This is a genomic window from Halanaerobium sp. DL-01 (assembly GCF_003338615.1).
Classification (GTDB): Bacteria; Bacillota; Halanaerobiia; order Halanaerobiales; family Halanaerobiaceae; genus QPJE01.
In genome coordinates, this window is record NZ_QPJN01000004.1 from 57,672 (window position 1) to 107,805 (window position 50,134).

General features: G+C 34.4%; 57 protein-coding genes, 1 tRNA gene, 1 pseudogene, 1 riboswitch and 1 other annotated feature (1 of these 61 running past the window's edge). Of the genes and pseudogenes, 54 read left to right on the forward strand and 5 right to left on the reverse strand.

Features of this window, described 5'->3' with window-relative positions; all coding sequences use genetic code 11:
• From DER71_RS02460 to DER71_RS02580, 27 genes are all read left to right on the forward strand, one after another.
• Positions 1-523: the 3' portion of a TrkA family potassium uptake protein gene (locus tag DER71_RS02460; RefSeq protein WP_108142510.1), read on the forward strand. 131 nt of this gene lie to the left of the window's left edge; the window shows 523 of its 654 coding nt (coding positions 132-654); its start codon lies beyond the left edge, outside the window; it ends in the stop codon at positions 521-523.
• 27 nt (positions 524-550) lie between these two features.
• Positions 551-2,377 carry an ATP-binding protein gene (locus DER71_RS02465; RefSeq protein WP_108142512.1) on the forward strand — a complete coding sequence of 609 codons (1,827 nt, stop codon included), beginning with the start codon at positions 551-553 and terminating at the stop codon, positions 2,375-2,377.
• Positions 2,370-2,783, forward strand: a complete 414-nt coding sequence (locus tag DER71_RS02470; protein WP_108142514.1) for a response regulator transcription factor — start codon at positions 2,370-2,372, stop codon at positions 2,781-2,783. The genes DER71_RS02465 and DER71_RS02470 overlap by 8 nt, the downstream gene beginning before the upstream one ends.
• The gene (locus tag DER71_RS02475) at positions 2,773-3,468 is read left to right on the forward strand and encodes a response regulator (protein ID WP_076544500.1); all 696 of its coding nucleotides are present in this window, start codon (positions 2,773-2,775) and stop codon (positions 3,466-3,468) included. The genes DER71_RS02470 and DER71_RS02475 overlap by 11 nt, the downstream gene beginning before the upstream one ends.
• Complete coding sequence (locus tag DER71_RS02480) at positions 3,469-3,882, forward strand: TrkA family potassium uptake protein (RefSeq protein ID WP_114474254.1); 414 nt, start codon at positions 3,469-3,471, stop codon at positions 3,880-3,882.
• Between the two features lie 2 nt (positions 3,883-3,884).
• Positions 3,885-4,547, forward strand: a complete 663-nt coding sequence (locus DER71_RS02485; RefSeq protein ID WP_114474255.1) for a TrkA family potassium uptake protein — start codon at positions 3,885-3,887, stop codon at positions 4,545-4,547.
• Position 4,548: 1 nt separating this feature from the next.
• On the forward strand, positions 4,549-6,030 hold the full coding sequence (locus tag DER71_RS02490) for a TrkH family potassium uptake protein (RefSeq protein WP_114474256.1): 1,482 nt from the start codon (positions 4,549-4,551) through the stop codon (positions 6,028-6,030).
• Positions 6,031-6,783: 753 nt separating this feature from the next.
• On the forward strand, positions 6,784-8,172 hold the full coding sequence (locus tag DER71_RS02495) for an AAA family ATPase (RefSeq protein ID WP_114474257.1): 1,389 nt from the start codon (positions 6,784-6,786) through the stop codon (positions 8,170-8,172).
• Positions 8,165-8,746 carry a hypothetical protein gene (locus DER71_RS02500; RefSeq protein ID WP_133505644.1) on the forward strand — a complete coding sequence of 194 codons (582 nt, stop codon included), beginning with the start codon at positions 8,165-8,167 and terminating at the stop codon, positions 8,744-8,746. The genes DER71_RS02495 and DER71_RS02500 overlap by 8 nt, the downstream gene beginning before the upstream one ends.
• 263 nt (positions 8,747-9,009) lie before the next feature.
• Entirely contained in the window at positions 9,010-9,132 is a 123-nt protein-coding gene (locus DER71_RS12330; RefSeq protein WP_255416554.1) for a hypothetical protein, read from the forward strand.
• Between the two features lie 52 nt (positions 9,133-9,184).
• Positions 9,185-9,607: a hypothetical protein gene (locus tag DER71_RS02505; protein WP_114474259.1), complete on the forward strand. Its 423-nt coding sequence runs from the start codon at positions 9,185-9,187 to the stop codon at positions 9,605-9,607.
• A 64-nt stretch (positions 9,608-9,671) separates the two neighbouring features.
• Positions 9,672-9,845 carry a hypothetical protein gene (locus DER71_RS11900; protein ID WP_158531782.1) on the forward strand — a complete coding sequence of 58 codons (174 nt, stop codon included), beginning with the start codon at positions 9,672-9,674 and terminating at the stop codon, positions 9,843-9,845.
• 33 nt (positions 9,846-9,878) lie between these two features.
• Positions 9,879-10,334: a RadC family protein gene (locus DER71_RS02515; protein ID WP_114474261.1), complete on the forward strand. Its 456-nt coding sequence runs from the start codon at positions 9,879-9,881 to the stop codon at positions 10,332-10,334.
• Positions 10,335-10,420: 86 nt separating this feature from the next.
• The gene (locus DER71_RS12335) at positions 10,421-10,549 is read left to right on the forward strand and encodes a hypothetical protein (protein WP_255416555.1); all 129 of its coding nucleotides are present in this window, start codon (positions 10,421-10,423) and stop codon (positions 10,547-10,549) included.
• A 60-nt stretch (positions 10,550-10,609) separates the two neighbouring features.
• Complete coding sequence (bet, locus tag DER71_RS02520) at positions 10,610-11,503, forward strand: phage recombination protein Bet (protein ID WP_114474262.1); 894 nt, start codon at positions 10,610-10,612, stop codon at positions 11,501-11,503.
• Positions 11,500-11,766 (forward strand): LysM peptidoglycan-binding domain-containing protein, encoded by a 267-nt coding sequence (locus DER71_RS02525; protein WP_114474263.1) that lies wholly within the window; start codon positions 11,500-11,502, stop codon positions 11,764-11,766. The genes bet and DER71_RS02525 overlap by 4 nt, the downstream gene beginning before the upstream one ends.
• Positions 11,767-12,244: 478 nt before the next feature.
• A complete protein-coding gene (locus tag DER71_RS02530; protein WP_114474264.1) occupies positions 12,245-12,685 on the forward strand; it encodes a hypothetical protein in 441 nt (146 codons plus the stop codon).
• Positions 12,686-12,738: 53 nt separating this feature from the next.
• A complete protein-coding gene (locus DER71_RS02535) occupies positions 12,739-14,232 on the forward strand; it encodes a type I restriction-modification system subunit M (RefSeq protein WP_089655547.1) in 1,494 nt (497 codons plus the stop codon).
• Positions 14,225-15,496 carry a restriction endonuclease subunit S gene (locus DER71_RS02540; protein ID WP_089655545.1) on the forward strand — a complete coding sequence of 424 codons (1,272 nt, stop codon included), beginning with the start codon at positions 14,225-14,227 and terminating at the stop codon, positions 15,494-15,496. The genes DER71_RS02535 and DER71_RS02540 overlap by 8 nt, the downstream gene beginning before the upstream one ends.
• Positions 15,497-15,499: 3 nt before the next feature.
• Positions 15,500-18,535, forward strand: a complete 3,036-nt coding sequence (locus tag DER71_RS02545) for a type I restriction endonuclease subunit R (protein ID WP_089655543.1) — start codon at positions 15,500-15,502, stop codon at positions 18,533-18,535.
• 12 nt (positions 18,536-18,547) lie between these two features.
• The gene (locus tag DER71_RS02550) at positions 18,548-19,276 is read left to right on the forward strand and encodes a M48 family metallopeptidase (protein WP_089655541.1); all 729 of its coding nucleotides are present in this window, start codon (positions 18,548-18,550) and stop codon (positions 19,274-19,276) included.
• 24 nt (positions 19,277-19,300) lie between these two features.
• Complete coding sequence (locus DER71_RS02555) at positions 19,301-19,714, forward strand: hypothetical protein (RefSeq protein ID WP_089655539.1); 414 nt, start codon at positions 19,301-19,303, stop codon at positions 19,712-19,714.
• A gap of 15 nt (positions 19,715-19,729) precedes the next feature.
• On the forward strand, positions 19,730-20,497 hold the full coding sequence (locus tag DER71_RS02560; RefSeq protein WP_089655536.1) for a hypothetical protein: 768 nt from the start codon (positions 19,730-19,732) through the stop codon (positions 20,495-20,497).
• A 221-nt stretch (positions 20,498-20,718) separates the two neighbouring features.
• Entirely contained in the window at positions 20,719-21,264 is a 546-nt protein-coding gene (locus DER71_RS02565; RefSeq protein WP_076544529.1) for a site-specific integrase, read from the forward strand.
• A 249-nt stretch (positions 21,265-21,513) separates the two neighbouring features.
• The gene (locus tag DER71_RS02570) at positions 21,514-21,768 is read left to right on the forward strand and encodes a UPF0175 family protein (protein ID WP_076544530.1); all 255 of its coding nucleotides are present in this window, start codon (positions 21,514-21,516) and stop codon (positions 21,766-21,768) included.
• Positions 21,769-21,819: 51 nt separating this feature from the next.
• Positions 21,820-22,026: a hypothetical protein gene (locus DER71_RS02575; RefSeq protein ID WP_076544531.1), complete on the forward strand. Its 207-nt coding sequence runs from the start codon at positions 21,820-21,822 to the stop codon at positions 22,024-22,026.
• 154 nt (positions 22,027-22,180) lie between these two features.
• Entirely contained in the window at positions 22,181-22,483 is a 303-nt protein-coding gene (locus tag DER71_RS02580; protein ID WP_076544532.1) for a hypothetical protein, read from the forward strand.
• Between the two features lie 189 nt (positions 22,484-22,672).
• Here DER71_RS02580 and DER71_RS02585 read toward each other — a convergent pair whose 3' ends face one another.
• The 3 genes from DER71_RS02585 to DER71_RS02590 form a co-directional block, all read right to left on the reverse strand.
• On the reverse strand, positions 22,673-24,097 hold the full coding sequence (locus DER71_RS02585) for a hypothetical protein (protein WP_076544533.1): 1,425 nt from the start codon (positions 24,095-24,097) through the stop codon (positions 22,673-22,675).
• Complete coding sequence (locus DER71_RS11905; protein ID WP_158531783.1) at positions 24,051-24,224, reverse strand: hypothetical protein; 174 nt, start codon at positions 24,222-24,224, stop codon at positions 24,051-24,053. The genes DER71_RS02585 and DER71_RS11905 overlap by 47 nt, the downstream gene beginning before the upstream one ends.
• Before the next feature lie 403 nt (positions 24,225-24,627).
• Complete coding sequence (locus DER71_RS02590; protein WP_076544534.1) at positions 24,628-24,903, reverse strand: helix-turn-helix domain-containing protein; 276 nt, start codon at positions 24,901-24,903, stop codon at positions 24,628-24,630.
• A 186-nt stretch (positions 24,904-25,089) separates the two neighbouring features.
• Here DER71_RS02590 and DER71_RS02595 point away from each other — a divergent pair, with 186 nt between their 5' ends.
• Together DER71_RS02595 and DER71_RS02600 are read left to right on the forward strand one after the other, a co-directional pair.
• On the forward strand, positions 25,090-25,830 hold the full coding sequence (locus DER71_RS02595) for a LexA family transcriptional regulator (RefSeq protein ID WP_076544535.1): 741 nt from the start codon (positions 25,090-25,092) through the stop codon (positions 25,828-25,830).
• 14 nt (positions 25,831-25,844) lie between these two features.
• Positions 25,845-27,008 (forward strand): site-specific integrase, encoded by a 1,164-nt coding sequence (locus DER71_RS02600; protein WP_089716845.1) that lies wholly within the window; start codon positions 25,845-25,847, stop codon positions 27,006-27,008.
• Positions 27,009-27,116: 108 nt separating this feature from the next.
• Here DER71_RS02600 and DER71_RS02605 read toward each other — a convergent pair.
• Both DER71_RS02605 and DER71_RS02610 read right to left on the reverse strand, forming a co-directional pair.
• A tRNA-Arg gene (locus tag DER71_RS02605) sits at positions 27,117-27,191 on the reverse strand.
• Between the two features lie 42 nt (positions 27,192-27,233).
• Positions 27,234-27,761, reverse strand: a complete 528-nt coding sequence (locus DER71_RS02610; RefSeq protein ID WP_114457556.1) for a gamma carbonic anhydrase family protein — start codon at positions 27,759-27,761, stop codon at positions 27,234-27,236.
• Between the two features lie 625 nt (positions 27,762-28,386).
• Here DER71_RS02610 and DER71_RS02615 point away from each other — a divergent pair.
• The 25 genes and pseudogenes from DER71_RS02615 to DER71_RS02730 all read left to right on the forward strand — a co-directional run.
• A complete protein-coding gene (locus DER71_RS02615; RefSeq protein WP_114457557.1) occupies positions 28,387-29,967 on the forward strand; it encodes an ABC transporter substrate-binding protein in 1,581 nt (526 codons plus the stop codon).
• Positions 29,968-30,071: 104 nt separating this feature from the next.
• Positions 30,072-31,082 (forward strand): ABC transporter permease, encoded by a 1,011-nt coding sequence (locus DER71_RS02620; RefSeq protein ID WP_114457558.1) that lies wholly within the window; start codon positions 30,072-30,074, stop codon positions 31,080-31,082.
• Between the two features lie 4 nt (positions 31,083-31,086).
• Positions 31,087-31,992, forward strand: a complete 906-nt coding sequence (nikC, locus tag DER71_RS02625; protein WP_114457559.1) for a nickel transporter permease — start codon at positions 31,087-31,089, stop codon at positions 31,990-31,992.
• Positions 31,993-31,996: 4 nt separating this feature from the next.
• Positions 31,997-32,983 carry an ABC transporter ATP-binding protein gene (locus DER71_RS02630; RefSeq protein ID WP_114457560.1) on the forward strand — a complete coding sequence of 329 codons (987 nt, stop codon included), beginning with the start codon at positions 31,997-31,999 and terminating at the stop codon, positions 32,981-32,983.
• Complete coding sequence (locus DER71_RS02635; protein ID WP_114457561.1) at positions 32,983-33,954, forward strand: ABC transporter ATP-binding protein; 972 nt, start codon at positions 32,983-32,985, stop codon at positions 33,952-33,954. Before DER71_RS02630 ends, DER71_RS02635 begins: the two co-directional genes overlap by 1 nt.
• 127 nt (positions 33,955-34,081) lie before the next feature.
• Positions 34,082-34,690 carry a nicotinate-nucleotide adenylyltransferase gene (gene nadD / locus DER71_RS02640; protein WP_114457562.1) on the forward strand — a complete coding sequence of 203 codons (609 nt, stop codon included), beginning with the start codon at positions 34,082-34,084 and terminating at the stop codon, positions 34,688-34,690.
• Positions 34,691-34,701: 11 nt separating this feature from the next.
• Complete coding sequence (gene yqeK, locus DER71_RS02645; protein WP_233486970.1) at positions 34,702-35,268, forward strand: bis(5'-nucleosyl)-tetraphosphatase (symmetrical) YqeK; 567 nt, start codon at positions 34,702-34,704, stop codon at positions 35,266-35,268.
• Between the two features lie 14 nt (positions 35,269-35,282).
• A complete protein-coding gene (locus DER71_RS02650) occupies positions 35,283-36,452 on the forward strand; it encodes an LCP family protein (RefSeq protein WP_114474265.1) in 1,170 nt (389 codons plus the stop codon).
• Positions 36,445-36,813 (forward strand): ribosome silencing factor, encoded by a 369-nt coding sequence (rsfS, locus tag DER71_RS02655; protein WP_199505635.1) that lies wholly within the window; start codon positions 36,445-36,447, stop codon positions 36,811-36,813. Before DER71_RS02650 ends, rsfS begins: the two co-directional genes overlap by 8 nt.
• Positions 36,814-36,872: 59 nt before the next feature.
• Positions 36,873-37,074, forward strand: a binding site (T-box leader).
• Between the two features lie 61 nt (positions 37,075-37,135).
• On the forward strand, positions 37,136-39,631 hold the full coding sequence (leuS, locus tag DER71_RS02660; protein WP_114457566.1) for a leucine--tRNA ligase: 2,496 nt from the start codon (positions 37,136-37,138) through the stop codon (positions 39,629-39,631).
• A 203-nt stretch (positions 39,632-39,834) separates the two neighbouring features.
• Positions 39,835-40,011 carry a ferritin family protein gene (locus DER71_RS02665; protein WP_114457567.1) on the forward strand — a complete coding sequence of 59 codons (177 nt, stop codon included), beginning with the start codon at positions 39,835-39,837 and terminating at the stop codon, positions 40,009-40,011.
• A gap of 133 nt (positions 40,012-40,144) precedes the next feature.
• A complete protein-coding gene (locus DER71_RS02670) occupies positions 40,145-40,549 on the forward strand; it encodes a hypothetical protein (protein WP_114457568.1) in 405 nt (134 codons plus the stop codon).
• 79 nt (positions 40,550-40,628) lie between these two features.
• Positions 40,629-40,907, forward strand: coding sequence for a hypothetical protein (locus tag DER71_RS02675; protein ID WP_114457569.1), 279 nt, complete (start codon positions 40,629-40,631; stop codon positions 40,905-40,907).
• Positions 40,882-41,406: a methyl-accepting chemotaxis protein gene (locus DER71_RS02680; RefSeq protein WP_199505547.1), complete on the forward strand. Its 525-nt coding sequence runs from the start codon at positions 40,882-40,884 to the stop codon at positions 41,404-41,406. The genes DER71_RS02675 and DER71_RS02680 overlap by 26 nt, the downstream gene beginning before the upstream one ends.
• Positions 41,407-41,583: 177 nt before the next feature.
• The gene (locus DER71_RS02685) at positions 41,584-41,817 is read left to right on the forward strand and encodes a ferrous iron transport protein A (RefSeq protein WP_114457571.1); all 234 of its coding nucleotides are present in this window, start codon (positions 41,584-41,586) and stop codon (positions 41,815-41,817) included.
• On the forward strand, positions 41,817-43,673 hold the full coding sequence (gene feoB / locus DER71_RS02690) for a ferrous iron transport protein B (protein ID WP_114457572.1): 1,857 nt from the start codon (positions 41,817-41,819) through the stop codon (positions 43,671-43,673). The genes DER71_RS02685 and feoB overlap by 1 nt, the downstream gene beginning before the upstream one ends.
• A 236-nt stretch (positions 43,674-43,909) precedes the next feature.
• Positions 43,910-44,377 (forward strand): SoxR reducing system RseC family protein, encoded by a 468-nt coding sequence (locus tag DER71_RS02695; protein WP_114457573.1) that lies wholly within the window; start codon positions 43,910-43,912, stop codon positions 44,375-44,377.
• A gap of 140 nt (positions 44,378-44,517) precedes the next feature.
• Positions 44,518-45,891: an MATE family efflux transporter gene (locus tag DER71_RS02700; RefSeq protein ID WP_114457574.1), complete on the forward strand. Its 1,374-nt coding sequence runs from the start codon at positions 44,518-44,520 to the stop codon at positions 45,889-45,891.
• Between the two features lie 71 nt (positions 45,892-45,962).
• Positions 45,963-46,457, forward strand: a complete 495-nt coding sequence (locus tag DER71_RS02705) for a BsuPI-related putative proteinase inhibitor (RefSeq protein ID WP_114457575.1) — start codon at positions 45,963-45,965, stop codon at positions 46,455-46,457.
• 704 nt (positions 46,458-47,161) lie between these two features.
• Positions 47,162-47,425 carry an ATP-binding cassette domain-containing protein gene (locus tag DER71_RS12420; protein ID WP_147267748.1) on the forward strand — a complete coding sequence of 88 codons (264 nt, stop codon included), beginning with the start codon at positions 47,162-47,164 and terminating at the stop codon, positions 47,423-47,425.
• The gene (locus DER71_RS12025) at positions 47,320-47,544 is read left to right on the forward strand and encodes a hypothetical protein (RefSeq protein ID WP_199505549.1); all 225 of its coding nucleotides are present in this window, start codon (positions 47,320-47,322) and stop codon (positions 47,542-47,544) included. Before DER71_RS12420 ends, DER71_RS12025 begins: the two co-directional genes overlap by 106 nt.
• A gap of 173 nt (positions 47,545-47,717) precedes the next feature.
• Positions 47,718-47,823, forward strand: a riboswitch (glycine riboswitch).
• A 140-nt stretch (positions 47,824-47,963) separates the two neighbouring features.
• Positions 47,964-48,329, forward strand: coding sequence for a GrdX family protein (locus tag DER71_RS02715; protein ID WP_114457576.1), 366 nt, complete (start codon positions 47,964-47,966; stop codon positions 48,327-48,329).
• Positions 48,330-48,355: 26 nt separating this feature from the next.
• Entirely contained in the window at positions 48,356-48,673 is a 318-nt protein-coding gene (locus tag DER71_RS02720; RefSeq protein WP_114457577.1) for a co-chaperone YbbN, read from the forward strand.
• A 22-nt stretch (positions 48,674-48,695) separates the two neighbouring features.
• Positions 48,696-49,982, forward strand: coding sequence for a glycine/sarcosine/betaine reductase component B subunit (locus DER71_RS02725; RefSeq protein WP_114457578.1), 1,287 nt, complete (start codon positions 48,696-48,698; stop codon positions 49,980-49,982).
• Positions 49,983-50,041: 59 nt separating this feature from the next.
• A pseudogene (locus DER71_RS02730) lies at positions 50,042-50,134 on the forward strand (glycine/sarcosine/betaine reductase complex selenoprotein A); the annotation flags it as partial.

Sequence of the window (50,134 nt, forward strand, 5' to 3'; positions counted from 1 at the left end):
AACTCATGCTGTAGAGGCTGATGCTACTGATGAAGAGGCCTTAAAAACATTAGGTGTTAGAAACTTTGATGTAGCGGTTGTAAGTATTGGAGATAATGTTTCAGCAAATATATTGTGTACTTTAATCTTAAAAGAGCTTAACTTGCCTTATGTAATAGTTAAAGCACCTGATAAATTACATGGCAAAGTTTTAACAAAAGTTGGTGCAGATAGAATAGTTTATCCTGAGCGTGATATGGGAGCAAGAATTGCTCAGAATCTTATCTCTTCCAATGTTTTAGATTATATAGAGTTTGCTCCAGAATATGGAGTAATAGAGATTCTTGCCAGTGATAATATGGTCGGTAGAACTTTAAAGGAACTTGAATTGAGAGCCAGCTTTGATGTTAATGTAATGGCAATTAAAAGAGGGGAAGAACTATACATTTCGCCGGGAGCAGATGATAAAATTGAAGCTGGAGATAAATTAGTTTTAATGGGGAAAAATGAAAATCTGGATAAAATGAGAGATTTCGGCAATTAAATCTGTTTTTTTAAGGGAGTGTAAATTATGAATATAAAGACTTTAAAAGGGAAAATACTCCTTGGTTTTGCAGTCATGATCTTAATTTTGGCAGGGGTTGTTGGCTGGAGTATATATAACTTTGAAACACTTTCAAATGCAATTAATGATATTTTAGTTGAAAATTACCGCAGTATAAAAGCAAGTGACAGTATGGTTGAATCAATAGAACGCCAGGACAGTGCCTTATTGCTGCTTTTAAGATCTACTGAAGAACAGGGACAGGAAATCTTCAGACGCAATGAAAAAGAATTCTATACCTGGCTGGCTAGAGCAGAAGATAATATCACCATTGAAGGTGAGGGTGCAATTTTAGAAAAAATCAATGAAAAATATTTTGAATTTGTATCTAATTTTGATCAATTCTATAATGCAGAAGAAGATCAGCGCTGGCAGATATATAATCAGCAGTTGCTTCCAAGTTTTAATGAGATAAAAAATGATATTCGAGAACTAAGAGAAATAAACAGACAGGCGATGGTTGATGCGCAGGGCAGTGCCAACAGTAGAGCCAATCAGGCAATCATCTATACAATCGGACTGGCTTTACTAGTTACTGCATTTTCATTAATTTTTGCCTTTTATCTCACCAAACAGATATTGAGGCCAATTAAAGAATTAGAAAAAGGGATTAAAGAAGTGGCTGCCAGAAATTTTCAGCGTAAAGTTGAAGTGGCCTCTGAGGATGAAATCGGTGTGCTGGCAGATGAATTTAATGAGATGATTTCCAAACTAAAAGAATATGAAAAATTAAATGTTAAAAAGCTGCTGATGGAGAAAGAAAAGTCAGAAGCTGTAGTAAATAATTTGAGCAGTCCCTTAATAGTGACAGATAAGGATCATAAGATTGTTTTAATCAACGAAACAGCTAAAGAACTATTTTCACTGAGGGAGGATGTACTTGGCACGCACTTTTTAGAGGTTATTAAGGCAGAAGAGATTTTTGAATACATTAAAAATCCTGAAGCTAAAGAAGAGAAAACCTTTCTACTAAAAAAGAACGATAAAAAAAGACATTACAGGATTTCAACCAAACAGGTAATTGATGAAGATGAAGAATATCAATTTACAGTTACTCTATTAGAGGATATTACCCGCTTAAAAGAAATTGACAATATGAAATCTGAGTTTGTTTCAACTGTATCACATGAGTTTAGGACCCCGCTGACTTCAATGAATATGGGGCTCAGCATGGTAATTAACGAGGATACAGGAGAATTAAATGAGGAACAGAAGGAACTGCTGGAAGCAGCCTATGAGGATGTTGAACGATTAACTGAGTTAGTAAATGATCTGCTTGATCTCTCTAAGATTGAATCAGGTAAAATTGAAATGGAATTTGATAAGGTAGATGTCAATGATATTATTGAAAAAACTCTTAACCCCTTCCATAAACAGGCGGAGGAAAAAGAAATTGAGCTCAAATTCAAACAGTCAGAAGATAATGTTTTTGCTTATGCCGATCCTTCAAAAATAAGCTGGGTGATTTCTAACCTGGTTGGAAATGCACTTCGCTATGCTGATGAAGGAAAAATAGAAGTAGATGCAGAAATAAAGGGTAGAAGGGTTCTAGTATCAGTAGCAGATAATGGACCAGGTATTCCAAAAGAATATCAGTCTAAAATATTCGAGAAATTTGTCAGAGCCGGCAGTGATAAAGAGGAAAAGAGTGGAACCGGTCTCGGCCTTGCTATTGCAAAAGAAATTATTACAGCCCACAATGGTCGGATCTGGGTTGAAAGTGAAGAAGGAGAGGGCTCTACTTTTTCATTCTACATCCCAAGATATGGCTATCAGGAGGAAAATAATGAGTAAAATTTTAGTAGTAGATGATGAAAAAAATATTAGATTAGTTGTTGGTAAAAGTCTGGAAAAGGCAGGTTATGCTGTGGATTATGCTGTAGATGGAGTAGAAGCGGTTGATAAAGCTAATAATATTAGTCCAGATCTTATTTTACTTGATTTAAGGCTGCCGAAGATGAATGGTTTTTTAGTACTTGAAGCTTTAAAAAGTGATGCAGCTACAGAGGAAATACCGGTTATTATATTGTCTGCTTTATCTGAAGAAGATGACGTGCAAAAGGCAATTTCTTCAGGTGCTGAAGACTTTTTAGTCAAACCAATCAGTCAGAGTGATTTACTGGCTGCTGTAGAAGAAAGTATTATGGAAGAAGGAACAGGACAGGAAGAAATAGAGGGGGAAGATAATAATGAAAAATAAAGTACTGGTTGTTGATGATGAAAAGAATATTCGTTTGACTTTAAAGAAAGCTCTTTCGAATGCAGACTACGAAGTTGAAACAGCTGTTAATGGAGAAGATGGGCTGGCAAAATTAAAAGAAGAAGAAATCCCGGTTGTACTGCTTGATATGAAAATGCCGGGAATGGATGGCATCCAGTTTTTAAAAGAAGTAACAAATAAAGAAATTGAGACAAAGGTAATAATGATTACAGGTTATGGGAGTGTAGAAACAGCGGTTGAAACTCTAAAATTAGGTGCTGTTGACTATCTGCGTAAACCATTTAAACCAGAAGAAATTATTAATATTGTTCAGGATGTTTTTGAACGCTATAAGGTTGAAAATAGTGAAAAAGAAGTAGAAAGTTTTGAAGAATATATTATGCTTGCTAAAAACGCAATTAATAAACGAGACTTCTCAAAGGCAAAAGAAATGCTGCAGCAGGCCACTTCTCTTGACTCTGAAAAGCCTGAGCCATTTAATCTGCTGGGAATAATTTATGAGATGCAGCATAAGCAGGGAGAAGCAATGAAGATGTACAGAGCTGCTCTGGCACTTGATCCTGGCTATAAACCGGCAAATGAAAACATTGAAAGGGCAGGAGAAAGTATGGGCTCCATTGACTTAGATGATGTTAACTTTGGAGATGACGAGGAGGAAGAATAGATGTTTATTGTTATTGTAGGCTGCGGCCGCACTGGTTCTCTGCTTGCTGGAAAACTTTCTCGTTCTGGTAACGAAGTTGTTGTTATAGAGCAGAATCCAGATTCATTTGCTCTGCTGCCGGTTGACTTTTCAGGGTTTGAGATAGAGGGGGATGCAGCTGAAAGTGATGTTTTACTTGAAGGTAAAATAGAATCTGCTGACCTTTTAATAGTTAGCACTGGCAATGATCAGATTAACTATCTTGTATCACAGATGGCCAGGGTTAATTTTGATGTACCCAGAATTATGGTTAGGACTATAGACCCAGCAGTGGAGAAGATGTATGAAAAAGAAGAACGTTTTGAGATATTTTCTCAGATATCTCTTTTGGCTGAAAACATGATAAATAAAATTGAGCGAGAAGGGATGAGGTAACTATGGAGATTATACTGGTTGGAGGAGGTAAGCTAATTTACCATCTTGCCAAAAAGCTAATTTCTAAAGGACATTTTGTAACAATTATCAATAAAGATCGTAAACTTGCTGATGATCTGGCAAGAGAAATAAAGGCTACAGTTGTCTTTGGTGATGCAGCAAATAAAAAAGTTCTGGAAGATGCTGGCGCCTACAAGGCTGATAACCTGGTATCTTTGACGCAAAAGGACCACAGTAATCTCTTTATCTGCAAAATGGCAATGGACTACTTTGGAGTTGAGAGAACTACAGCTCTAGTAAATAATCCAGAAAATGAAGAACTGTTCAATATTTTAGGGATTACAGGGATCTTTAATGTTACTGATTTGATCAGTTCAATTATTGAGCAGAGTGTGATTTCAGAAGATGTAAGTAATTTAACCATGATTGAAGAGGGAAAACTAAGTATCTTTCAGGTTGAGGTAGCACCTCACTCTGCAGCTGCTGGCAAGGAAATTAAAGAAATTGACCTTCCTATTTCTATTGTTTTAGGTGGTATAGTTAGAAATGGAGATATTTCAATTCCTAGAGGTGGGTCTAAGATTCAGGCGGGAGATAAAATTGTCATAATTTCACTGCCCGAAGAACAGGCAGAAGCTATTAAAGTCTTTGGTGGTGAAGAATAAGATGAAATATAAAAATCTGCTTATTTCTCGTTACTTTCTGATTTCAAAATATACCGGGATTATTATTATCTTTGCCGGGGCTGCTATTCTATCACCACTTTTATTTTTACTAGCTTTTCCTGAAGAAAGCAGCCTGGCACCTCATTTTCTGCTGGCAGGAGGACTTTCTATTCTGGCAGGATTAGTATTATTTATTTATGGGAGCAGACATCAGGAAGAAGATGTGGAGTTATCCTTAAATGAAGGGAGTATAATTGTTATCTTCTCCTGGATCGGAGCAATTATATTTTCGGCAATACCTTTTATAACTATTTTAGATATGAGCTGGAGCCATTCTATTTTTGAAGTGGTAAGTGGCTGGACCACAACTGGTTTATCGCTTGTGGATGTGACTACTGCTCCTAAATTAATTCTGATCTGGCGTTCGATTATGCAGTTTTTCGGTGGAGCTGGCCTGGCAGTTATTGCTTTATCTTCACTGCTGCCGGTTCATGGAATGGGCTTATATATGGCTGAGGCAAGAAGTGATAAATTATTACCTCATGTAAAACGCTCTACCATGTTGATCATGAAAATCTATACTTTCTATACTGCAGCAGGGATTATTCTCTATTATTTTGCAGGGATGCCTCTCTTTGATTCTATAAATCACTCGATGGCTGCAATTTCTACTGGAGGTTTTTCTACTCAGCCTGACAGCATCGGCCATTACAACAGTTTATCTATTGAAGTGGTGACGATTGTCTTAATGCTGCTTGGTACAATAAACTTTGCAACCCATTACACACTGCTTAAAGGTAAGGTTAAAACATTCTTTAAAAATGCTGAGATACGTTTAATGATCACTCTATTTATATTTTTAACTCCTATATTAATGTTTTTTTCATTAAACTCTTTATACCCTATGCTGAGCGAGAATTTTAGAATTACCTTTTTCCAGATCATTACAGCTTTATCAACAACCGGTTTTTCGACTATTTCTTTTGCCAGCTGGCCGATATTTGCTAACTTTATCATTATTTTAATTATGCTTGTTGGTGGTGGAACAGGTTCAACTGCTGGTGGTATTAAGCAGTATAGAATCTATTTGATCTTTAAATCAATCTACTGGGAAATTAAAGAACAGTTTTTACCTCGTAGAAGTGTCAGCAGCAATTATCTCTGGCGGGGAGAGAATAAGTTTTATGTAAAAGATCAGCATGTAAAAGATGTAGCTAACTATATATTACTATACTTGTTTACTTTTTTTGCAGGAGTAGCAGTCCATACAGCCTATGGATATTCTCTTTTAGATAGTATGTTTGAATTTGGATCAGCTCTTGGTACAGTTGGAATTTCAATTGGCTTACTTTCATCCAAAGCTCCTCTGGGTATAATCTGGACCCAGACGATCGGAATGTTTTTAGGTAGGCTGGAATTCTTTATAATTCTTTATGCCGGGATAAAACTATTTAAAGATGGAGTTTATATTTCTAGGCATTAATGTAGTCTTATATAGGAATTTAGGGATTACAATATTTAGATTAAGTACGATTAAACGTAAGCAGTTGATAATAGAAAATCAAGTAAAATTAGCATCTTAATTACCCCAGAGAGATTTCATTTGTTCAGTAACAATGGAGCTTTTCTGGGGCTTTTATTTTGTATAATATTTTCTTCAGGGGGACTTAATAATTAGATATTATTTCGAGTTTTATGTAATATAATAAATTTAGGCTCAAGTAGTAAGTTGAAATATCAGGGAGGTGTTGAAAATGAAAGCTAAGAAAAAAGTAGCTAAGAAAAAACCTGAGAAAAAAGAAATTGAAAAAAAAGAAGAAAAGAAATAATTTCTTTAATCAGTCAAAGTTAAATTATTTATATTTTCCCCTGTAGACTATTGGTGACAGGGTGTTTTTTTGTTGAACTATTTGATTGGTGCAGTTGATAAGTGTAAAAAACCTCCGCACATATCTATAAGTGCGGATAACTTTAACGGATTGAACAGTTTACATGTTTAGCTTAACTATAAATTATTATAATGTAAGGTGTAATCGAAATGAGTACACCTTGTTTAACATCGTAAAATTTAATATAGGTTTAGTCTGAACAACTATTATGAGAATCAGCTGATAGACTATTTTTTTGACTATAATCTAAACTTTTTAACGAATATGATATTTTTTATATCGATTTTTCTGAAAATGTTGCTTTTTACTACTAATAGTTGTATAATTTAATCAGTGGAGGTGATCAAATGAAGGAGAGAATGCTGCGTCTGCAGCAGGTACAACTGAATAACTTTAAGAATGTTAGGCAGGGTCAAATTGATTTTAATAGTTATAAAAGCGAAGACTTTTTTTCTGAAGCATCAGATGTGCTGGGAATATACGGTCAGAACGGTTCTGGTAAAACTGCTTTCATTGAAGCTTTGTGGATACTTAAACTGGTCCTGCTTGGAGAATCTCTGCCTGGAGATATTAAAGATTATATATACCAGGGTGAGAAAGAAGCTGCTATTAATGCTGTTTTTTCTATGTCTTTGGGAGAGAATAAATATCAACTCTTTTATGAAATGGTAATTGAAAGAAGAGAAAATGCTGCTCCAGTTATTATTAAGGAAGATCTATCATATAAGAAACTTGAAGAAGATGGCTGGACATATAAGAGGGGGATAATAACTCATAATCATGATGATAAGGATCAGTTATTAAGTCCCCAGAAGAATTACAATTTACTCACTAAAAACAATAAAGATGCTAAAGTGGACCTTAAAGTAGCCAAAGAGCTTGCGAAGAAGGATGAAACATCCTTTATTTTTTCTAGTGAGATGGATCATATTTATAAGGGTAATAAAGCCTTTAACGAATTTGCTGAGATTATAATGGAGATTAAACAGTATGCTCGTATGAACCTGTTTGTGATCAGAAATTCTCGTTCAGGTATGATCAATGCCAATCTAATTATACCTTTCTGTTTTCAGCATAGTGATTCAGAGAGAATAGAAGGTGGAGATTTGGCAATAGCTCTTTCTGAGTCGACAACAGTTCCTGAGCGGATCCTCTCTACTGTCAAAAATGTTATCGAGAACTTAAACATTGTCTTAAAAGAGATAATTCCAGAGCTAACAATTAAAATTAAAGAGTATGGGGAAGAATTGGATGAGAATGGTGATCCAGTTATTAAAATAGAGCTGCTGGCAGAAAGAGGAGAGATTAAGATTCCTCTGAGATATGAATCAGATGGTATTAAAAAGATTATATCTATCTTGAGTGCAATGATTGCGATGTATAATAAGCCCGGTATTTGTCTGGCAGTGGATGAACTTGATGCTGGTATATTTGAATATCTTTTAGGTGAAATTCTGGAGATCATTCAGGATAGAGCTAAGGGACAGCTGGTCTTTACTTCTCATAATCTAAGACCACTGGAGAAACTTAATAAAGAGTCACTGATTTTTACAACTACTAATCCCCAAAATCGATATATTAGATTTACCAATGTTAAGGAAACCAATAATCTAAGAAGCTTCTATTATCGTGGAATTAAGTTAGGTGGACAGGACGAGGAAGTTTATGAGAGAACAAATGAATACAAAATAGCCAGAGCTTTTAGGGCTGCTGGTAGAGTTGATGCTGATGACTAGAAAATTAATTCTATTCTTAGTAGAAGGTATAACGGAGGAAATATCTTTTGGTCTTATTTTTTCTGAGATATTTGAGGATAAAGAGATTGAATTTCAAATTGCTCGTGGAGATATAACTACCAGAAATGGAGTTAATTCTCGTAATGTGATAGAAGTAATCAATGAAGATTTGATCGAAAAGCATGATAAGGATAAGAATTACTATTATGTTGATAAGTTATGTACCAGACATCCTGAAAACACAAAGAAAAGAAATGATAAAAAAAGCAGCATCATGGATAGACTGAGTAGGCATTCTAAAATTAATGGGATTCCATATAATGCTTACTACCTATCCTGTAATTTAGAGCATGTACTTCACAATGATGCAAATGTTGATGATAATCAAAAAGTAGATAAAGCTGAAGAATTTAGTGATAGCTATTTTGAAAGGGAATTAGAGTTTTTAGATTTTATTAGAAAGGATAGTTTTGCTGTCGAAGGTGAATATGAAGAAACTTGGGAGTTTATTAAGCAGGGAAGTAACTCCTTAAATAGATATAGTAATTTACACCTTGTTTTTGAAGATCTTTAGCATTTTAAAAGGGTTTTTCCCTATTAGTAATCTCAAAAATTACACATAATTTCTAGAGGGACCACGTCTTAATTATGAATTTCAGATCGACGTTCGACGCCCCACCCCCTAGAGCATAACTGAATACTTAAAGACACTGAGCTGTCTGGAGAGTCTCTTAACTGAGGCTGTTCAGGCAGCTCTTTTTTTATGCCTAAATTTAAGGAGGTGAAAGCAGATAAGGGAGTTGGTTAGTCCAAAATGCTGAAAGGGAGGTGAATCAGATGGCTTCTAAGACACTTGTTATCCTACTGCTTGGTGCTTTAGCCTGGCAGAGTTTGTTCAGTGGTAATATTCTGCTGGCTTTGTTCTTTATACTTTTTGATCTTTATCTGATCTCTGAGTAACTGCTGTTTAAGTTGAAAGTTAAAATAAAACTAAAATACGGAGGTAATAATTATGTTTAAAAATGAAAACAATGTTGAGACTGTTCTAAGACTAAGAGAAATGCTGGTTAGAGCAATGATGGCGGAGAATGATGTAATGCAGGAGTTGGTCTTAAGTAAGCTGGAAGAGCTTGGACTTAAGAGAAAAGATGAGATCAAATATGCTGAGAAGATTATTGATTCTAAGAGTGGTGACAATGCCATGAAGAAGCTTGCTCAGACAGCTGAAAATGGCGTTAAAAAGGCAGCTGGACTGGCTTCTACTGGAACTAGGAATGTTGCTAAAGTCACCGGTGCGGCAGCTTCAAAGGTTGATAGAGCAGCCCTGAAAGCGATAGAGAAGTCGGTTATCGCTGCCAATTCTACCAGACTTAAATCAGAGAGTGTTTTCTCAGGGCTGAAGGATGCGTTCATGGAAGGCTGGAATAATGCTTAGGGTTAAACTCAGGGGACTGTCAGTGAGAGCTGATGGTCTCTTTTTTTATTTGGAGGTGAAAATTATGCCGGTTAATGGTGTCCCGAGTGATGAATGGAGAATAAAGAGAGCTTTAGGACCTTATGCTGAGCCAATGGATGAGGATGAGCTGGAGAAAGCAGCCAGACTGCTGCAGAAAAAGAAGAAAAGAACTGCAGCTTTAAGCAGCGATGATCAGGAATTTAAGATGCCCTTTTAAATGAATACTAAAAACATAAAGGAGATGAGAGTAATGGTAAATATTCAGAAGTTTAGTTTAAGAATTGTTAAGGAGTCAGGTGGAAGGTATGACATTGATAAGTATGTAAGGAACCCATTTCAAGCAAGAGATCTCTTTGTAGAAGTGGTTGAACTTGATAGGAGAGCAGAGGAAGTCTTTGCTATCGCTACCCTTGATGTTAAGAACAAGGTAACAGGGGTATTTGAGGTTTCTACAGGTACATTGACCTCAAGTCTTGTTACTCCCAGAGAGGTCTTTAAGAGGGCAATACTGCAGAATGCAGCGGGTATAGTTTTGGCTCATAATCATCCCTCTGGTGTGGCGGATGCAAGCAGTGATGATATCTCAATTACTAAAAAGCTGCAGAAGGCCGGTAAGATAATGGGGATTAATGTAGTGGACCATATAATCATCGGCAGCAGAGATAACTTTATCAGTATGCAGGAAGAGAATCTGATGACAGACTGAATCAGCAAAAGTTAATAACAGTTAATTAACCTGGCCGGCGCCGGGATTTTTTTATGTCTAAAAAGTAGAGAAAGGAGGTGATCAAGATGTATGTAAAGCACTGTCCTGAGTGTAATAAAAAATCCTACAGCTCCTGTAAAAAGGGTGAATGGAACTGTCCACACTGTGATCATGATCTAAGTGATGAAGAAGCTCAAAGACCTAAAGGAGACTAAATTATAATTGGAGGCCTGGATTAAATCTGGGTCTCCTTAAATTAAGAGGAGGAATAAAAAATGAGTGCAAAGAGTAAAGTTGTTGATATTAACAAAAAGAAAAAAGAACTGATTACTTTTACTGAAGAGGAGTTAGAAACCCTCAGACGAACTGTGGCCGGAGATGCAAGCAGTGATGAGTTTAAGATGTTTATCTATCTGGCTAAAAACTATGGACTTGATCCTTTCAATAAAGAGATATTCTTTTGGAAGAAAGATGGTAAGCCAACAATTATGACTTCCAGGGATGGTTATCTAAAGATAGCTGATAGGCATCCCCAGTATGATGGGCTGGTTTCAGATGTAGTTAGAGAAAATGATAAGTTTAGACGAAAAGAAACTGGAATTAATCATCAATATGGGACCAACCGCGGACAGATCGTCGGTAGTTACGCTTTAGTTTATAGAAAGGACAGAAGCTATCCTGTTTATATCTTTGCTCCCTTTGAAGAATACAGGTCAGATTCTAAGATCTGGGAGCAGTATCCTTCTGCTATGATTCTTAAAGTAGCTGAATCAATGGCTTTAAAGAGGGCTTTCAGTGTCTCTGGTCTTGTTTCCAGGGAAGAAATGGCTGTACAGCAGCAGAGTGATTATAATTTTGATGAAATTCCATTCAGTCAGGTACAGGGCAAGAAGAATAAAGGTAAGACTCAGAACGATAAATCTCTGAAAAACGATCAAGTTAACTTTCTAACTGAAAGAGAGCTTGCTATCAAAGAAATAGTTGGTAGTGATCCTAAGCTGAAAGAGGATCTTTATAATTATCTAAGACATGTAAAAAGAGAAAAAGGTATAGACAGCAGCAAAAAGATATCGATTAACAGTTTAAGTAAGGATCAGTTTGAGCAGTTGAAGTCTATCTTAAATACATTTAGCAGGTTAAGTGCTCAGGAAAGGAAGGAAATATCATGAAGAAACTAACCATATCCGCTGTATTGATGGCAGTACTGCTTCTGACAGCTGCAATTTTAGCCCAGAGAGGTCCAGATGATATTATTGATAGTTACAGATGGAAGGAGGTTTATGTGGTAAAGCGAGGTGATACCCTCTGGGAGATAGCAGAAGAAATTAACTCTGATCTTGACCCGCGGCTGATGGTAGCAGCCATTAAAAAGGTCAATGAAATTGAGACAATGATCAGAGTTAATCAAAAGATTGTGATTCCAGAAAAGTAGACTGAGAAAGGGTTAAAGCTTTCAGAAATCTTTTCTGGTTTAAAATTGCAATTTAATAATATCACTGGATAGACTAATTTTCAAAAATAATCCTGCAGTCTTCATTATGAATAAAGGTAAATCATGGTGGAGGCTGCAGATATTTTAATGCAGTCTATATCCCTTTAAATGCTTGTTTTGAAGGCGTTTATCTGTTAATATACAAATAGTCAGATAAGGCAAAGATAAGCTTATATGGCTCTCTGAGATCATTTGGGAGGGATTATTCTAGTGTGCTGATGTATGTGTAAGATAATATGAATATAGTTGGTTATACCGCCCTTTTTCTACAATTTACGACAATAATAACTGTCGCAGCAATAAAGGAAAATCAAAGAATTTCTTGAAGTATAAATAGTAATAGGTAAAATATTTTCTTGCTGGTGACAATACGGTGTCAGAGTAGTGAGCTACAATAAATTAAAGGGGATGAAAAATAATGAGAAGAAAACTGGGATTGAGTCTTGCTTTAATATTTGTGTTGGTCTTTACTTTTTCAATTCAGGCTGCTGGACCAGAAGATCTATTTCGTGATTCTGAAGCTGCTCAAGAGGTTATAAAGGAGCAGGCAACAGAAGACTGGGAAGATGATTTTGAAATGGTTAAATACCAGATTGATAACCAGGTTGCAGCCTATAACTGGCTTATAAAAGTAGAGGATTATCTTGATTTATTGAAACTGGCTAAAGAAAAATGGGACACCGATTATGAAATGATTAAGTACGAATATGAAAACCAGGTAGCTGCTTATAACTGGGTTCAATCTCAAGAGGAATATCCTGAAATTATGACTGCTGCCAAAGGAAAATGGGGTCTTGATTATGAAATGGTCAAATATGAATATGAAAATCAGGTAGAAGCTTATGAAAGTATAAATTAAACTTTATAATATATTAACAAATGAGAACTTAACTATTCTAGGAGGAATTGTAAATGTCGAAGTTAACATTAGAAGAATTAGAATCACATCTCTGGGAATCAGCCAATATCTTAAGAGGTAGTATTGATTCTGCAGATTATAAGAACTACATATTTGGACTATTATTTCTAAAAAGAATGAATGATGTATTTATGGAAAACAGAGAGCACATTATTGAAGAATACGGTGAAGAAGTAGTTGATGATCCAGACTTTTACACTGAGTCAAAGGTATTTATACCTGAAAGAGCTCGCTGGTCTGCTATTAAAGAACAGACTGAAGATATTGGAGCAGCTATCAATAAAGCCTTTGTAGTTTTAGAACAGGAAAACTCTGTTTTAGAAGGTGTGCTGACAACTGTTGATTTTAATGATAAGGATAGATTACCTGACAGTGTATTAGAAAAATTAATCCAACACTATACTGATTTAAAATTAGGTAATGAAAACCTAGAAGATGCTGATCTTTTAGGTAGAGCCTATGAGTATTTAATTAGACAGTTTGCTGATGATGCCGGTAAAAAAGGTGGAGAGTTTTATACTCCCCGTGAGGTGGTTCAGCTTTTAGTAAGAATTCTAGATCCACAGTCTGGAGATCGAGTCTATGATCCGGCCTGCGGCTCTGGCGGGATGCTTATTTATTCAGCTGAACATATTAGAAAAGAAGATCAGGATAGAATGGAGAACATTTCTCTTTTTGGTCAGGAAAGAAACTTAAATACCTGGTCTATTGCTAAGATGAATATGTTCTTACATGATCTTTATGATGCTCAGATTAAAAGAGGAGATACTTTTACAGAGCCACTATTTTTAGAAGATGGTGGCAAGCTGCAGCAATTTGATAGAGTGATTGCCAATCCTATGTGGAATCAGAGCTATGCTAAAAGTGATATAAAAGAATCTCAGGCATATAATAGATTCAACTATGGTTTCCCACCTAAAAACTCTGCTGACTGGGCCTGGGTTCAGCATATGTTAGCAAGTGCCAATCGTGATGGCAAGGTCGGGGTAGTTTTAGATAATGGAGTGCTTTTCCGCAGCCGTTCTGAAGGTAAGATCAGAAAGAAAATCTTAAAAGAAGATTTAATTGAAGCTGTGATTGCGCTGCCATCTAATTTATTCTATAACACTTCTTCACCTGGTTGTATTTTAATGCTGAATAAGAATAAGCCTGCTGAGAGAAAAGACAAGGTTATTTTTATCTATGGTGAGGAAGATTATGAGGAAGGAAGCAACCAGAACTTCTTAAGAGAAAAAGACTTAGAGAAGATATTAGATGCCTATCATAACTTTGAAGATATAGAGAAATACTGCAGAGTTGCTGATATGGAGGAAATAGAGAGAAATGATTTCAATTTAAATGTACCTCGCTATGTTGATACCACAGAAGAGGAAGAACCGGTCGATGTAGAAGAGGTATTAACTGAGCTTGATCAGCTAGAAAAAGAAAGAGATGAGATAGAATCAGAGATGATGAGCTATCTTAAGGAGCTTGGTTATAATGGTTAAAGAGGGATACAGAAATACTTCCATTGGAGTTATTCCAGATAATTGGAAAGTTGAGCGTTTAAGTGATGTTGGTCAAGTAACTGGAGGTAATACTCCAAGAAGGAGTACAGATGAGTATTGGGGAGGGGATATTCCCTGGCTTACTCCTTCTCAACTGACTGGGAAATTGATTAATGAGATTAGTGAAACTGATGAATATATTACAGAAAAAGGATTTGAAAATAGTTCTGTTAAATTATTACCTCCTGGTACAGTAATTATGAGTAGCCGTGCTACTATAGGTGAAACAGTTATTAATAAGGTACCCATGACAACAAACCAGGGATTTGCTAATATAATTTGCGATGAAAATAAAGTCTATAATTACTACTTGTTATATTTATTACGTTATATTACTCCACGTTTGGAGGCTCTAGCAGGAGGAAGTACTTTTTTAGAGATCAGTAGGACTAATGTTAGGAGTGTAAATATTCCTGTTCCTTCTCTACTTGAACAGAAAAAAATAGCATCAATCCTATCATCAGTAGATAAGTCAATAGAAAAAACTGATGAAGTAATAGAAGTAACAAAAGAACTGAAAAAAGGATTAATGCAGGAACTGCTTACTAAAGGGATTGGGCATAGTGATTTTAAGGATACCATCTTAGGTAAAATACCAGCTAAATGGGATATAAAAAAATTAAGAGATATTTGTAATAAAGTAACTGATGGTACTCATGATACCCCAAAGGAAGTAAATGATGGTTATCCATTTATAACTGCTAAAAATATTACTAATGGAAAATTAGATTTTGAAGATTGTGGTTATGTATCAGAAAAAGATCATAAAAAAATAATAAGTCGAAGTAAGCCAGAAAAAGGTGATATTTTATTTACTCATATAGGAACAATTGGGCAAACAGTTGAAGTAAATGTTGACTTTGAATTTAGTATTAAAAATGTTGCACTTTTTAAACCAAATAATGAGCTAATCAAAAGTAAATACTTTAAATATTCATTACAAAGTAATATAGTTCAAGGCTTTATCAAAAGAATATTACAAGGAGGAGTACAACAATATTTAGGGCTAACTACATTAAGAGGTTTTAATATACCTGTTCCTCCACTAGAAGAACAAAAGAAAATAGCATCTATCCTATCATCAGTAGATGCAAAGCTAAAGAAGGAAGAAGAATATAAAGCTAAACTGGAAAGACTTAAAAAAGGTTTAATGCAGAAACTATTAACAGGAGAGATTAGAGTAAATACAGAGATGGAGGTTTAGAAAATGACTGGAAATTGGGGTGAGTATAATCAATCAGAAAAACCTGCTTTAGATTTATTGGAAACTTTGGGCTATAAAGTCTATGATCAGCTGGATAAAGATTTCGTAAATCTACCTGCAAGAGAATCAGAACATCAGGTAATTTTAATTGAGGAGCTTAAAAGTGCACTCAAAAGAATAAATCCCTGGATCAATGAGAACAACTTAAATAAGGCTGTTAATGAGGTTAGACCTGCTCGGCTTAAAGCTAATTCCTTGATGGCAGCCAATGAGATGATCTATGATAAGCTGATTAACCACATCAGTTTGCAGCAGGATATAGGTCATGGCAAGAAAAACCAGACTGTTAAGTACATAGATTATGAGAATCTAGATAATAACTCTTTTATAGCAATCAACCAATTTCGAGTCAAAGGAAAAGATCCGATTAAACCTGACATAACTCTGTTTGTTAATGGTTTACCTCTGGCTGTAATAGAATGCAAAAATAATACTACCTGTAATGAACCAGAAGAAGAGGCAATAAATCAGCTAAGAAGATATCAAAACATAAGAAGTGATGATACTGAGGAAGGTGCAGAAGAACTATTTTACCCCAATCAACTGCTTGTTGCAGCCTGGGGTGACTCAGCTACCTCTGCTACAGTAGGTGCTCCAGCACAGGCATTTAAAGGCTGGAAAGATCCTTATCCCTATACTAAAGACTCTTTGGTAGAACTACTGGGGAAAGAGCCTACAGGACAGGATATACTTCTTTTTTCACTTTTCAAAAAGAATAGATTTTTAGATATTATCAGGAACTTTACTGTTTTTGAAGATAAGGGTAATGCTAAAATTAAAATGGCCTGCCGCTACCAGCAGTACAGAGCTGTGCAAAAAGCAGTAGAAAGAATAAAAAGTGCTGAGAGTTTAGAGGACAGGAACGGAACTGTCTGGCATACTCAGGGCTCAGGTAAATCTTTAACCATGCTCTTTTTAGCTCTTAAGTTGAGAAGAATGAAGGGAATTGGTAACCCTACAATGCTGATTGTAACAGATAGGGTTGACCTTGATGAACAGATCAGTGGTACTTTCAAAAAATGTGGCTTTCCTAATCCAGAAAGAGCAGGTAGTGTAAAGGAGTTAAAAGAGCTTTTATCCTCAGAAGCTGGTAGAACCATTATGACTACTATCCACAAGTTTCAGGAATATGAAAAAGAGAAATATCCTGTTTTAACAGAAAGAGAGAATGTATTTGTAATGGCTGATGAGGCTCATAGAACACAGTTTAAAGATTTGGCTTCCAATATGAGAAGAGCTCTACCAAATGCAGCATACATAGGTTTTACTGGAACACCAATTGATAAAGAATCAAGAAGCACCTTAAGAACCTTCGGTGATTATATTGACACCTATACAATAGAAGAATCAGTTGCAGATAATGCTACTCTGCCGATTAAATATGAGAGTAGGCTGGCTGAGTTACATGTAGAGGATAGAACTTTAGATGAAGTCTTTGATCAAACCTTCCACAGATATTCAGATGAAGAGAAACAAAAGATAAAAGAAAAATACGCTACTGAAAATGATATAGCTGAAGCAAGTTCCAGGATTAAAACTATTGCTCTGGATATTATTAAACATTATACGGAAAAGATTGCCCCTTTTAAGGCTCAAATAGTGGCCGTAAGCAGACAGGCAGCAGTTAGGTATAAAGAGGCGATTGATGAGTTAGATGGTCCAGAAGCAGCTGTATTAATCTCTAGCGGACATAATGATGAGGGTTTACTTAAGAAATATGGTGTTGATAAAGATGACAAATCAAGGTTTGTAGAGAGGTTTAAAAATCCTCATTCATCACTGAAAATAATTATCGTATGTGATATGCTCCTGACAGGTTTTGATGCTCCAGTTGAGCAGGTTATGTATTTGGATAAGTCGCTAAAAGAACATAATTTACTGCAGGCTATAGCCCGAGTTAACAGAGTTTATCCTGAGAAGAATTATGGTCTGGTAGTAGATTATTATGGTGTCTTTGATAACCTTAAAAAAGCACTGGCTATCTTTAACCCTTCCGATGTAGAAAATGCTGTAACTCCTATAGAAGATGAAAAGCCAAGACTGGAAGCTAACCATAGAGAGGTAATGAAATATTTTAGAAACACAGATCTGGATGACCTGGAAGCCTGTATTGAGCTCTTTGAAGATGAAGAAAAGAGAAATGAATTTAAAAATGATTTCAAAGACTTTGCTAAGAGTATGGATATCATCATGCCTCATCCGATAGCCGATCCTTACAGGGGGGATCTATATAAGCTGAGTAAAATTCATACAGCCGTTAGAAATAGGTATCGTGATGACAGTATTGATATCAAAGGTGTGGGAGAAAAGGTTAAAAAGCTAATTGATGATCATATCAGAGCAAGCAGTGTCAGAGTCCTACATGAACCAGTATCTATACTTGATGAGAAAGAGTTTGAAGAAACTCTAGATGACTTAAAATCTGATAAGGCTAAAGCTAGTGAGATGGAGCATGCGATAAAGAAAGAAATCAATGTGCAGATGGAAGAAAACCCTGTCTATTATAAAAAACTAAGTGAGCGACTGGAAGAGATCATCGAGAAGCGTAAAAATAATCAGATGAGTCTTTTAGAACAGATTGGTGAGATGAAGGATATTATTAATGACATGAGAACAGTCCAGTCGAAGGCAGAAAAATTGGGGTTAAACAAGAGAGAATTTGCCCTCTATGAACTTCTTTTAAATGAGAGAGATAAAGAAGAAAAGGGCAAAGTTGCAGAAGAGCCTGGTGAATATACTGCAGGTGAGAGTAATAACGAGCCTTATGTAAACAAAACTGTCAAAGAAGTTACTCAGAGTATCTTTAATGACTTAAGTGAATACACTAAGATTGATCTCTGGCGGCAGAAAACAGAAGTGCTGCAGAAGATGCGAAAAACAACCAAAGTCCACTTAATCAAGTATGATGAGTTCAAGCAGAAATATGAGAGTTTAACTAACAAGATAATTAAGCTCTCTCAGAATATATTTATGTTTTAATTGGAGGTTAGAATGCAGCAGATCAAACTGGGAAATAAACTAATAAATTATGAAATAATACGCACTAGACGTAAAACAATGGGGATTATTGTTGATAATGAGAGGAATTTAATAGTTAGATCTCCAAAAAATACAGAAGATGCTAAAATAGAAGAGGTATTAAAGAAAAAAACTAACTGGATTCTTTCCAAATTAAAGGAAATGGATAAGATTAATCCGGCACCAAAAGAAAAAGAATTTATGACCGGAGAGAAACTTCCCTATTTAGGTCGAAGATATAGGCTGGAGGTTAATCCGGCAGAAATTTCAAAAGTGGAAGTAAAGCTCTACCAGGGGAAATTCATTATTGACTATCCAGTGGAGCTTGCAGATAAGAAAGAAAAGCGACGAGAAGAGATTCGGACCCGTTTAATTGAATGGTATCGTGAACATGCTAAAGAAAAGATTAATGAGCGAGTGGATAAGTATAAAGTTAAGCTTGATGTTGAACCAAATAATGTAGTTGTAAAAAAACAGAAGAAACGCTGGGGCAGCTGCAGCAGCAAAAATAACCTTAACTTTAACTGGAAGATCGTCATGGCACCAATGTCTATTGTAGATTATCTGATAGTACATGAACTTACGCACCTGATACATGACAATCATTCTAGAGATTTCTGGGCAACAGTAGCTGCTGTTATTCCTGATATTAAAGAGAAGAAAGAGTGGCTGAAGGTTAATGGTAGGAGATTGGATTTTTGATAAATAAAAGTGGAGGTTTACTCAGTGATTTCTATAAAGATAAATGCTAACTTATTATCTATTTATGCTGCTATAATATCTACTTTGGTTTTTATAATTCAATTATTAAATTATATCAATAATAGGGTGAACATTGAGTTGAGTTATAAAAAGAATTATAAAGTAGAAGGTGGTAATTATGATTCTAATAAAACATATTTGATTTTAACAGTTAGAAATAAGGGGAAAAGACCAGTTACTATTCAAAAAGTAGGTTATCTATCCAAAAAAGACTTCCAACATGGTATTTTCATTGATTCATTAATTAAAGGACCTCGAGAATTACTTGAAGGAAAATCAATAGATTATATTGTTGATCAGGAAGAAGTAGACTTTGACAAAATTAATTGTTTTGTTGCCTATGACCAAGTAGGTCGAGAATATAAATGCAAGTTATAAAGGAAGGGTGTTTATTTGAGTAAAATTTTTAGATTTATGAGTTTTCAATCTTTTGTAGACACTATATTAAGGAAAAAATTAACTTTTATTCATCCTAATTTATGGCAAGATCCCTATGAATTTAATCCGCTAATAGATCACATAAAATATAAGTTGAAAAATTTTTCTGATAAACAAGAGCAGTTAGATTCACTGCTAGAGTATATAATAACTAGAAAAATTTATTGTCAGTCATGGACAGAATTAAATGAAAGTGATGCTTTATGGCGAGTCTATTCTCATAATAATACCTCAATAAGAATTTCAGTAGAAAAATCAAAAATTAACTTATTAAATGATGTAAAGAAAATTAAAGTAAAGTATATAGATGATTTTAATAAAGTAGAATTTAATGATCCTAATATTTATACATTTTTAAAAACTAAACGCAAAGCGTTTTCTCATGAGAGAGAAATAAGGTTAGTGACACATTATAAATTTTCAAGTGCCGATGATGCAAAGAATAAGTTGAAAGATTTATTAACTTTGCTTGGGAAAAATGAAAAGTTTTTACAAGATACTAGTCTTGACCAGATTAATAATAAAGTAGATGAATTAAATAAACGATTAAATTATAATCTTAAGCAGGACACGAAAATGATTAATTATGATCATATTGATAACTTTATTGAATCAGTAATGTTGAATCCTTTTGCTCCAAGTTGGTTCGAAAAGACAATGGAAATTTTATGTAATAAACATAATATAAAGTATTTGGGTAAATCTCAATTGTATAAGGAATAGTTTTTTGTCAATTTGGAATGGGATTAGAATTATAAAATTACTGTCAATTCACCACAATAGTTAATAAGGTGAGTTGACATTTGTGGTCTTTATCGCTGTTATAGCAACCTTAGCGGCGGTGAAGGCCCAATATTTTGCTTATGAAATCACTTCAATAGATGTCTATACTGTGTTAAATGAGCCTTTATGTATCTTAAACAAATTAGAGAGGGGATTAAACTATGAAAAAAGTTGAGCCGATCAGAGACAAGGAATTGATTGAGGAGATTAAACGCTTATTGCTGATGGATAATTACAGAAATTATCTGCTTTTTGTGCTCGGAATTAATACTGGCCTTAGAATTGGAGACATGCTGCAACTAAAAGTTTCTGATGTAAGGAATAAGACACACATCCAGATCAAAGAACAAAAGACTCAAAAGTCAAAGAAGTTCTTTATTAATGGTGCATTGCGAGATGCTTTAGATCAATACATTAAAAACATGGTTGATCATGAGTACCTCTTTCAGAGTAGGAATGGGGCCAACAAACCGATCACTAGAAGTCAGGCATATAGAGTGCTAAGTTCTGTAGGTAAAGAAGTTGGTCTGGAATCCATTGGCTGCCATTCCACTCGCAAAACCTTCGGTTACCACCATTATCAGCAGTACAAAGATGTAGCAATGCTGCAGAAGCTTTTTAACCATTCTGCTCCGAGCATTACTCTAGATTATATAGGGGTAAATCAAGATTTGATGGATGATTCAATGCGAGAATTTGAACTGTAAGTTAGAAAATAGATAGTGCTCTAAGTTCCTATGTAAAAAGGGCTGAGAAGGCTCGAGAATAGCTGTTTGAAGACCTGTATTTATGCTGGAGATTCTTTATGTAGAACGGTTAAGAACAGCTTTAAATAGCCTTTGTGCGCTCCCTGTAGTATATTGGTTGTTAAGTCTTTTTTTCTACTGCAGATATGTGCTATAATAGAGTTAGTAATACGCATCTGAGTATAATAAGTCCAGTAGGAGGATAATGACATGCCTAGAAAAATGGAGATAGAATATCCTGACACTTTGCCTGATTTACTTCAAGAAAGTCCTGAAGAATTTGAACGAGAAGCTAAATTGGCAATGGCGGTCAAATTATTTGAACTTAAACGAATATCTTCGGGTATGGCTGCAGAAATGGTTGGGATGGATCGAGCCGCATTTCTGTTAGAGTTGCACAGATATGGTGTAGAAATGATAAACATGGACCCAGAAGAATTAGCTTCTGATGTTGAGAATGCCTAAAACTCATTAATTCCTTCATTACTGGCAAATCTCTTGAAGGAGGTGATCATAGTGGGGAAGAAGGAAAAGAAATCTGATTGTCATTTCATCTTAAAAAAGAAGAAAAAAGGTGGTGATAAGAAGCAGGTTAGTATTCAATTAACTCAAGAACGAATTGATAAAGTTAATGAACTAAGTGAGAGATCTGGCCACAATAAGTCATACATTCATGGAGAAGCACTTGATTACTATTTTGATAATGTTGAAGTAATAGACTAATTTTTTAAGATACATCATCTCATTTTTATAAATTCGAGCAGTATGTCGATTACGATATTATCTATTTTGATAAAGAAGATAAGATGAATCAGCATTATGACAAGAGTTATCAATTGTTTTAGAGACATAATATAAATATCAGGAGCTGATAAGCATGACAAAGCAATTTGAAGTTGGCGCAAGTTACCAGGCAAAGAATTATAGAGACAGTGGCTATAACTTTCCAAAAGGAGAGTATCACCTTAAAATTATCCAGGAAGGATTTCCTGAAAAGCCAGTTAATGATGAAGAAGAACTAGTCATTGCTGAAGAACAGTGGCTGGAAGGTTTAGAGGGTACTGATCAATACAAGACTGATCTGGAAGGTAATTGGTACTATTTTGAGTTTCCTTTAAATGATGAAGGAGTAGAATACATGTGGATACCTGAATCACTGGTATTTGATGTATTTGAATAAACGTTAAGTATAGCAAGAAATGGACCTTTTCTTTCTCTGGCCGGCTGAACCACTATTATATAAGTTTTAGACATAGATCTCCTGTTGGTTATAGCCCGGCAGTTAAAATCCTGCGGCGCGCATCCAGGTGTTATCTAATAGGGAGTAAGAGTAAAATATTTAGTTGTCAATGTTCAAGCAGGAGAGACACTATGCTGCAATAGTAGCTGGCATATATCCCTGATCTTTGTAGAAAAGTTCATGCTTTGCCTGATAGTATATATCTTTGGTTATGATGTCACTATTAAGTTTCTCTGCTATTTCTAGAATCTTATCCAGTAACTGGCCTGCTCTTTGTTCTATCATTGAGTAGAGATTAGAATCTTCCATAACTCTTCTTTTTATGTTGGAGCTTTTTGAATACTCTCCCTTACCTTCGATTAACCCACTTTCCCAGTCTACCCCAACAGAATTACTAAACACATATTGGTCCACCTGTCGTTGTAATTCAGGAGTAATTACCTCCAGTGGCTGTTTTAGTAAGTCATTACTTCTCAAAAGTATTTTTCTATTTTTAGTTCTAGAATCTTTTCTAGTTTCACTAATTTCTTCGCAGAGATAATTTGACAACTTAGTCGCTTTTGCCTTTAAATTATCTTTTTTACTGATGTGTAGGCCAGGTCTACTAATCGAATTAAGAGAGCTAATATGAGCTATTCCGTGACCCCACTTATCCTGAAGTTTAGATTGCTCCAGGTACTTTAGATTAGACAGCATGTGAAAGTGTGGTCTACCATTTTCCTGGAATTCTAACACTGCTATGTATTTGAAGTCACCTTCATAGGCTTCTGATAAATTCTTCAGATTCTCAATGAATTTACTGAAAGCAGAGTAGGCATTTTCAATATTATACGGAGACTTACCAGACAGAAGAGAGTTGATTCTTGAAGCAAGTTCTCTTTTAATAGCTTGATTACGAGCACTGACACTTTTGAATGTTTTTTCATCCTTTACAAAAGATTCTTCTATTTTGGAAATCATAGATGAAGCCTGCTTGATTAAGATGTTTATAATTTTTTTACGTAGATAATTTTCTTCCTCACTGTTATTTAAGTATCTTCTATCTTTCTCCTTTTTATACTTCAGGTTGGTCTTACCTTTAAGAAGCTGCAATTCACTTTCACTCAACTGATCAGCAAGGTAGAGTTCATTTTTATCTTTATCGCTTCTTTTTGAAGAAAAGAGGTTGTAGAAGTCTACATCTCCCATAGTTACTGTGGTAAAAGTATTCATGTCTTCAATATTAGCAATGGTCAATTTCCAGGTCTTCTTTTTCAGTTGATTGATATTAGAAGCTATTCTTTCTTCTGGAGTTGGAGTATAGGTACTTTTACTTCTTGATGGTTTGTTATCATTTGTCTTAGACTTCCATTTATTTTCCTTTTCTCCGCCCCTGTATATTTCATCTTCATAACTTATTTCATCGAGAATATTACCGTATAGATCTAGCTTTCTCGAGTACCATACTCCTTTAATATCCCTTTCGATAGAGTTTAATGTTGCTACATTTCTGCCTTCCGCCTTATCCTCATTCTTTTTCATGGTAGTTCTGAGATTTTGAGCTGTCACTGTCATTGTTATTACCTCCGTTATTGTTTTCCTGTTTCTTTCTGCTCTGGAATATATCTTCTTTAAGCAAACTAAGTATTTGAATGTTACTGAGTTTAGATTTCTTTAACTTTAAGATTTCGTCTACTTTCACTGTTTTAGAAGCCTCCTTAATCCGATCACAGGATTTCGTAAGTACTTAAGTAGTTATTTAAAAGAACTTAACAGCAGGTCTTTTTTTATGGCTGAAGGCAGAGAACCTTGCTTGGGATCCTCTACCTTCATCCCCCCATTTTAAAAAGTGCTTCTATATATATAATACCGATTAAAAGGCCGTTTTTGACAGTGAAATTCAAATTTTGATAATAAAATTACTCAAGCTCACTAAAAGAGCATATGTTCATTTAGAATGAAAGTTAAAATATTAGTAAATAAAAAAAGACCCAGGCCCGTTAAGACCTGGATCTGTTGGAGGATTTTCAGATTATTACTTCACTATTCTGAGTGTGATAATTTCGGGGGAGAGGAGACTCTTCTTTCTCCCCCTACTATTATAATTAAACGATTACCTGTTCTTCCAAATCTAGATTTTCTTCAGATCCGTAAAACCAGGCAAGGAACTCTGCCCTTGAGACTGTCCATTTACCTCCCATCTTTCTTGCAGGAATTTCTCCTGCTTCCAGCATCATATAAATTTTAGAATCAGATAGGGGTAAAAGCTCTTTTAAGTCGCTCACACCTAAAGAAAAAGGTATCTGCTCAAAGTCAAAGTTGATCTGTTCTTTTACTGCATTCTTAAAATAAATTATCAGATCTGTTTTAGTATCTTTCATCTTAAATCCTCCTAAAATATTAGTGTGTGCAAATATTGAACAACAATCAATTGCTGCTTATTTGCTTTATTACAATAATATTATAGCATGAAGCCTTCTTTTTGTAAAGTATAATCCTAAAATAATTAAAAAAGTGTTTGTAATAATCCCGAAAATGTGTTACAATCTATTTAGAGGTGAGAGAAAGTGAAAAAAGATAAAGTGAAATTAATGAATTTAGTAAGTAGAGCAATTGGTGATAAATCAGTCACGAAGTTTGCTAAAGAAGCAGACATACACAGATCTTATTTATCTAAACTCAAAAACGGGTCGCTTGAGTTTGATCCTAAGCCAGATATTTTAGAAAAAATAGCCGAGAATAATGATAAAGTTCGTTATATTGAATTAATGGTAGCCGCAGGTTATCTGGATGAGAAGTATCTTTTAGTTATGGATAAGGATGACGAGGGGCAATATGAGGAAAAAAAAGACACTCAAGGAGCAAAAGGGTTACTTTCAACTTATCTTGAGCAGGTAGAAAAGAAGAACCCTAGAGAAATGGTTACAAGTTACAATTATAATAATGAAGCTTTTTGGGATGAGAAGCAAGAATGTGTTAAAGAAGACTATTTCACTTTTCCAGAAGGGTATGTTACAGATTCCTCTTATGCTTTAAAGATGACAGATAATAAATTTAAGGATTGGGGAATTGTCAGAGGTGATTACATTCTAATTAGACCCATGAATGATGAGCCTGAGAATGGCTCTACAATATTAGTGATTATCAGAAAAGGTGGTGATTGCAACAGAACAATAAAAAGATACTACATTATTAATAAAGATAAGGTGAGGCTAGAACCAGATTTTGAGAACTATGGTGAAATTGATAAGACAGAAATTGAAGTTAAAGGATTAGTAGTTTTTGTAGGAAGACAATATATAAAATAATAGGAGGAATTAATATGGGAAGCTTTAAAAAGTTAAAGTCAGGAAACTGGCAAGCACAAGTTTATATTGGGAAGGACCCAGAGACAGGAAAGACAATGAGAGAGTATAAGACATTTACCCGTAAGAGAGATGCAAAAAAATGGGCTAGAAAAATGGAATTGCAGGCTGATCAGGGAGTTGTAGTACAGACGGACATGACAGTAAAGGATTTGTTACTGAAGTGGTTTGAGGAGTACGCGGTTGTTCAGACAGAAAAGACTACTCATGATAGATATGAGATCATACTTAAAACTCACCTGATTCCTGCCCTCGGACATATTAAGTTAAAAGAACTGAGTCCGGCTCACATTCGAGTATATTTGCAGAAGAAGCGGAAAGACGGGAGAAAAGACGGTAAAGAAGGCGGGTTATCAGAAGCAACTCTATTAAAGCACTATAAGAAGCTGAAGCAGGCTTTGAGCTTTGCAGTCAGAAACAGATATATTGCAGCTAACCCGGCTGATCCTGTTGAAGCACCAAAAATTGATCGGAGAAGGAATAATACCATTGTTGCTTTAACAAAAGAAGAAATAAGTAAACTGTTAGATGTTGCTAAAGAGGATGATCCGCTATTACATGATTTTATCTATCTTGCAGTCCATACAGGGATGAGAAAAAGTGAGCTTTTAGGCCTGGAATGGGATAATGTTGACTTTGAGAATAAGAAGATTCGGGTGAGACAGGCTCTGGTAGGTGAAAAGGGTAATGGCTCTGTTCTAAGAGAAAGTACTAAAACGGCAAATAGTAACAGGAATATCGATATTACTGACGAAATAGTAGAAGTACTGAAGAAAAGAAAAGAGAAACAAAAGGAGTTCAAAGAATTCCTGGGAGATAATTATCACGATGAGTATAATCTGGTGTTCTGTAAAGAAGATGGTGAAAAATATTATCCAGACAGATATAATGTTAGATATGCTGAATTAAGAGATAAAGCTGGATTAGATAAAGAAAAAACACTCCATACACTTCGCCATACACATGCTTCGATTCTTCTGCAGCTAAATGAACATCCTAAGATTGTTCAGGAGAGATTGGGTCATGCCTCAATCACTCAGACAATGGATACTTATTCTCATTTAATTCCGACTTTACAGGCTGAAGCTGCTGAAAAAGCTTCTAAATTTCTGGATGCTTGATTGAGGTGGATAGAAAGTACTGCGGTGAAATCACGGTGGGAAGCTTAATGAGAATAGATACTGAAAAAGAAAAACTGCTATAATCGCTGTTATAGCAGGAATGATATATGGTGCCCCCGGTAAGAGTCGAACCTACGCTCAAGGCTTCGGAGGCCTTTGCTCTATCCACTGAGCTACGGGGGCACTTCAAATCCTTAATAATTTTAACAGAAATCCAAATCTTTGTCAATTACCGGAATCCACAGCTTCAATATGCATATGTTCTGCTGCAAAACCGGCATATTCTTCTGCATGTCTATATATTTCTTCTATTTCTTCATCACTCAATTTTCTTATGAATTTACCAGGAAGTCCAACTACTAAACTTTTTTCGGGGATTTCTTTATTTTCTGGTATTAAAGCCCCTGCACCTATTATAGAATTTTTGCCTATTTTTGCACCACTTAAAATTGTTGCTCCCATTCCTATTAGACAGTTATCTCCAATTGTACATGCATGAATAACAGCATTATGTCCAACAGTAACATGGCTGCCTATTTCTGCTCCCAGTCCTTCATCAATATGGACAACAGAATTATCCTGAATATTGGTATAGCTTCCAATTTTTATTGGAAACCCATCAGCTCTAACTGTGGTATTATACCATATGCTTGATTTTTCTCCTAATTCTACATCTCCAATAATTTTACTTCCTGGTGCAGTAAATACATCTTTTTCTAATTTTGGACTTTTACCTTTAAATTTGTAAAGCATTAGCTTTCCTCCCTCTTTGTATTAAGTTTATCTCCTCATATAATATATTTAATCATATTGAAATTTATCATCAAGTTAAATTATTTATTAATTTAACTTTTACAACTTATTTTTACAACTTATAAATAAGCAATTATTTTTTGTTTATATTATATTCAACTGCTATATTTATTTTATTCGATTTACAAGTGATAATTCCTTTATTTTAGGGGAGAAAATGATTTGAAAAGTAGAGTGAAGCGTCAATTCTAGAAACAGCTTTAAGAATTTTCGGCTTATATAAATCCTATTTTGACATGTTTTTCAATTTGATATAATATCAAAAATCAACTTTTCGCAGTGCAGCCATATTATTTTTTTGAGAAAATATTATTTCAAGAAAGGAATATTGGTATTATTATTGAAATATAATATAGTAAATAATCTATTATATTTTGAATTTTATGTTTAGCTGTATCAGTTTTATTGTTAAATATGATAGATAAAAGTATTTAAAGGGGAGGGATTAAACTTCAGTTAGTCGTATTTTTTATTTTTTTATTAATAGAGCAGTTTAGCAGGGAAGAGAAGTTTAGAGCAGTAGTGGATTGCATATAAAAGCAAAGAAAATTATGGAGGTATACTAATGAGTAAAATAAAAACGGGATTTTTATTTTTAATGATTTTGACAGTGGTTCTAGGGATTTCCGTCTCTGCAGCTGCAGCAACTCCAGATGATGCCCTGGTAATGGCAGCAAGTACAGAAATATTTATTTCACTTGATCCAGCTGTATGTTACGAAGTTCTTCCATCAAGAGTAGTAGATGCAGTATATGATCAGCTTGTGGGCTGGAAAAATGTAGATGAATCACTTGTAATTGAACCTGAATTAGCAGAAAAATGGGAAATATCAGATGACAGAAAAACATATACTTTTACTTTAAGAGATGCTAATTTTTCTAATGGAGATCCAGTTACTGCTGAAGATGCAGTATGGAGCTATAAAAGATATTTAAAGATGGAAAAACCATCTGTTTGGCTTCTAAATAGTATTGGTATTTCCAAAGATAATATGGATGAAAATATTAAGCTTATTGATAAAAAGAGTTTTTCTCTGACCTTTGACAAGCCATATGCGGAAAATATTATTCTTGGTATATTAACCAATAACTGGGGGAGTATTATAAATAAAGAAGTTGCATTAGAACATGAAGTTGATGGAGATATGGGTGAGGGATGGCTGACCGAAAATAGTGCAGGTGCAGGTCAGTACGTACTTGATGAATGGGAAAGAAATACCAAAGTTCTTTTAAGTGCAAATGAGCATTATTATGGTGATGAACCTAAACTGAAAAGAGTTCTATTCAGAGATGTTCCAGAAGCATCCACACAGAGGCTGCTTTTAGAACGAGGAGATGTAGATGTTGCCTGGGATCTAACTCCACAGCTTTTAAAAGAAATGGAAGGCACAGAAAATGTTGATATAGTTACAGTACCTGCTCATTCCAATGAATATCTTGCTATGAATGCTTCCTGGGGACCACTTAAAGATCGGAAGGTAAGGCAGGCAATCAAATATGCAATCGATTATGATTCAATAATTGAAGATATAAATGCAGGTTATGCAATTAAAGTACAGGGGTTTATACCTAAAGGATATTTTGGATATGTAGATAAAAATCCATTTAAAAGAGATCTTGAAAAAGCCAGAGAACTTCTAGTAGAGGCTGGTTATCCTGATGGATTTAAAGTAGAAATATTAACAAATCAGAGAGAAACCAGAAAAGCAGAAGCGACTTTAGTTCAATCAAACTTAAATGATATCGGTATTGAGGCAGAAGTAACTGTTATGCAGGCATCTCAGATGTATGCAAAATATAGAGAACAGGGCCATCAGTTAATTGTTGCAGGATGGGGAAATGACTATGCTGATGCTGATAATCTGGCTATGGCTTTTACAAATTATGATGCTGGACAGCTTGCATATAGATGTGCCTGGAAAGATGAAAAAGCAATAAAACTGGCTGAAGAAGGAAGATTTGAGCCTGATCCGGAAAAACGCAAAGAAATATACAGAGAATTAACAGATCATTGGTTTGAGAATGGTCCATTTGCGATGTTTTATCAGTCAGTTGAATTCTGGGGAGTTAGATCAGAATTGAAAGATTTTTATGACTCAGCATTTGGTTATTCTATGAAATTTGATTTTGGTGGAATTTCTAAATAATTAATAAGCCTATGGTTTACTAGCAACAAAATTTATAGGATTAAAATTATGAAAAACTTCCCCACTTTTCAACTGGGGAAGTTAATCTATATTGGGGTGACTTTATGAATATTTGGAGTTATATTGTCAAAAGAATATTATTAATGATATTAGTTTTATTTGGTGTTAGCTGTATAGTATTTTTTATATCTCATATTATACCTGCTGATCCGGTTTCTGCTATTCTGGGAGGAAATGCTCCAGAAGAAGCTATAGAAAAAATGGAGGAAAAATTAGGCTATAATGATCCACTTCCAACTCAGTTTTATAATTTTATTACAGGCGCTGTAGTGGGAGATTTTGGAGTATCTCTGAGAACCAACAACCCTGTAATGGAGGATATAAAAAGATATTTTCCTACAACTTTAGAATTAACATTCCTGGCTATGATTTTTGCAATTATAACAGGACTAACTTTGGGAATTTTATCGGCTGTGTTTAGAAATAAGATGATAGATCAAATTTCCAGAATTTTTTCGATTATCGGTGTAAGTATGCCGGTATTCTGGACAGGATTACTTCTGCTTTTATTCTTTTATTATAAATTAGGCATTTTGCCGGGGGCAGGTAGAATTGGTTTTTTTTCTTCTCCACCTGACCACATAACAGGTATGTATCTTGTTGATTCAATATTAACCGGAAACTGGTCAGCATTTAAAGAGACTATCGTACACTTAGTGCTGCCCGCTTTCTGTCTTGGGTTTCTTGCGACAGCTTCAATTGCTAGAACAACCCGTTCTAGTATGCTGGATGTTATGAAACAGGAATATATAATGACTGCAAAGTCTAAAGGGTTAAAAAATAGTGTTGTTATAATAAGGCATGCGCTGAGAAATGCTTTGATTCCAACTGTTACTATAATTGGATTAACTTTTGGCAGTTTATTAGGAGGAGCAGTTTTAACTGAGACTGTGTTTTCACTTCCTGGATTGGGAAGGTATATAACTCAGGGGCTTTTATCTCTGGATTATAATTCTGTTATGGGTGGAACATTATATTTTGCTTTTGTTTATTCACTGGTTAATTTAATTGTAGATATACTTTATGCGGTTTTAGACCCAAGAATGAGGGTGTGATTTTATGGCAGAGATTGATACTATTCCGAAAACCAAAAAAGAATTATGGCTAAAAAGAATGAAACCTTATTTTGAAGACTTGAATCATACAATAGATCTCTGGAAGAGAAATCTATTAGCAGTTATAGGGACAGTTATTATTGCATTATTTATTCTTACTGCGATATTTGCCCCTCTTTTGACTCCATACAGTCCCATAGAGCAAAATATGTCAGTAAAGCTGCAGGCTCCAAGCTGGGAACATCCTTTTGGAACTGATCAGTTTGGAAGAGATATTTATACCCGTGTACTTTATGGTTCAAGAGTGGCTGTTCAGATTATTTTGATTATAACTTTTGTCAGTGGATTTATTGGTATAAGTGTAGGTATAATAGCAGGTTATTATGGTGGTATAGTAGATGATATTTTAATGCGGATTACAGATATGTTTCTTGCTTTTCCCAGGTTGATTCTTGCAATGGCTTTTGCAGCAATGCTTGGACCAAGTCTTGTTAATGTTATTATAGCAATTTCCTGTGTTATGTGGACGATTTATGCCAGATTGGCAAGGGCTGAAGCAATAAAAGTGAAAAAACAGCCATATATTGAAAGTATAAAATCTATTGGTGGAAGTGATTTAAGAATAATTTTTCTGCATATTTTACCAATGAGTATTTCACCAGTTTTAGTACAAATAACATTAAGAATGGGTACTATTATAATCACAGCTGCCAGTCTGGGTTTTCTGGGTTTAGGAGCTCAGCCACCCAGTCCTGAATGGGGAGTAATGGTTAGTGATGGCCGAACCTTCTTAATTGATCAGTGGTGGATCTCTACCTTCCCGGGTATAGCAATTGCAGTAGTGGTACTGGGATTTAATCTTTTAGGTGATGGAATTAGAGATATGCTGGATCCAAGGTTGAGGAGGTAATTGAATGGAAGCTAGAGCTAATCTTTTAGATGTATCAAATCTAAATGTTGTTTTTTATACTTATAGAGGAGTAATTAAAGCTTTAAATGGTGTTGAATTATGGATGAACAAAGGGGAACGTTTGGGAGTTGTGGGAGAAACAGGTTGTGGTAAATCTGTTACTTCCAAGTCAGTTATGAGATTAATTGAAGAGCCAGGTGAAATATTATCTGGTGATATTATATTTGATGGGAGAAATTTGATGGATTTAAGTGAAGCAGAGATGAGAAAAATAAGGGGGAATGAGATGTCAATTATATTTCAGGAACCAGTGTCTGCTTTAAATCCTGTTATGAATGTGGGATTTCAAATAGCAGAAGTTATAGCTAAAAAGAAAAATACCAGAATAAAAAAACAGTATCCAGCTGCTGCAGAAATGTTGGAATTTGTGGGTTTGGATTCTGAACGTGTGATGAAAATGTATCCACATGAATTAAGTGGTGGTATGGCTCAGCGTGTAATGATTGCAATGGGTCTGGCTCCACAGCCAAAATTATTAATTGCAGATGAACCCACGTCATCCCTTGATGTGACAATACAGTCCCAGATTCTCAGCCTGCTTGATGATTTAGTAAGTGAGCTGGGCAATGCAGTAATGTTGATTAGTCATGATATGGGAGTTGTGGCAGAATTCTGTGATAAGGTTCTTGTAATGTATGCAGGTAATTCTGTGGAATATGCTTCAGTAAAAAATCTGTTTAGAAATCCTATTCATCCCTATACCAAGGGATTATTAAAAGCTGTTCCAAGAATAGGTAGAATAGATGAATTAAAAGCTATTAAAGGGACAGTGCCTGATTTAGTAGATCCTCCTTTGGGCTGTCGTTTTCATAAGAGATGTCCCAATGTAATTGATATTTGTAAAGTAGAGCTCCCACCTTTTGAAGAGATTGAACCAGACCATTATGTAGCCTGCTATAATTATAGTTCTGATAAAGGTGGTGACCAATAATGCAGGATTATATTATGGAAATTAAAAATCTAAAAAAATACTTTAAATTAAAAGAAAATATATTTTCAAAAGCAAAATATGTTAGAGCTGTTGATGATGTTACATTTTCTGTACCTAGGGGTTCCACCTATGCTGTTGTGGGAGAATCTGGTTCAGGAAAAACAACTTTGGGCAGAACTATTTTAAGACTAATAGATGCTTCTGCCGGTGAAATAATAATGGATAATAAAAATGTACTTGATCTCAGCAAAAAGGAATTTATGGAGTACCGCCGGAAAATGCAGATGGTATTTCAGGATCCCTATAATTCTCTTCACCCTAAAAAATTAGTTAAAACAATTATTGGAGAGGGAATGAAAATTCATTTTAAAGGTATTAAAGAAACTGAGATCAGAAAAAGGATTGCGGAAGTACTAAATGAAGTTGGTTTAAGAGAAGAGCATATGTTTCGTTATCCACATGAATTTTCTGGTGGACAGAGGCAGAGAATTGCTTTTGCGAGGGCAATTATTCTTAACCCAAATTTTATTGTTTTAGATGAACCGACTTCTGCTCTTGATGTTTCTGTTCAGGCAATGGTTCTAAAAATGCTTAAAGATATAAAAAAACGGGAAGACCTAAGCTATCTATTTATAACACATGACCTGTCTGTTGTAGATTATCTGGCAGATCATGTTGCAGTAATGTATTTAGGGGAGATTGTTGAAAAAGGACCAAAAAGTAAAGTTTTCAACAATCCGGCTCATCCTTATACTGAACTGCTTTTAAATTCAAATCCAATTCCAGATCCATTTACAGATAGAGAAAGAATTGAGGTAAAAGGAGAAGTGCCTAATCCTATTAATCCACCTTCCGGATGCCGATTCCATACAAGATGCAGATATGCAGAAAATATCTGCAGTGAAAAAAAGCCGGAAGAAGAGATTGTAAGTGAAGAGCATACCAACAGATGTCATTTCTCTTTAGTTTAATATTAAAAACCGGGGTAACTCGGTTTTTTTTAATATAAAAATTAAAGCTGTTTTTGCAGATCTTAACTTGCAAGCCTGATAGATATCAATTATAATTAAATATGTATATAATAATTGAGGTGAAAAAATGAACAGTCCAAAAGGCAGAATCGGAATATTTGGAGGTACATTTGATCCGGTTCATCACGGTCATTTAATTATGGCAGAGCAGGTACAGAGCCACTTCAGTCTGGACCGGGTTATTTTTATGCCTGCTGGTAGTCCACCACATAAAATTGAAGGAAAAATTTCTGATAACAAAAGCAGGATTCAGATGCTGAAACTTGCACTTCAGGATAATCCTTTTTTTAGGATTTCCACCTGGGAGATTGAAAAGCAGGATTACTCTTATTCCGTGAAAACACTCAGAGAATTTGTGCCTGTCTTAAAAGCTGAGGAGGTTTTTTTTATTATTGGAGCAGATTCTCTTGCTAATATTTTCAACTGGAAAGAACCGGAGTATCTATTAAAAAATGGTAAATTTATAGCTGTCAATAGACCCGGTTATGATTTAGATAAAATAATGGGAAAAGAACAATTTAGTCCCTTTTTAGACAATATTTATGCATTTTTCGGACCATATATAGATATATCTTCATCTCTGATACGTGATGAATTTAAAAATGGATTTTCAATAAGATATCTTACCCCTGATCCGGTGATAAGATTTATAGAAAAAAATAATTTATATAATTAGGGATGAATCTGATGTTAGAGAGAAAAAAAGGATTTATTAAAAAGATAAAAAATAAAATGGATGCTGAAAGATTTAAACATACAGCTGGTGTTGTAGAGTCAGCAATAAAACTGGCAGAGGATAAAGCTGTTTGTGTTAATAAGGTGGAAAAAGCAGCTTTTCTGCATGATATAGCCAAAAATAAAACTCTGGAAGAAATGCAGAAATTAATTATTGAATCTGAATGGAAGGTTGATAAACTGGAAATGTCTATACCTGCTGTATTACATGCTCCAGCAGGGGCGGTAATTGCAGAGAAAGAATTCGGAGTTAATGATAAAGAAATTCTGAGTGCGATAAGGTACCACACTCTGGGCCATCCAGATATGTGTCTTACAGCTTTGATTATATTTGCAGCTGATTTTATTGAACCACATAGGAATTTTCCCTGTGTAGAAAAAATAAGAGAAATTATTTTTGAAGATTTCACAAGAGGTATTATTGAGATATGCAGCAGCATGGTTCAGCATCAATTAGAGACAGCAAAAATTATACATCCAAATACTGTAATGCTTAGAAACAGATTCTTGCTGTATTGAGAGGAGCATATAATATGGGTGGTAAGTTTAAAAAAAGTAAATATATTTTATTGATTTTGATTTTTTTTCTTTTCGGCATAGCTGGTTCTATTTTTTTTAATAATGACTTCAGTATTTTAAACAGCAGTCCATTTAAAAAAGAAAAGATAAATGTTTTAATAATTGGTTATGATTCTGAAATAAATGGACCTTCCAGAGCTGATACTATTATTCTGGCCAGTTTTAATATAGATACAAAAGAAGCAGGTATTATATTTATTCCACGAGATACAAGAGTTAAGATACCGGGAAAGAACTATGGGAAGATTAATTCTACTCATGCCTATGGTGGTATAAAACTTACCAAAAAAACTGTGGAAAATTTTCTTGATATACCAATAGATTATTATGTTGAAACTGATTTTAAAGGATTTGAAAACATTATTGATTTAATTGGTGGTGTAGAAATAAATATTGAAAGTCATCTATATTATGTTGATAAGGCGGGTGGATTATATATAAATTTAAAGCCCGGCAGACAGAATCTGAGCGGAAGTGAAGCGCTTCAGTATGTAAGATACCGGGATATAGCAATGGGTGATATTGGAAGAGTGGCCAGACAGCAGAAATTTTTGAATGCAGTTATTGAAAAAGGAACTTCTCCGACAATCATTCCTAAATTGCCGGGGATTATTAAAGAGTTAAATGATTCTGTAAAAACAAATATACCCTTACAGGATATCACCCCCTTTTTATCATTGGCCAAAGAGGTAGATTTAAATAAGATAAAAATTGAAATGCTGCCAGGAGAGCCAAAATATATTTCTGGAGTAAGCTACTGGCTGCCTGATAGAGAAGAAGTAGAAATAATGGTTGATAATTTAATTAGAGATAAATCTTATATTAGAAACAGCAGTTATAAACTTTCTATTTTTAATGGTAATGGAGTTCCCGGCATGGCTGGTGATTTAGCCGAAAAACTAGAAAAATATGGTTTCGAAGTAAAAAAAACATCTAATGCAGATAATTTTAATTACAAACAAACAGAGATAATATATTATTCTAAAGAAGACCGTGATACTGCAGAAGGAATAAAGGAATTAATCAATGGAAAAATGCAGTTTAAACCCAAAGAAAAAAGCGGTATAGATATAATTATTGGTTCTGATTATCTGCAGTTAATTGGGGAGGAAAATAATGAGTAAAGAAATTTCTATTAAAGAGACAGCATTACTGGCAGCAGAAGCAGCTGATGATAAAAAAGCTGAAGATATAGAAATATTAAACCTGGAAGGGCTGACAGTTATTGCAGACTATTTTGTAATCTGCAGTGCAAATTCTGACAAGCAGGTTAGGGCTATCTACAGAGCTGTTGACGAAAAGCTTAGTGAGTTAAATATTGAATATAAAAAAGTGGCAGGTCTTGATGATGCCCGCTGGGTATTAATGGATTATGCTGATGTTGTTGTGCATATATTTCAGAAGAGAGAAAGAGAATACTATGATTTGGACAGATTATGGGCTGATGCAGAAAAGATATTGAGGAAAGAAGAGAGGCAGACATAAATTTGACTTTTTAGACTATTATTAATATAATAGCAGGTAATATAGTATAGATAAGTATAGATAAGACTGTGAAGAGAAGTAGTAGAAAAATTCCTGTTTAAAGAGAGTCGATGGCTGGTGTAAATCGATACTTGAATTTTTCGAACTCATCTCTGAGTCCAGCTGATAAATATTGAGTCAGCTGCGCTGTGTGCGTTAAACACAAATGAGTGGGTTTTTTGCCAAGTTAGGGTGGTACCACGGATTTAATCCGTCCCTGTTTTTTTCGGGGGCTTTTTTTTAATTTAAAAATTCAAATATATTATAAGGAGTGTGAGTTGTATTGCAGGATTTTTATCCATTTAATAAGGTAGAAAAAAAGTGGCTTAAAAGATGGGAAGACTCTGATCTTCACAAAACAGGAGAGGATCCAGAAAAAGAAAATTATTATGTTTTAGAAATGTTTCCATATCCTTCGGGGAATCTTCATATGGGACATGTCAGGGTATATTCTATTGGAGATGTGATAGCAAGATACAAGAGGATGCAGGGTTATAATGTTCTTCATCCTATGGGTTGGGATGCTTTTGGTCTTCCAGCAGAAAATGCAGCTATCAAATATGGAAATATTCATCCTAAAGAATGGACCTGGGATAATATTGCTAATATGAAGAGGCAGATGAAAGCAATGGGATTAAGTTATGACTGGGATAAAGAGGTGACTACTGCCGCAGAAGATTATTATAAATGGACACAGTGGTTTTTTGTTCAGATGTACAAAAATGATCTGGCTTATAAAAAAGAGTCTGCTGTAAATTGGTGTCCCAGCTGTGAAACTGTGTTGGCAAATGAACAGGTGGTAAATAATGCCTGTGAAAGATGCGGCACAGAGGTAAATATGAGGGAATTAGAACAGTGGTTTTTAAAAATTACTGATTATGCGGAAAGACTTTTAAATGATCATGATCTTCTGGATAACTGGCCGGAAAAAGTTAAAATTATGCAGAAAAACTGGATTGGCCGCAGTGAAGGTATGAGAATCAAGTTTCCCATAAAAGATATGGATGAAGAGTTGGAAGTTTTTACAACAAGACCTGATACCCTCTATGGTGCCACATATATGGTTTTGGCACCAGAACATCCACTTATAAAAGAGATGACAAAGGGTACAGAAATGGAAGCTGAAGTTAAAGAATTTATAGAAAAAGCAAAAAAGCAGAAAGAGATGGAAAGAACATCTCCACAATCAGAAAAGCTGGGAATTTTTACCGGTGGATATGCAATTAATCCTGTAAATAATGAAGAAATTCCAATTATGATCGCTAATTATGTATTGATGAGCTATGGTACCGGCGCAATAATGGCAGTTCCGGCCCATGACCAGCGTGATTTTGATTTTGCACGAAAATATGACCTGCCTATTAGAGTTGTAATTCAGCCTAAAGATAGAGAAGAAATTCTTGCTTCAGAAGAAATGGAAACAGCATATGATGGTGATGGTTATTTGATTAATTCTGAACAATATAATGGTTTGAGTGTTAAGGAAGCATTTGATAAGATGGCTGAAGACTTTGAAAAAGAGGGAATAGCTGAGCTGGAAGTTAATTACAGACTGAGAGACTGGCTGATTTCCAGACAGAGATATTGGGGGGCTCCAATACCTGTAGTATACTGTGAAAAATGTGGCACAGTTCCTGTGCCAGAATCTGATCTACCTGTCGAACTTCCTCATGATGTAGAATTTAAACCTACAGGTGAATCACCACTTAAATATGTTGACAAATTTGTTAATACTACCTGCCCTGATTGTGGTGGCCCGGCCAGAAGAGAAACAGATACAATGGATACTTTTGTGGATTCATCCTGGTACTTTTTGCGCTACTGTGATTCTAAAAACGATGATTTTCCTTTTAGTAAGGAAAATGCTGATAAATGGTTTCCAGTAGATCAATATGTTGGTGGAATAGAGCATGCTATACTGCATCTGCTTTATTCTAGATTTTTTACTAAAGTTGTTCATGATATGGACATGACAGAAGCAGTTGAACCATTTACTAACTTGCTTGCACAGGGTATGGTGCTTAAAGATGGTGCTAAAATGTCGAAATCTAAAGGTAATGTAATTGATCCAGAAGAAACATTAGAAAAATATGGTGCAGATACTGCAAGGTTATTTATACTTTTCGCCTCACCGCCAGAAAAAGATTTAGAGTGGAGTGACAAAGGAGTTGAAGGTGCAGAAAGATTTTTAAACCGTGTATGGAGGTTTGTAACAGAAAATATAGAAATCATTAAAAGTGGATCATCTGACATAAGTAGAGATAATCTTGATAAAGGTGGGAAAAAACTTTATAGGACTCTCCATGCCAGTCTTAAAAAGGTTACTGAAGATGTTGGAGAACGGCTTAATTTTAATACTGCAATAAGTGCAATTATGGAGCTTACAAATGAAGTTTATTCATATTTAAATGAAAGGGAAGCAGCAGATATTAATAAAGCACTTTTAAAAGAAACTGCTGAGAATATTCTTTTAATGTTGGCTCCATTTGCACCATTTATTACAGAAGAACTGTGGGAGAAGCTTGATAAAGAAAAAAGTATTCATCTGATGAGCTGGCCGGAATATGACAGGTCAGCCCTTGTAAGAGACGAAATTCCAATTGTCATTCAGGTTAATGGTAAAGTAAGGGATAAAATTTCTGTTGATTCCGATATATCTGAAAGTGATCTAAAAACTGCAGTTCTCAATCAGGATAAAATAAAGTCCTATCTAAAGGACAGTGAACTGATAAAAACGATAGTAATTCCAAAAAAACTTGTTAATCTAGTAATTAAATAATCTTAATATAGTTCTTTTGCTCTCCTGAATAATAGATGCTGTATCGGCTCTTAACAGGAGAGCTTTTTGTTTAATAGATTATTTATTTATTTTTTACAATAACAAAGGATATCATAATTTTTTAGAGAAGAAATATATTGATTAAAAAACTTATATTTATGGTATTTTATGTTTTTTTTATTCAATAAGAGAGGAGATATATAATGAATAAAGTGCTTGAAGGTATTTTAGAAGCTATCGATGATGAAATTGCTGCACAAGAAAAATATAGAAAATTAAAAGAGCAGACAGATGATAAAAAAGCAGAAGCTTTATTTGATCAGCTGATAAAAAATGAAATCAGCCATGAAAACTTTTTCGTTCAAGATATGCAGCATTAAAAGAATATATGACAGATTGATATATCTATTTTAAAATATCAATATTCCAAAATTTGTTTAACTCGTCTAAAAAAAGGTTTTAAAAATATGCATTTTAATCGTTTGTAGTTGTAAAGTGGGGGGGGAATAGTAGGTGCAGAAAGAAAATTTTAATATTAAAAAACTGGTTGTATTGCTGTCTGTATTTTTATTTTTAACAGTTATTTTTTATTATATATTTACTTTTAATTTTATTTATATTATTTTTTTTATTACAGCATCACTAATATTTTTTAATTATTTGCTGGATAATTTATTGAACAGGATTAAGATTTTAAAAAATGAGATAAAAGAAAAAAATAAAAACATATTTGATTTAGAAGAAAATATAAAAAGAAAATTTAAAAAAGCTAGAGATGTTCATCAGAGGATGCTGCACAAAAAACTTCCTGAAACTGGAGAAATTATAGTCAGCACCTATTATCGTCCAGCTGAATATATTGGAGGAGATTATTGCAATGTGATAGAGATTGATCATGAATCAATGAGTCCTTTTTGATCAGTATCTGGTTTATTATTTTGATGTTTCTGGACATGGAATCGACAGTACACTTTTAGCTATTTTTATAAATGATACAATGGTAGATACATTAAAGAAATTAATTTTCAACATCAATGATAATTCCGATGCGGTTGTAACTGCTGCTGGAGAATTGAATATTGTTTCTGAGGAAACTGGTAAAAGTTCTGAGGAAATTGCTAACAGTATTACTGAAGTTGCACAGGGCAGTGAAGATATAGGGAGAGAAATAACAAATATGAAAACAGCAGCTGTGCAGCTTGATAATGAAGGAAAAACTTTAAAAGAAAATGCTGATCAGAGCCTCAAAGTTGCAGACCAATCTTCTAGCACTTAATGCCGCTATTGAGGCTGCAAGAGCAGGGGAAAAGGGAAGAGGTTTTGCTGTTGTTGCAGAAGAAATAAGAGAACTAGCTGAAGAATCTTCTGAAGTAACAACTAAGATTACCAGTTTAATTGAAGATATACAGTCTGAGACAACTGCTACTGTAAATTCTATGGATACAAATATTGAGGAAGTAGAAAAACAGATTTCTATAATTAATCAAGCAGGAGATTCTTTGAATCAAATGGTTGAAGCTTCCAATAATACTAAAAATAAAGTCAATGAGATGAAGAATTTTGCTAATAAATTGGATGATATCATTGATATGATCAATCATTCTGTTGATTCTGTCGGCAGTGCGGTAGAAAACAATTCTGCAAGTGCTGAAGAGGTATCAGCTCTTGCAGAAGAGCAGAGTGCAACTGTTGAGCAGATATCTGCTTCTGCAGATGAAATGGAAAATATGGCACAGCATTTAAGATCCCTTATAGAGAAGTTTAAATTAGAATAAAATGTTCACACAGCTCATATTTATGGTTGATATTTATGTTCAATTATGAACATAAAACTGAAATATGGGCTGTGCTTTTTATACCTGACAAAAACTCTAGTATTTTTATCAAATATATATTGACATTGATAATCGTTTTCATTATAATGAATATAGAATATATTAGGAGGTAAAAAAATGACCCTCGCAGATATTAAATATGGTGAAAAATTTATAATAGAAAAAATAAATGATAAAAATACAAGGATGCAGGCACTTCGTTTTGGAATAGGTGAAGGGTCTGAAATAGAATGTGCAGGTCGTCTTCCAGGTGGACCTGTAATTTTGAAGAAAAATCTGCAGGAAATAGCGATTGGAAGAAAAATGGCGGAAAAAATATCTATTAAAGAGAAAGAGAAGGAAATTTTTTAATGGATCAGGGCAGCCAGATAAATATAGACAGCAATATTGAGGCTGAGAAAAAAATTGTTCTTGCAGGTAATCCTAATGTAGGTAAATCAATATTTTTTAATTACTTGACAGGAATATATGTTAGTGTTTCTAATTATCCCGGAACTACACTTGATATCAGCAGTGGTAGGATGGGAAATTATGCTGTATATGATACACCTGGAGTTTATGGAGTGGGCTCTATAAATGATGAGGAAAGAGTAGCCAGAGATTTTATTATTTCTGCAGATATAATAATTAATGTAGTAGATGCAAGTCATCTGGAAAGAGATTTATTTTTAACACAGCAGCTTATTGATATGGATAAAAGAGTTATTGTTGCTCTAAATATGATGGATGAAGCGGAAAAAAATAATATTGAAATAGATATAAAAAATCTAGAAAATAAACTAGGTGTTCCGGTTGTACCAACTGCTGCTGCTAAAGATAGAGGCCTTTTTGAGCTGAAGGAAAAAATAGATTCAGCCTGCAGAGGAAATAAAATTTTTTCAGAAGATAATAAATTAAACCAGTTATATAAAAATGTCAGTACTGATACAGGCTCATCTCCAGAAGCTGTTATGCTTCTAGAAGAAGATGAGTCTATGGTATCTAAATATGGAGCTGATTATCCTAAATTAAGAGAAGAAATATATACATTGAGAAGAAAAAGAGTTGATATGATAACTGCTGAAATTGTCAGCTATAATTTAACACAAAATAGTTTTGCTGCATCGATTGCCCAATATATGGTTAAACCAGCAACAGGTATTCCTATGCTGTTAGCCCTTTTATTTTTAATTTATCAGTTTATTGGAGTTTTTGTGGCACAATATGTTATAGAATTTACTGAAGGCTGGTTTTTTATGGGGTATTATGAACCTTTTATTAGATCAGTTATTTCTTCAACATTGGGTCTAGATAATTTTATTGGAAATTTGTTGGCAGGAGAATTTGGAGTTTTAACTATGTCGGCAACATATATATTTGGCCTATTAATGCCGCTTGTAGCTGGATTTTATTTAATGCTTTCTATTTTGGAAGATATAGGTTATCTGCCCAGAATAGCTGTTCTTGTTGATAAATTTCTGCAAAAAATTGGACTAAATGGACGCGCAATAATTCCGATGCTGCTTGGTTTTGGCTGTGTTACTATGGCTACTATTACTACAAGATTACTCGGCACAAATCGGGAAAGAATTATTGCTATATTTTTGCTTGGACTTGCTATACCATGCTCAGCACAGCTAGGAGTAATAGCTGGTTTGATTGCAAAATTGGATTTATTTTATGTTGTAGTTTATGTTCTTACTATTTTTATTATTTATGTACTTGCGGGAACATTTCTCAATAAAGTGTTACCTGGTGAGTCAAGTGATTTGTTAATAGATCTGCCTCCAATAAGGCTGCCAAAAATACTTAATGTGCTTAAAAAGACATATCAGCAGACAGCTGCATTTGTCAGAGAGGCTGGCCCAATTTTTGTTCTTGGTGCAGCATTGATAACGATCATGGAAACTACTGGATTTTTAAATACAGTTATCACTTTCACTAGTCCACTTATTACCGACTGGCTTGGTCTTCCTGCAGAAACTACAACAGCATTTATTATGGGAATAATTAGAAGAGATTTTGGGGCTGCTGGTTTAACTTCGATTTCTCTTACATCAGATCAGATTACAGTTTCTCTAATTACACTGACTTTATTTGTACCATGTATTGCTGCAATGATGGTAATGATTAAGGAAAGAAGTCTAAAAGAAGCAGTTTATATCTGGTTTGGAAGCTGGATAACAGCTTTTATTACAGGTGGTATAGTTAATTTACTTATATTTTAATTTTACAAAATTATTTAAGGAGAATCTTTATGAAAAACTGCAGTATAGATAATGATAAACTAGAACAGGAAATAACATGTCCAACTTGTGGTCTCAAAATAAAAGAAATCAAAAAAATAAAATGCCCTAGATGTAACAGCTATATATTTTCTAAATGTTCTGAGTGCAGAAGATGCAGTCTATTTAATTGATTTTTCTTTCCGCTCAAAGTATAATATATTAAATGAGGTGAAACTATGAAGGAATTTGCCAAAGTTTTAAAAAATGAAAATAATAAAAGTCTTGTACGGATAGAAAGAGCTTCTGCCTGCAGTAAATGTAATAAACAGTGTCTGCTGGGGGAACAAAGCCATGAAATTGAAGAAATGGAGGTTTTGGTTGATGATCCAATTGGAGTAAAACCTGGAGAAACAGTTATACTTGAGATGGAGGCTAGACCGATTTTATTTGCTTCTATGATTGTTTATCTTGTTCCAATAATTGCACTTATTATGGGATATTTTGCAGGTATATCATTGTTTTTTGGATTTATCGTTAATGAAGAAATTGCGGGTATATTAGGATCAGTTGTATCTTTTCCTCTGTCATTTTTGATATTAAGGCTTTTTGATTTAAAAGCAAGTTCCAATAACCGCTATCATCCGAAAATAACAGAAATAGTGAAGGATGATACTCTTAATTTTAATGAACAGTGTGAAGTTTAATATTTTTCCGTTCAAATAAAGTGTAGAGTTTTTTTGACTTTTAGACATCATTCAATTTTTTTATAAAGAAGAATAAAATAATCAGATAGTCACCTATAATTAGGAAAATTTAGAGATAGAAAATTGAGAAGGTGGATTTAGTGTCAGCAGAAGAAAAAGGACTTGAAAAGGCAGTTATAGGGGAAGATATTTCAGCAAAAAAATTAATATTAAAACTTGCCTGGCCGGTTATAGCCGAGCAGTCGCTTGCAACAATTACATATATTGTAGATATGATGATGGTTGGGCGTTTGGGAGCTTCTTCTGTTACAGCAATTGGTCTGACAATGCAGCCGCTATTTTTTTCTACTGCGTTTGCTTCAGCACTTGGAGTAGGTACAACGGCACTGGTATCCCGATTTGTTGGTTCCAATAAAGTCAAAAAAGCAGGAAATGTTCTGCAGCAGTCAATTTTAATGGCAGGGGTAATAAGTTTCTTGATTGCTGCTTTTTTTTATTTAAGTGCTCCTAATATACTTTCACTTATGGGAGCAGATCAGGAAGTTAACAAACTTGGAACAGGTTATTTTAGAATTATGATGCCTGGCTATGTGTTTATGGTAATTGGATTTATAATAACTGCTGCACTGCGGGGGGCAGGAGAAACAAAACTTCCCATGAAAGTAAACATAGTGGTGAACATTGTTAATGTGGTTGGTAATTATCTACTTATATTTGGAAATTTTGGTTTTCCAGAACTTGGTTTAAACGGAGCTGCTATTTCTACTACTCTGGCCAGAGCTGGTGGTGGAGTTATCTTTTTTATTATAGCACTGTCTTCTTTAAGTTCCATTAAAATGGAGTTTGAAAAATTCTTTAAATTAGATTTTGAACTTTTAAAGAGAATTTTAAAAATTGGCATTCCTACTGCAATGGAGGAATCAGTAAGACGTTTTGCTCAGCTGCTTTTTGTTAGAGTAATTTCTTCTCTTGGAACTACTGCTTTTGCTTCACATCAGATTGCAAATAATGCAGAGTCGATTTCCTATATGCCGGGATTTGGTATTGCTGTTGCTGCAACGACTCTTGTTGGACAAAATTTGGGAGCAGACAATCCGGATGGTGCTGAAGAAGGTACATACGAAGCATGGAAAATAGGTTCATTAATAATGGGGTTTATGGCAGTAATATTTCTTTTTTTCCCCGAATATCTGGTAAAACTTTATACAGATGATCCGGATATTATTAAGCTGGCTTCTATTAACCTCAGAATTATTGCCTTTTCGCAGATTCCAATGGGGACACATTTTATTTTTGCCGGTGCACTAAGAGGGGCTGGTGATACTAAAGCTGTATTTTACAGTACTGCTGTTTCCAGCTGGATATTTAGACTTATTTTAGGTTATATTTTAGTTCATCCTCTGGGGCTGGGGCTTAAAGGTGCCTGGATTGCAATGGTTATTGACTGGATTATGCGGGGAAGTTATGTTGTTTACAGATTTAGAAGTGGACGCTGGAAATTTATTGATGTTTAATTTCGGATTTCAGCTTATTAAAATCTATTTTTAAAACAAAATTGTAATTCAGTTTATCAAAGGGGGTTAATATGGGTAAAAAGAGTATTGTTTTTATTTTTATATTAGTATTTGCATTTTTATCAGTAAATTTTGTTTCAGCTGATTCTGATTCGGATAATATATCTAAAGATGAAAAGATTAAAGTGGAGATGATTTTAGAAGAAACTACATTTTCAAGAACAGATAAAGAGGAAATTGTATTTAAAATTAGTAATATAAACAGTGAGGATATCAAATTAATTTTCACTTCAAGTAAAAAATTCGATTTTTATTTATTTAATCTCGATTATGAGTTATCCGAGATCATAAAAAACTATAAGTATTCTGCTGTCTATCAGTGGTCAGCAGATAAAATGTTTAGACAGGCATTTCAGGAAATAAAACTTCCGTCAGGAGATAGTTTGTCGTTTAATGTTAATTTAAATTTTACAGATATACCTGAAGGGGAATATCTGCTGATGGGAGAACTGCTTTCTCAAAATTATATAATTCAAAGTTCGATAATAAAAGTCACAGTTAAATAGTGAAGGGAAAAGAGAATAAGGATGGTATAAATATTGTTAATTATATAATTGAAAATTCAGAATATTTTTATTTTAAAAAAGGCTTGTATTTTCTCATAAGTAAATATGATGTGTACACAAAAAGGGTATTTGCGGAACATTAGGCATTTTTTGTTAATCAACCTTAAGCAGTGCTTGTACGAATTAGTTAAATACGTAGTGCCTGTGGTGCAATTTTAATGAGTTAAAAAGAGAAATAAGACCTCAGCACATGATGTGCTGAGGTAATCCTGAAGCAGGGCGTCTCATTTGATTAGGAAGTCTTTATTTCTCCTGTCAACGAATTTTAGTTTGATCGAAAAATGAGTTAGAGACGCAAATACCCTTTTTGTGGGAGAACCAATATATAATTATAAAAAATTAAATAAAAATTAATAGATAAATCCTGAGAAGGGGAGAGTGGTTTTAATCGTAGAACACAGCAATCCAGAACAGATAAGAGTCTGGACTTAAGATCAAAGTGAAGCGTACCCTGGAGGAGTTTTATCAAAGGTTCATAAACATGACATATAAGTTCACAAAAATGAACAGATAGATAAAAACACAAATCTGTGTTAAAGTTAATGAGTGGATAAATGAAATATGTTTGTCAACTGGAGTGGTAACACGGGCAGTCCTCGTCTCTTATTATTATTAAGAGCGGGGACTTTTTTATATATTTTTTAATGGAGGTGATTAAAATTATTAAATTTAAAGGTGTAAATAAATGGTTTGGAGATTTACATGTTCTAAATGACATTAATTTAGAAATAAAAAAGGGAGAAGTTATTGTAATCATAGGGGCAAGTGGTTCCGGTAAAAGCACAATACTGAGATGTATCAATTGTCTGGAAAATTTTGGGGTTATTATTATAGATACTTTATTAGAAAAAAATCAGATTATAAATATGGAGATTATGGAGAAAAATGGAGCATCTCTTCTGAAGTAGGTAAATTAAAAGCTGTGCTTTTAAGAAGGCCGGCTAAAGAAGTGGAGAATGTTACTGATCCAGCAAAATGGCGCTGGGGCAGTACAGTAGATTCAGAAAAAATGCGCTGGCAGCAATAATTGGTCTACTGGAAAATAAGTATAAAAGTTACAGTATGTAAGGATACCATTTTTGATTTATCTGAATAAAAACAAAAAAAATTTTAAAAATCTATTGACAAAATATATATGTTTATATATAATTATTGATGTAAGGACTTTGTGAAATATTTATCTAAAAGAAAATATGGTGTTTGAAGGATATGGGAGAGAGTATTAAAAAATACCACCGAAGGGGTAAGATCTTTATTTCTCAGCATAAAGATTGAAACTCTCAGGTAAAAGGACCATGTCTGGACACAACTCTGGAAAGTTTGTTTTTGAAAACACCGAAGGAGCACTCTGTTATTATACAGATAATCTCTCAGGTATTAAGGACAGAGCAGTGATGAGAATAGTTTTCTCAATGCTGCTCTGTTTTTTATCTTCAGGAGGAGTTTATGAATAATAAAGTAATTGTAACAAATAATCCACTTATCAAAAAAAAATATAAGGATTTAAAAATAATTTTTGTTGAGGATCTCTCTGATGTGTACAAAAAATGTAGAGATATGGTGCACAAAAACTGGGCACTTATATCTCACCCGCTGGCGGGTAGTGTAAAGCCTGCGCAAAACCCCTACAGAAGTATTGTTTTAGTTTCTGGAGAAAAATTTGATTATTATAGTCTGGAAACTATAGAAAATGCAATTGCAAAGCTTGCACAGTTCAGTCATAACCACAAAAAGAGAGAATATTCAAACAAAATTAAAAAAGATTACCAGGTCATTGATCTAACCTTAATTGACTCTGCCCTGAAGAATTAGATAATTATGAGAAAGGAGGTAATAATTTGTTAGAATTAAGCAAGGATAATTTTGAAAAGGAAGTGCTTCAAGCTGACGGTCTTGTTGCTGTTGATTATTGGAGTGACAGCTGTGATCGCTGTCTTGAGATTATGCCTGATGTTGAAGAACTGGCTGAGAAATATTCAGACAAAGTAAAGTTTGCCAAATTAAATATTAAAGGAAACAGGAGACTTGCAATAGGTCAAAAGGTGCTGGGCCTGCCATCTATAGTTTTTTATAAAGATGGAGAAAAGCTTGAACATCTTTCTGGAGAAGATCTGGAAGTTGAAGATATAGAACAGACTCTGCAGGAAGTGATTTAATTATTAAAGGGAGGTGAAAAATATGAAATTAGAACTTGGTAAGATTAAGATTGATGACATTGAGTTTGCTGATGAAACTAAAGTTTCTTCTTCTACACTTTATATCAATAAAGAAGAGCTGCTGGAACTTATTAGAGAAGACAGCAGAATAATAGATATTAATTTAGATATTGTTCACCCTGGTGATAGTGTACGAATAATTCCTGTAAAGGATGTTATTGAACCCAGAGTAAAAGTTGAAGGAGAAGGAGGAATTTTTCCAGGCTTTATAGCCGGCGAAGATATGGTCGGATCTGGTCGTACTAATGTATTAAAGGGTGCAGCCGTTGTAACTACTGGGGATATTGTAGGTTTTCAGGAAGGTATAATTGATATGTCTGGCCCTGGTGCAGACTATACACCATTCTCTAAAACTCACAATCTTGTAGTTGACTGTGATGTAAAAGAGGATATAAAACAGCATGAACATGAAGAAATAATAAGAATGGTTGGTTTAAAAACTGCTACTTATTTAGGAAAAGCTGCCGTAGATATTGAGCCGGATGAAGTAGAAGTTTATGAACATAAACCATATCTGGAAGCTGCTGCAGAGTATCCGGATCTTCCTAAAGTAGGTTATGTTTATATGCTTCAGAGTCAGGGCCTTTTACATGACACATATGTCTATGGTGTTGATGCAAAAGAAATTATTCCAACTTTAATTTCTCCAACTGAAATAATGGATGGAGCAATTATAAGTGGGAATTGTGTATCTGCCTGTGATAAAAATGCAACATATATTCATTTAAATAATCCTGTAATAGAAGATCTTTATAAGTATCATGGTGAAAAATATAACTTTATTGGTGTAATTATTACAAATGAAAATGTTACACTTGCAGATAAAGTTAGATCATCCAATTATACTGCTAAACTGGCAGAAATGATTGGACTGGATGCAGCAATCATATCAGAAGAAGGTTTTGGTAATCCCGATGCTGATTTAATTATGAACTGTACCAAGCTTGAAGAAAAGGGAATTAAAACTGTGCTTATTACAGATGAATATGCTGGAAGAGATGGAGCTTCCCAGTCCCTTGCCGATGCTGATCCTGCCGGTGATGCTGTTGTAACTGCTGGTAATGCAAATGAAGTTATAACACTTCCTCCAATGGACAGAGTTATTGGACATCAAAAATTTGCTGATATTATTGCAGGTGGTTTTGATGGAAGCCTTGGAGAAGATGGATCAATTTCAGTTGAAATTCAGGCAATTATGGCTTCGACTAATGAATTAGGTTTTAACAAACTTACTGCTAGAGGATATTAAAATATTTATTTTAAAAATTAAAATTTAATTATTCAAAAAATATATGGAGGTGTCAGATAATGCTCGAAGGGAAAAAAGTTGCTATTTTAGGTGACAGAGATGGAGTTCCAGGCCCTGCGATAGAAGAATGTATAAAAACAACAGGAGCTGAG

Coding starts and splice junctions, on each gene's coding strand:
- DER71_RS02465 (WP_108142512.1), top strand. CDS start 551: ATGAATATAAAGACTTTAAAAGGGAAAATACTCCTTGGTTTTGCAGTC.
- DER71_RS02470 (WP_108142514.1), top strand. CDS start 2,370: ATGAGTAAAATTTTAGTAGTAGATGATGAAAAAAATATTAGATTAGTT.
- DER71_RS02475 (WP_076544500.1), top strand. CDS start 2,773: ATGAAAAATAAAGTACTGGTTGTTGATGATGAAAAGAATATTCGTTTG.
- DER71_RS02480 (WP_114474254.1), top strand. CDS start 3,469: ATGTTTATTGTTATTGTAGGCTGCGGCCGCACTGGTTCTCTGCTTGCT.
- DER71_RS02485 (WP_114474255.1), top strand. CDS start 3,885: ATGGAGATTATACTGGTTGGAGGAGGTAAGCTAATTTACCATCTTGCC.
- DER71_RS02490 (WP_114474256.1), top strand. CDS start 4,549: ATGAAATATAAAAATCTGCTTATTTCTCGTTACTTTCTGATTTCAAAA.
- DER71_RS02495 (WP_114474257.1), top strand. CDS start 6,784: ATGAAGGAGAGAATGCTGCGTCTGCAGCAGGTACAACTGAATAACTTT.
- DER71_RS02500 (WP_133505644.1), top strand. CDS start 8,165: ATGACTAGAAAATTAATTCTATTCTTAGTAGAAGGTATAACGGAGGAA.
- DER71_RS12330 (WP_255416554.1), top strand. CDS start 9,010: ATGGCTTCTAAGACACTTGTTATCCTACTGCTTGGTGCTTTAGCCTGG.
- DER71_RS02505 (WP_114474259.1), top strand. CDS start 9,185: ATGTTTAAAAATGAAAACAATGTTGAGACTGTTCTAAGACTAAGAGAA.
- DER71_RS11900 (WP_158531782.1), top strand. CDS start 9,672: ATGCCGGTTAATGGTGTCCCGAGTGATGAATGGAGAATAAAGAGAGCT.
- DER71_RS02515 (WP_114474261.1), top strand. CDS start 9,879: ATGGTAAATATTCAGAAGTTTAGTTTAAGAATTGTTAAGGAGTCAGGT.
- DER71_RS12335 (WP_255416555.1), top strand. CDS start 10,421: ATGTATGTAAAGCACTGTCCTGAGTGTAATAAAAAATCCTACAGCTCC.
- bet (WP_114474262.1), top strand. CDS start 10,610: ATGAGTGCAAAGAGTAAAGTTGTTGATATTAACAAAAAGAAAAAAGAA.
- DER71_RS02525 (WP_114474263.1), top strand. CDS start 11,500: ATGAAGAAACTAACCATATCCGCTGTATTGATGGCAGTACTGCTTCTG.
- DER71_RS02530 (WP_114474264.1), top strand. CDS start 12,245: ATGAGAAGAAAACTGGGATTGAGTCTTGCTTTAATATTTGTGTTGGTC.
- DER71_RS02535 (WP_089655547.1), top strand. CDS start 12,739: ATGTCGAAGTTAACATTAGAAGAATTAGAATCACATCTCTGGGAATCA.
- DER71_RS02540 (WP_089655545.1), top strand. CDS start 14,225: ATGGTTAAAGAGGGATACAGAAATACTTCCATTGGAGTTATTCCAGAT.
- DER71_RS02545 (WP_089655543.1), top strand. CDS start 15,500: ATGACTGGAAATTGGGGTGAGTATAATCAATCAGAAAAACCTGCTTTA.
- DER71_RS02550 (WP_089655541.1), top strand. CDS start 18,548: ATGCAGCAGATCAAACTGGGAAATAAACTAATAAATTATGAAATAATA.
- DER71_RS02565 (WP_076544529.1), top strand. CDS start 20,719: ATGAAAAAAGTTGAGCCGATCAGAGACAAGGAATTGATTGAGGAGATT.
- DER71_RS02570 (WP_076544530.1), top strand. CDS start 21,514: ATGCCTAGAAAAATGGAGATAGAATATCCTGACACTTTGCCTGATTTA.
- DER71_RS02580 (WP_076544532.1), top strand. CDS start 22,181: ATGACAAAGCAATTTGAAGTTGGCGCAAGTTACCAGGCAAAGAATTAT.
- DER71_RS02585 (WP_076544533.1), bottom strand. CDS start 24,097: ATGACAGTGACAGCTCAAAATCTCAGAACTACCATGAAAAAGAATGAG.
- DER71_RS02590 (WP_076544534.1), bottom strand. CDS start 24,903: ATGAAAGATACTAAAACAGATCTGATAATTTATTTTAAGAATGCAGTA.
- DER71_RS02600 (WP_089716845.1), top strand. CDS start 25,845: ATGGGAAGCTTTAAAAAGTTAAAGTCAGGAAACTGGCAAGCACAAGTT.
- DER71_RS02610 (WP_114457556.1), bottom strand. CDS start 27,761: ATGCTTTACAAATTTAAAGGTAAAAGTCCAAAATTAGAAAAAGATGTA.
- DER71_RS02615 (WP_114457557.1), top strand. CDS start 28,387: ATGAGTAAAATAAAAACGGGATTTTTATTTTTAATGATTTTGACAGTG.
- DER71_RS02620 (WP_114457558.1), top strand. CDS start 30,072: ATGAATATTTGGAGTTATATTGTCAAAAGAATATTATTAATGATATTA.
- nikC (WP_114457559.1), top strand. CDS start 31,087: ATGGCAGAGATTGATACTATTCCGAAAACCAAAAAAGAATTATGGCTA.
- DER71_RS02630 (WP_114457560.1), top strand. CDS start 31,997: ATGGAAGCTAGAGCTAATCTTTTAGATGTATCAAATCTAAATGTTGTT.
- DER71_RS02635 (WP_114457561.1), top strand. CDS start 32,983: ATGCAGGATTATATTATGGAAATTAAAAATCTAAAAAAATACTTTAAA.
- nadD (WP_114457562.1), top strand. CDS start 34,082: ATGAACAGTCCAAAAGGCAGAATCGGAATATTTGGAGGTACATTTGAT.
- yqeK (WP_233486970.1), top strand. CDS start 34,702: ATGTTAGAGAGAAAAAAAGGATTTATTAAAAAGATAAAAAATAAAATG.
- DER71_RS02650 (WP_114474265.1), top strand. CDS start 35,283: ATGGGTGGTAAGTTTAAAAAAAGTAAATATATTTTATTGATTTTGATT.
- rsfS (WP_199505635.1), top strand. CDS start 36,445: ATGAGTAAAGAAATTTCTATTAAAGAGACAGCATTACTGGCAGCAGAA.
- DER71_RS02665 (WP_114457567.1), top strand. CDS start 39,835: ATGAATAAAGTGCTTGAAGGTATTTTAGAAGCTATCGATGATGAAATT.
- DER71_RS02675 (WP_114457569.1), top strand. CDS start 40,629: ATGGTAGATACATTAAAGAAATTAATTTTCAACATCAATGATAATTCC.
- DER71_RS02685 (WP_114457571.1), top strand. CDS start 41,584: ATGACCCTCGCAGATATTAAATATGGTGAAAAATTTATAATAGAAAAA.
- feoB (WP_114457572.1), top strand. CDS start 41,817: ATGGATCAGGGCAGCCAGATAAATATAGACAGCAATATTGAGGCTGAG.
- DER71_RS02695 (WP_114457573.1), top strand. CDS start 43,910: ATGAAGGAATTTGCCAAAGTTTTAAAAAATGAAAATAATAAAAGTCTT.
- DER71_RS02705 (WP_114457575.1), top strand. CDS start 45,963: ATGGGTAAAAAGAGTATTGTTTTTATTTTTATATTAGTATTTGCATTT.
- DER71_RS12420 (WP_147267748.1), top strand. CDS start 47,162: ATGGAGGTGATTAAAATTATTAAATTTAAAGGTGTAAATAAATGGTTT.
- DER71_RS02715 (WP_114457576.1), top strand. CDS start 47,964: ATGAATAATAAAGTAATTGTAACAAATAATCCACTTATCAAAAAAAAA.
- DER71_RS02725 (WP_114457578.1), top strand. CDS start 48,696: ATGAAATTAGAACTTGGTAAGATTAAGATTGATGACATTGAGTTTGCT.